Genomic DNA, 53,885 nt, shown 5'->3' on the forward strand with positions numbered 1-53,885 from the left:
TCGGCCTGCTCAACAACGCCGACTTCGACCAGCGGATCCAGACCCAGTCCGGCCCGCCCACCCCGGACGACCTGGACGAGCTGCTCAACCGCCGCCGCGACCCCGACTACCTGCTGGCCCACCCACGCACCATCGCCGCGATCGGCCGGGAGTTCAACGCCCGGGGCATCTACCCGCACCACGTCGACCTCGGCGGGCAGCAGGTGCCGGCGTGGCGCGGGGTGCCGATCCTGCCGTGCAGCAAGATCCCGATCACCAAGGAGAACACCAGCTCCATCCTGGTGATCCGTACCGGTGAGGACAACCAAGGCGTCATCGGCCTGCACCAGACCGGCCTGCCGGACGAGTACCAGCCCTCGCTCTCCGTCCGGTTCATGGGGATCGACGAGAAGGCGATCATCTCGTACCTGGTCAGCGCCTACTACTCGTGCGCGATCCTGGTGCCGGACGCGGTCGGTGTGCTGGAGAACGTCGAGATCGCGCACCGCCGCCACTGAGCCCCGGAGAACAGCGAGCGCGGGCCGTAACCGGTCGGCGCGAAGATCGTTTCACCTGATGACGGACGGCCCGCCCCGGAGGTGGGCCGTCCGCCTGATCGCGTTCGAACGCGCATGGTCGTACCGGATCGGCTCGGTCCCGGATCCGACCGGTGCCGCCCGTTTCCGCGGGCTGGTCAGCCCGAGTCCGTCCCGTTCCCGCAGGCGAACCGAGAGGTGTGTGGAGCCCATGCCGCAGCGTCGGCAGTCCCGACGGATACCGCAGCACGACGGCTCGACCGCTCCAGCGCGGCGGGTGCGGCTGATCGGCGCGGCGGTCGGCGTGATGGCGATGTGCGCACTGGTCGGCGGCGCCACCGCGTCGGGCGCAGAGCGCCCCGGCGACCACGCGCACGGCTCGGCCGTGGACACCTGCGTGTGCAGTGAGACCGACGTCTCGACCTCGGTGGGACCGGGCGGGAGCGTCGACGTCGGGGTGGACGTCGACGTCCAGGTCGACGTCACCGTCGCGCCGGACACCGGTCGCCACCACGGCCACCGGCCCCCGCACGAGCACCACCCGTGCCACCACCGGCCGTGGACGGCGTCGCCGCTCCCGGCGCTGCCCTCGCCCTCGGCGACGACGGGGCTCCGGCAGCAGCCGGGGCGCCCGGACGAGGAGCAGGGCGGGCACGGGGGGCATGGCGGGCACGGTGACCACGGGGGGCATGGCGGGCACGGTGACCACGACGGGCATCACCACCACCATCACCACCCGTACCCCTGCCCGAGCCCCACCCCGACTCCCACGCCCACCCCGACACCGACTCCGACCCCGACGCACACCCCCACGCCGACACCCATTCCCACCCCGTCCCCGAGCGCGACACCCCCCAGCCCGAGCCCGGTGCCCACCGCGCCGCCCTCGCCCCCGGCCTCCGTGCCGCCCCAGCCGGTTCCCCCTGCGCCCGCGCCCGCACCTGCGGCCCCCGCGCCCGCTGTTCCGGCACCCGCGGACCCCGCAGCCGCCGTCCCCGCACCGGCAGTGCCCGGCCCGCAGGTGGCTCCGCCCGCCGTAGTGGCCCCCAGCCCCGTGCTGCCGACCCCGGCCCGCCCGAGCCCGCTGTGGCCGACGCCCTCGGCGCATCCGTCGTTCAAGGTGTGGGCCGGAAAGCCGCTGGCGGACCCGCAGCACCACCACGGCGCCTCGGCGACCACCACGATGCTGCTGATCTTCGTCCCCGGAATCCTTGCGGCGGCGGCGCTGCGCCCGGGTCATGGCCGAGGCCGCGGCCGGTCCGGGTTCTGACGGGCCGCGGTCCCGCCCGCGCGGCGGTCGTGCGTCCCGGGCGGTACCCGGGCTCGTCGCGCCCGTCGGGCCCCTGCTTCCCCGTTCACGTCACAAGCCAAGCCAGAGAAGGGAGTTCCCATGTCCGAGTGGGTGGCGCTGATCGTCGCCATGGCGGCGGCCTGTGCCGTTGTGTTGGTGGTGGTGGTGCTGAGGCACCGCACCGCGAGCGTCGAGGAGAACGTCGACGAGACGCCCGACGTCATCGAGTACATCACGATGATGATCGGCGTGGTCTACGCGATCGTCCTCGGCCTCGCCATCGCGGGTGTCTGGGAGGCGCGCGGCGCCGCCCAGGACGACCTGTTCCGTGAGGCGCAGTCGCTGCGGGAGGTGAGCGACCGGGCGGTGGTCTACCCGGCCGAGTTCCGCGACCAGGTCCGGTCCGACATCGACGCCTACGTCACGTACGTGGTGAACGTCGAGTGGGACTACATGGCCGACAACGGCGCGATCACCGACAAGGGCACCCAGTTGCTGGACAAGGTCCAGAACGAGGTGGCCAGCCGGGCGCCGGCCTCGGACCTGGAGTCCCAGACCTACCAGCCCATCATGGACCGGATCAGCCAGGCCTCCGACGCCCGCAACCAGCGCGGGCAGAACGCCGGGCCGACCATGCCGGGCGTGGTCTGGTTCGGTCTGATCGGCGGTGCCGTGGTGACCATCGGGATGCTGTTCGCGCTGCAGATCAGGCGCACGCCGCGGGAGTTGGTCCTGGCGGGCTGCTTCAGCGTGCTGATCGCCTTCCTGCTGTTCATGATCTGGGACTTCGACGATCCGTTCGCCCGGAGCGTCTCGGTCACCACCCAGCCCTTCGTGGACCTCTTCCCCTCGCTCAACCTCAAGAGCTGAGCCCCGCGGGCCGGGACGGACACCGGTGGTCCCGTCGGGGCCACCGGTGTCCGGTCATGTCCCGAGGTCAGCGCAGTGCGGCGTCCATCGAGTTGAGCATCGTGCCGGAGGCGTCGTCGTTCTCCAGGGAGAAGGCGAACAGACCGCCCAGGCCCTTGCCCTTGGCGTAGGCCCCGCGTGCCCGGACGGCCTGGGGGGTGTCGCCGGTCCAGAAGTTGGTGCCGTCGTAGATCCAGCTGCTCTCCGTCACCGGGTCCCAATGGGTCTGCGCGGCCGACGGGTTGAGCTCCTTCCAGGCGGCTAGACCGGCCTCCTGGCTGAGCGGCTTGGCGGCCGTCGGGCCGGTCGCGCTCTGGTACAGGCCGTAGTTCGACCCGGCCGGGACGCCGGTCCAGCCGCGCCAGTAGAACGGGATGCCCAGCACGATCTTGTTCGCCGGGAAGCCGCCGGGGATGCCGTACTCGGGCAGGCCGGTGGTGTAGGCGGTGAGCGTGGTGTCCACGTTGTACTTGCGGCTGCCGGGGGTGATCGGCGTGGTCGGGTCGGCCGGGCTGTCGTGCAGCGGGTCCTGGTGGTTGGTCGGGCCCTTGGCGTCCCAGGAGCCGTGCATGTCGTAGGACATCACGTCGGCGTAGTCCAGGTAGGCGCCGATCCGGTCGGTCTCCAGCTGGGCGATCTTGTCCTGCCCGCTGGGCAGTGCGGCGCTCAGTAGGTAGCGCTTGCCCTGGGCGGCGCCGAGGGCGTCCAGCTGGGTGCGGAACTCCTTGAGCAGCAGGGTGTAGTTCTGCTTGTCGGCGGGGGAGTAGTGGTTGCCGGTGTGGCCGCCGGCCGAGCCCGGGTACTCCCAGTCGATGTCGACGCCGTCGAAGATGCCGGCCGCCGAGGCCTGGCCGCCGGAGGCGTCACCGGCGACGCCGGTCGGCAGGTTCCCCTTGAGGAACATGTCGATGCAGGAGGAGACGAAGGTCTTCCGGGAGGCGTCGGTGGCGGCCGCGTCGGAGAAGTACTTGGAGTACGTCCAGCCGCCGATCGAGATGGTGAAGCGCAGGTTCGGGTACTTGGCCTTGAGCTGGCGCAGCTGGTTGAAGTTGCCCTTGAGCGGTTGCTCCCAGGTGTCGCTGTTGCCGTCGACGCTGGTGCCGGAGTTGTAGTCGGACTGGTAGTCGGCGTACGCGTCGCCCGCGCCGTCACCGGCGTTGGGGTCGGACTCGTTGGCCGAGTCGGAGGCCTTCACCGCCTGGAAGCAGGTGAACTTGCTGGGGTCGATGTTCGCGAACGCGTAGTGGATGACGTCCAGCTTGTCCGCGGCGCCGCTGGTGTCGACGTTCTTCGGGTAGTACGCGTTCTCGTAGATGCCCCACTGGTCGAAGTAGGCCGAGCGGACCGGCTGTTGCGCGGGCGCGGCGGCGGTCGTGGTGCTCACCGGGGCGGACTGGGCGGAGGCGTGGCCGCCGGAGTAGGCCTGGACACTGAAGGTGTAGCCCCGGCCGGGCAGCAGGGAGCTGACGGCGACCGAGGTGCCCATCGAGGTCGCGACCAGCTGGCCGTTGGACCACACCTTGTAGGCGACCGGGCCGTCGCCGGTGGTGAGGGTGGAGGGCTGCCAGGTGAGCACGACGGCGCCGGAGGTGACCTTGGTGACCGCGACGCCGGTCGGGGTGGTGACCTTGCCGTCGCCGGCCGGGCCGCTCGCGGTGGCGGTCGGGGTGCCGGTGGGCGAGCCGGTCGCGGTCGGGCTCCCGGAGGGCGAGCCGGTGGCCGTCGGACTGCCGCTCGCCGTCGGGCTGGAGGACGCGGTGGGGCTGCCGGAGGCTGTCGGGCTGCCGGTGGCGGTGGGGCTGGTCGAGGAGGTCGGCCCGCCCGGCCCGGTCAGGCTGAGGTCGTCCGCGTAGTAGCCGCCGGTGCCGTACCAGCCGTGGGTGAAGACCGTGACGGAGGTGGTGGTGGCGCCGGTGGTGAAGGTGCTGCTCAGCTGGTTCCAGCCGGTGCCGCCGGGCGTCCAGCTGGAGGAGTTGACGCCGTTCCCGGTGGCGCCCAGGTAGACGTAGCTGCCCTGCACCCAGCCGGCCAGGGTGTACGTGGTGTTCGGCTGGACGGCGACGGTCTGCTGACACTGTGCGGTGTCGGAGGACGAGGCGGCGCCGCTGAGGGCGTGACTCCCGCCGTGCACCGGGGTGGTGACAACCGAGCCGTTGGAGCAGCTCCAGCCGGCCAGGGTCCCGGTCTCGAAGTCGCCGTTGGCCAGCAGGTTGACCGGGGTGGCGGCGGCGGAGCCGAAGGTGAGGGCGAGGGCGGCGCCGCTGGTGGTCAGCGTGGCGGCCAGGGCCAGGGCGGTGGCTCGTCTGCGCCGGCCGGCCCGGCGGGCGGCACACCCTCCGGCGGACGGGTCGGGCAGGTCGGGGCGTGCGGGCAGGACGCGGTCGTGCATGCGGGATGTCCTCCGGATGTGTGGGGGTTCCGGCGGTGCGTGGCCCGGCCGGGCCGTGGGGAGCCGGCCCGGGCGCGGTGGGGGCGCGCGGGCGGGTGACGCGTGCTGACGGGTGGTGACGGGTGCGGTGCTGCGGACCCGACGGACCGCGTGGTCCGTACGCGTCACGACTGAACAGATTGGACTGGACCAATATTCGCCGTCAAGGGTGTCCACCCCCTGGACCGCCCCGGGCGGCGGAGGGCGGCGGACCGGTAGGTTGACCGGGACGGAACGAGCCCGCCGAACGGAGGAGCCCATGGACAGTCAGGGCTGGGACGACCGCTACGCCGCGAGCGACCTGGTGTGGGGCGCCGCGCCCAACCAGTGGGTGGTCCGCGAACTGACCGGCAGCACCCCCGGGCGCGCCCTCGACCTGGCCACCGGAGAGGGCCGCAACGCCATCTGGCTGGCCACCCAGGGCTGGGAGGTCACCGGCCTGGACTTCTCCGCCGTCGCCCTGGAACGCGCCGAACGGCTCACCGCCGAACTGCCCGACGAGGTCGCCGACCGGCTCACCTGGCGGCACGGCGACGTCCGCACCCAGGAGGCCCCTGCCGTCGGCTACGACCTCGTCCTGATCGCCTACCTCCAGCTCCCCGCCGCGGACCGCCGGGCCGCACTGCACCGCGCCGCCGAGGCGCTCGCCCCCGGCGGCACCCTGCTGGTCGTCGGGCACGACCTGACCAACCTCACCGACGGCGTCGGCGGCCCGCAGGACCCCGCCGTGCTGTTCACCCCGGAGGACGTCCTCGCCGACCTCGCCGAGTACGGCCTGCACACCGTCCGGGCCGAGCGCGTCCACCGCACGGTCGGCGAGCCCGGCCACGGGGGCGGCCTGACCAGCGTCGCGATCGACGCGCTGGTGCGGCTGGAACGGGGTGCCGAGTGACGGCCCGGCCCTCCCGCCGCACGCTGCTCACCGGCCTGGCGGCCGCCGCCCCGCTGGTGCTGGCCGGCTGCTCCTCCGGGAAGAAGGGCAAGGCCGACAAGAACGGCCCGGTGGCCAGGGCCAGTGACCCGGGCACGGCGGCCTTCGTGATGATCATCCGGCACGGCGAGAAGCCCGACGGCAGCCATCCCGGCCTGGACGAGAACGGCAAGCACGACGACAAGTCCCTCACCCAGCGCGGCTGGGACCGGGCCAAGGCGCTGCCCACCCTGTTCGCCCCGCCCGCCGCCGGGCTGCGCACCCCGGCCCGGATCTACGCCGCCGCCGACCAGGGCCCGATGGCCGGGGCGCACCGGATGCGTCAGACCGTCACCCCACTGGGGGCCAAGCTCGGGCTCACCGTGGACACCACCTACGCCGAGTCCCAGGAGTCCGAGCTGGCCGGGGCCGCGCTCGCCGGGGCGCAGCCGGTGCTGATCTGCTGGGAGCACTCCCGGATCCCGCGGATCGTCGAGGCGCTCGGCGCCTCCGGCGGCGGGGCACCGACCAGTTGGCCGGACCGGTTCGACCTGGTCTGGGTGTTCTCCCGGCCGGCCGGCGGGGCCTGGACCTTCCAGGAGGTGCGCCAGCACCTGCTGGAAGGCGACGCCTGACCCACCGGTGGGCGCGATCGGCCCGGTGGTGGGCCGGTGGCTACCCCGCGGTGAGGATCCGTCGGTGTGCGGGGCACCGCCGGAAGTGAGGCCACCGGGACGGCGGGGTAAGGGTCCTGCGAAGCGCTGTCCGATGATCACAGGTATCCCTGCGTGCGATAGGTTCGCAGCACGGACGGCAGTGGGAACGAGGAGGGCGCGATGACCGTTTCGCTGGCCAAGGGGCAGAAGATCAGCCTGGAGAAGCCGGGCGGTGGGCAGTTGAGCCTGGTCCGGATGGGCCTGGGCTGGAAGGCCGTGCAGCGCAAGGGCTTTCTGGCCAAGCTGATGTCCGCCGGCCGGGAGATCGACCTGGACGCCTCGGCGGTGCTCTTCTCGGGCGGGAGGTCGGTGGACGTGGTCTACTTCCAGCACCTCACCAGCAACGACGGTTCGGTCCGGCACAGCGGCGACAACCTGGTCGGCGGTGCGGGCGACGCGACCGACGACGAGTCGATCACCGTCGACCTGACCAGGGTGGGCGCCGAGGTCGACCAGATCCTGTTCACGGTCAACTCCTTCACCGGACAGACCTTCCAGGAGGTCGAGGCCGCCTTCTGCCGGCTGGTGGACGAGACCACCGGCACCGAGCTGGCCCGCTACACCCTCACCGGCGGCGGCCCGTACACCGCCCAGGTCATGGCCAAGGTGCAGCGCACGCCGGCCGGCTGGCAGATGGTCGCGATCGGCCAGCCGGCGAGCGGGCGCACCTTCCAGGACCTGATGCCGGAGCTGCTCAAGCACCTCTGACGGCTGCCCTCCCCGTAGGCCGTGGGTTCCGGCGCCGCGACGCTACTCGACGTCCCGGCGCCGGAACCCGGCCAGGGCCAGCGCGATCAGCGCGGCCGCGACCAGGGTGAGCACCACCGGCGGGGTCCAGTCCATCCGGGCCGCGGGGAGCCTGGGCACCTGGCCGAACGGGGAGAACCGGTCCAGGCCCGCGGGGAACTTCAGCAGCGGGCCCAGATAACCGATCACGAAGGCGTACGCGGGGACGGCCCAGGCCAGCGGCATTGCCCGCGGCACCCAGCCGTAGACGGCCGCGGCGAAGCCCACCGTCACCCACAGGGCGGGCGTGAAGGCCAGCGCCGCGCCGGTCAGCCGCAGGAACACGCCCCAGTCGCCGGTGGACAGCGCCCCGGCCAGGCCGAAGCCCACGCCCGCCGCCAGCATCACGGCCGTGGAGCCCAGCAGCGCCGCCGCCAGGTGCGCGCCCAGCCAGCCGGACCGCGACACCCCGGTGGCCAGCACCGGCACGGCCCGCCCGGCGCTCTCCTCGGCGCGCGGGCGCAGTGTCGCCAGCACCGCGTAGACGCCGCCGACCACCGCGACCACCAGCAGGGTCAGCGCGGCGAAGGAGTCGGCGAGGGTGTGGCCGCCGAGCCGGGCCAGGGCCTGCCTGATCTGGTCGACGTCCTTGAGCATCGAGTCGGCCTGGCCGAGCAGCGACCCGTACATCGCGCCGAGCAGCAGCAGGGCGACCGCGAAGCCGCCGATCAGGCCGCGGTGCAGTCGCAGCGCCAGGCCGAGCGGGGTGCCCAGGAACGGGCCACCGGTGGCCGGGCCGGGGCGGGCGGCGCGCAGTCCGGCGCCGAAGTCGCGGCGGGTGCTCAGTGCGAACCCGGCCGCGGCGGTGGCGGCGGCCAGCGCCAGCGCGGGCAGCAGCGGCCACCAGCGGTCGTCGAGGAAGGGGTAGCTGCGCTGCAGCCAGCCGATCGGGGAGGCCCAGGCGAGGCCGCTCTCCCCGGCGTCACCGGCGGCGCGCAGCGCGTAGGCGGTGCCGAGGACGGCCAGGGCCAGCCCGGAGGCCGTCCGGGTGTGGGCGGTGATCTGCACGGTCACGGCGGCCACCGCGCCGAACAGCAGCCCTCCGGCGGCGGTCGCGGCCCCGTAGAGCAGCGCGCCGCCGGCGGTCAGGCCGGGCACGCCGAGGCCGGGCAGGCCGAGGGCGAGCAGCAGGCCGAGCGCGAGGTCGGCGACGGCGGCGGCGGCCAGGGCGGCGGCGAGCTGGGCGTGCCGGCCGACGGCGGCCGAGCGGACCAGCTCGGCGCGCCCGCTCTCCTCCTCGGCCCGGGTGTGCCGGGCGACGGTCAGCACGCTCATCAGACCGGCCATGACGACCAGCAGACCGAGCAGCCGGTGGCCGAGCATCGCGCCCCAGGTGTAGTCGGCCAGGTAGTGGGCCGGACCGGTCATGGCGAGCAGGGCCGGGGTGTCCGAGCCGTGCGCGATCGAGGCGCGGTCGGCGGCGGTCGGGTAGACGCTGCGGACGCTGTCGGCGGTGGACAGGGTGACCAGCGCCAGGCCGAGCACCCAGGCGGACAGCCGGACCCGGTCGCGGCGCAGCGCGAAGCGCAGCAGGGCGGCGGTGCCGGTCAGGGTGGTGCGTCCCCCGGCACGGCCGGGGGCGCGGTGCGGGGCGGTGCGGGTGGTGGCGGTGGCGGTCATCGGACTGCCCCGCCCTCGCTCCGGTGCCCGTTGGCGGCCAGCTCGTCGCCGTAGTGGCGCAGCATCAGCTCCTCCAGCGTGGGCGGGTGGCTGACCAGGCTGCGCAGCCCGGCCTCGCTCAGGGCGCGCACCGCGGCGTCGAGCCGGGCGCCGTCCACGGCGAAGCGCACGCGCGGGCCGTCGGTGCGCAGGTCGTGGACGCCCGCCAGCGCGTCCAGTCCGGTGACCGGGCGGCTGGTCTCCGCCTCGACGGTGGTGCGGGTGAGGTGGCGCAGCTCGCCGAGGGTGCCGGTCTGCACCACCCGGCCCTGCCGGATGATGCTGACCCGGTCGCCCAGCTTCTCCACCTCGTCCAGGATGTGGCTGGAGAGCAGGACGGTGCGGCCCTGCTCCTTGGCCTGGCGGACGACGTCCTGGAAGACCACCTCCATCAGCGGGTCCAGGCCGGAGGTCGGCTCGTCCAGCAGCAGGAGCTCGGCGTCGGAGGCGAGCGCGGCCACGATGGCGACCTTCTGCCGGTTGCCCTTGGAGTAGCTGCGGCCTTTCTTGGTGGGGTCGAGGTCGAAGCGCTCCAGCAGCTCGTCCCGGCGGCGCCGGTCGAGCCGGCCGCGCAGCCGGGAGAGCAGGTCGATGGCCTCGCCGCCGGTGAGGTTGGGCCAGAGTTCGACGTCGCCGGGGACGTAGGCGAGGCGGCGGTGCAGCTCGACGGCGTCGCTCCACGGGTCCTTGCCGAGCAGCCGGGCGCTGCCGCCGTCCCCGCGCAGCAGTCCGAGCAGGACGCGGATGGTGGTGGACTTCCCGGCGCCGTTGGGGCCCAGGAAGCCGTGGACCTCGCCGGTCTCGACGGTCAGGTCGAGGCCGTCCAGTGCGGTGGTCCGGCCGAAGGTCTTGCGCAGGCCGGACAGGATGATGGCCTTGGTCATGCTTCTGAAGCTACCGTAGTTTCAGAAAAACGTGAATATTGGGAACCGTTAAGGTTCGAGCGGAGGGCGGATGATCTCCGGAAAGGGGAGAGCGGTGGAACGGGAGCCGGAGCAGGGGCAGGACCCCGGGGCCGTGGCGGACTTCGTGGAGCGGTTCGCGGCCGAGCTGGTGGTCGCGGGCATGGGCCGGATGCCGTCCCGGATCTTCTCCTGCCTGATGGCCGAGGAGAGCGGCGTGCTGACCTCCGCCGAACTGTCCGAGCGGCTGCAGATCAGTCCGGCGGCCGTCTCCGGCGGGATGCGCTACCTCATCCAGGTCGGGCTGGTCGCCAAGGAGCGGGAGCCCGGATCCCGGCGCGACCGCTACCGGGTGCTCAACGACGTCTGGTTCGAGTCGCTGACCCGGCGCGACGAACTCCTGCTGCGCTGGATCCGGGTGCTGAAGGACGGGGAGGCGACCGTCGGTGCGGGCACGGCGGCGGGGCGGCGGCTGGAGGAGAGCGCGGCCTTCTTCGAGTTCATGATCGACGAGCTGCACGGGATGCTCGGCCGCTGGCGCGAGCACCGGGCGGCGCGGGGGCAGGCGGAGTAGCGCCCGGCTTTCGCCGGGAAGCGCGACGGCGGCAGGACGGTCCGCGGACCGTCCTGCCGCCGTCGGCGGTTGTGCGGGGGTTACTTCTTCACGGTCGCCGCGGGCGAGGGGGACAGCGAGGAACCCGGCGTGGCGCTCGGACCGGCGGACGGGGTGGCGCTGGGGGAGCCGCTCGGCGTGGGGGTCGGGCAGCCGGGGGTGGCCGGCGTCGCGGACGGGGTGCCGGTCGGGGTGGCCGTCGGGGTGGCCGTCGGGGACGGCGTGCCGCTCGGGGTGGCGGTGCCGGTGGGCGTCGCGGTGGCCGTCGGGCTCGGGCAGGACGTCGGCGTACCGGTCGGGGTGCCGGACGGCGTGCCGGTGGGGGTGGCGGTCGGCGACGGCGTGCCGGTCGGCGACGGGGTGCCGCTCGGGGTGGCCGTGGTGCTCGCGGAGGGCGAGGGCGAACCGCTGGGCGTCGGGGTGGTGGTCGGCTGTGCGGACGGCGTCGGCGTCGGCGTCGCGGACTGGGACTGGGACTGGGTCGGCGTCACCGGCGGCACGGTCGGCTGCGGGGTCGGCTGCGGGGTCGGCGTCGGGCCGGTGCCGGTGCCCTCGTTGCCCGTCGGGGTGCCGCCCGAGGCGCCGCCCGAGGTGCCCGCCGTCGTGCCGGAGGGCTGGACGAACGGCGAAGGCGGGGTGACCGGCACGCTCGGGACGCCGGGCAGGTCCGGGACGGTGGTGACCTGGCCGCTGCCGAAGTGCGCCATCCAGTTGCGGACGGTGCGCAGGTACTCGGTGGAGTCGTTGTAGCTGAGGACCGCCCGGTCCAGCTGGGACGGGTCGGAGAGGTCCCGCCCGCCCGCGCACAGGTAGCGGCCGGCGGTCTCGGCCGCGTCGAAGATGTTGTTCGGGTCGGCCGTGCCCTTGCCGGTGGCGTCCACGCCCCAGGAGGCCCAGGTCGACGGGATGAACTGCATCGGGCCGACCGCGCGGTCCCAGCGCGAGTCGCCGTCGTAGCGGCCGCCGTCGGTGTCGGGTATCGCGGCGAAGCCGTTGCCGTCCAGCACCGGGCCCAGGATCGGGGTGAGGGTCCGTCCGGCGGCGTCCACCTGGCCGCCGTTGGCCTGGCCGGACTCGACCTGGCCGATCGCCGCCAGCAGTTGCCAGGGCAGGTGGCAGCCCGGCGAGCGCTGGGCCAGCGAGGCCTCGGCCTGGCGGTAGGCCGCGAAGACCGTGGCGGGCAGCGCCGCGCCGGTGGCGGTGAACGGGCCGGCCGCGGGCTGACCGGGCTGGGCGCCGGGCGGCTGCGGCAGCTGGACGGTGCTGCCGCCGTCGGCCGCGGTGCCGGGGACGCCGGGTATGCCGGTCGCGGGACCGCCGAAGGGAGTGGAGGAGGCCGAACCCTGGGCGGGAGTGCCGTCCGGCGCCGGGCCGGCGTCGGCGGCCGCGACCTGGGCGAGGCCGAGTCCCGACACCTGAGAACCGGTCAACGCGGCCAGCGCGGCGAACGCCGCCGCCGTCCCCGTGACCCGCTTGCCGAGCCGAACCTTTCGCCCGCCCTTGGCGCTGCCGAACCTCGCCGCCATCTGCTACCCCTCCCCGTCGCCGTCCGGACCTCCCCGGAACGGTTGAGCCGTCGTCATCGTGCCGCCCACCACTCGGCGGGCCCGCCGCCCGGACGATTAGTATCACGACGATCTGACAGGGACAGGATGGACGGGAGGCGGCCGGCCGCCCCCCGAGAGGTTGACGCAGCACCTCGGCCCTGGTCCTGCGGGCACGGACCCGGGCCGGAGAATTCAGGACCTTCTCATCTCGGCCGACCCGGAGGGGAGTTGGCCTGGTCGGGATCCCGGCCCCTGGGGTCCGGGCGCCCCGGCGGTCGGACCGGCGGTTCGAGGCACGGGGGTGGTACGTGAGCGTCGTTCCGGGCTCCCGGCGCCGCCCGTGGGCGACCCCTCCGACCTGCCCGGATGCCCCGCGGCACGGCGGTCCTTCCTAGCAGCACGGACGGGCCGGCGCCAGGGGGCGTCCCCAACTCGGCCCTGGACGGATGACGTTCGAGTGAAAGTGGGCATGCCATGAAGGCCCGTCCGTCATGCTGTGCCGCGTGACCATGCGGATGGAGGCCCGAACCGTGAGCGTGAACCTGCCGGAGACCGTCGCCGAGGGGGCGGTGGTCCTGCCGGCACCCCCTCGGGTGGTGGAGGACCTGGCCCGTGACCTGACCCAGGCCGCCGCCGCCGTCAGGGCGGTGTCGCGCGGCGGCCGCAGCACCGGCGGGGACGTCGCGGTCGCCGCCTACACCGCCGTGGTGTGCACCGGCCGTTCGGCGGCCCGCGCACTGGAGGAGGCGGCCGCCTGGTGCCGGCAGGCCCCCGAGGCCGAGGTGCACTCGCTCGCCTGGGCGCGGGTGCCGGGGCACCGTTACGACCTCTTCGAGTACCGCGTCACCATGGCCGTCAGCTTCCCCGACGACGAGACGGGCGAGCACCTCGGGGACACCCACCACTCCTATCGCTGAAGCCGTATCATCGCTCCCATGGGTGATCGGGGTACGAACGAGGTGACCGGCGGCGCGACGGACGGCGCGCCCAACGGGACGGCGGAGAACACCACTTCGGCCGTCGGTGGAACGGGCGGCGACACCGGCGGCGGCACCGGCGGCATCGGCGGCACCGGCGGCGACGGCGGACCGCGCGAGCTGTCCCGGGCCGCCGCCGTCGGAGCCACCGTGCTGGCCGTCCTGTGCGGCTGCCTGGTGCTGCTGGCCATGTTCCACTGGCTGGGCTGGGCCGTTCCCGGAGTCGGCTGGATCGTCGCCAAGGCCGGGATCAAGCTGGCCGTGGGCGGCTTCGCCGGGCTGGCCGTCGCGGCTGCCTGGCTGCGCAGCAAGCTCCGTTCACAGCAGCGCGGTTGACGTCCTTGCTGCTCAACCGGCCGTCGTGGCCGGGCAGGTCAGGTCGTGCTCGGGTATCCGGCCGTCCAGCAGGTAGCGCTCGACGGTGTCCGTGACGCACGGGTCGGACCCCGGGTACTGGCCGTGGTTGCCGTTGCTGGTGACGGTGACCAGCCTCGAACCCCGCAGCGCGCGGTGCGCGCCGAGCGCCGCCTCGTAGTACGTCGCCGGGTCGTGCAGCGAGTTGAGCATCAGCACGGGCGGCAGGTGGGCACCGGTGACCTTGACCTTGGGTGCCGGATCCGTCGGCCAGAGCGCGCAGACCGAGCTGAAGGCGAGGGTGCGGGCACCGACCAGCGGGTAGCGGGCGGTGTTCTCCGCGCCGCGCTCGATCCAGGTGTCCAGGTCCTTGGTCCACTTGGTGTCCCCGCACGTCACCGAGAAGTACTCGGCGAGGAACCCCGGGCTGAGGTACTGGCCGAACAGCCGGCGGGCGGTCTGCTTCGCGGCCGGATCGGCGCCCTGCCAGTCGTCCAGCGCGGTCAGTGCCTGGGCGAGGAGGGGGAAGGCCTTGTCGCTGTAGATCGCGTTGATGGTGCCGTTGTCCATCTGGTTGGGGCCGAGCGTCAACGAGCCCTCGGTGATGGGCCGGTCGTGCAGTGCGGCGCGCCGCTGCTCCCAGTGCGCCTCGACCTCCGCCGGGGTCGTGCCCCAGTGGTACGTGGCGTCGCGGGCGGCCATCCAGGGCAGGAAGTCCTGCTCGAAGCGGCGCTGGAAGCTCATCGGCTGGCCCAGCTCGTACTGCTCCCAGGTGCCCTCGAAGCCGATGTTGCTGTCCAGCACCATCCGCTCGACCCGGTGCGGGAAGAGCGTCCCGTAGTAGGCGCCGATCATGGTGGCGTAGGAGGCGCCGTAGTAGCTGATGCTCTTCTCGCCGAGCAGCGCGCGCAACAGGTCCATGTCGCGGACCGTCTGCTCGGTGGTCAGGTACGGGATCAGGTCACCGCTGTGCTCCACGCAACCGGCCACCAGCTCGCGGGCGTTGGCGACGACCCGGTCGATCGCCCCCGGGGACCGGTCACGCCAGTCCCCGGCCAGGAACTCCTGGAACTGCTCCGGGGTCTGGCACTCGGCGTGGGTGCTGCGGCCGACGCCGCGCTGGTCGAAGCTGACGATGTCGTACGCGGCGGCCACCGCGGGTGCGCCCTGGACGAGGTCCATCGGTCGCAGCAGCCCCTGCCCGCCCGGACCGCCGGCGGTCTCCATCAGCGTCCCCCGCCGGTGCGCCCGGTCGGCGGTGCGGTGCCGGGAGACGGCGATGGAGAGGTCCGGCCCGGCGTCGGGGTGGTGCCAGTCGCGCGGGACCGCCATCGTGGCGCAGTCGAGCGCGGGCTGCCCGCCACAGGGCTGCCAGTGGAGCTGCTGGTCGGTGTAGCGGGCGGGCACGCGTACGCCGTCACCGGGGTCGCGGCCGGAGTCGGCGTTCGCGGTGGCGGGCAGGGCGACGCCGGCGAGGATCGCGGTGGCGATGACGGCGGCCGCGCGGCGGGTGCGGGATGCGGTGGTGTTCACGGGAACGATCCTTTCCGACACCGCACCTGACGCACGATGATGCAGGACACCGTCTTCGAGGTGGTGCTGGATACACCCCAGGGCGGGGGTATCCAGCACCCCGGGCGTCAGCGGCCGTGCTGTGGCCGTCGGCGGCCGTCAGTAGCCGGCGGTGAAGCGGGTGCGCCGGTGGGCGGGCCGCTCGGCCTCGTCGAGCAGCACGACGGCGAGGTCCTCCATCGAGATCGCCGAGTTGCCCTCGGCGTCGACCAGCAGCTCGTCCAGGCCGAGCCGGAAGCGGCCGGTGCGCTCGCCGGGTTCGAGCATCGCGGCCGGGCTCAGGTACGTCCAGTCGACCTTCTCGTCGGCGCGGTAGAGGTCCAGCTGCTCGCCGCAGGCCAGCGCGATCGGCCGGATCTCGTCCGGGAAGCCGGGGGAGTCCACCAGGATCGTTCCGTCGGTGCCCGGCACGACCAGGTTGCCCGCGCCGCCGACGGCGAGCAGGCGGACGCCGGAACCGGCCAGGCCGGCCAGCAGGCCCCGGGTGGCGGCGGCCAGTTCGTGCTCGCTGCCGGGCGCCGGGCGCGTGGCGGTGATCACCAGGTCCTGCCCGGCGGAGATCCGGGCGACGTCCTCGGCGTTGCTCGCGTCGCCGACGGCGACGGTGACGGTGGACGGCAGGTCGTGCGGCTTGGCCGGGTTGCGGACGACGGCGGTGACCTCGTGGCCACGGCCCAGTGCCTCGGTCACGACCCGACGGCCGACGTTGCCGGTGGCGCCGAACACGGTGATACGCATGAAGGTTTCTCCTTGGATCTTCGGAACTGAACTGCGGTGGTGCGGTGGTGCGGTGGAGCGGTCGGGTGTGAGACGGGCCGAGCGGTCGGCGCGGGGATGCTCCTATAGACGTCAAGCCGCAGGAGCAAGATCGGTTTGAGTGATTTGTGCGGTTGGCTTACTGGTCAGGGCGCGGTAGACCTCGCGGGCGACGAATCGTTTGAGGCATCGCATGATGTCTTTCTTCGACAGCCCGTCGGTGGTACGGCGCTCGACGTAGGCGCGGGTGCGGTCGTCGTAGCGCATGCGGACCAGCACGATGGTGTGCAGGGCGTTGTTCGCTGCCCGGTCCCCGCCGCGGTTGAGGCGGTGGCGGTGAGTGCGGCCTGAGGAGGCCGGGATCGGCGCGACCCCGGCCAGGTGGGCGAACGCTGCCTCGGAGCGCATGCGTTCGGGGTTGTCTCCGGCGGAGGTCAGGAGCTGGCCGGCGGTCTCGGGACCGACGCCGAACAGCTCCAGCAGTGCCGGGGCGGCCCGCTTCACCAGCGGACCGATCTCGGCGTCGAGTTCGGTGATCTCCTCGTCCATTGCCCGGTGGCGCCGGGCCAGGCGCCGCAGTGACGCCCGGGTCGCGGCCAGTGGCGTGGAGAGGTCGTCACCGGGCCGCAGGCGGGCGAGCGTACGTATCAGCGTCGCTCGGCTGAGGCCGGCGACCTGCTCCCGCAGCGTCGCCGGCGCCGCGACGAGCATGCCTCTGATCTGGTTCATCGCCTGAGTGCGGGCCTTGACCGCGCTTCGGCGGGCGATCCGCAGGACACGAACGGCCTCGACCGCGCCGTCGCGGCTCTTGGGCATCCCGGTCGCTCTGCCCGAAAGGACGGCTGTCGCGGCGGCGTAGGCGTCGATTGGGTCGGACTTGCCCTTCATCCGCCGGGTCTTGCGGTCCGGTCGGTCGACGTCGACGACCGTGACCCCGGCGGCGGTCAGCACCCGGGCCAGCTCGGCGCCGTATGCGCCGGTGCCCTCCACGCCCACCGCGCTCAGGGCGCCGTGTGAGTGCATCCAGCCCAGGAGGTCCCGGTAGCCGTGGATGGTGGCGGGGAACTCGCGGTCGGCCAGGTGCCGGCCGATGGGGTCGATCACGGCGGCGTGGTGGGTCAGGCCGTGGGTGTCCACACCGCCGGTGATCTCCGAGGCGGTGTGCGTCATGATGGTCATGTCCGTCCTTGGCAGGTTCGAGCCGAGCAAGGGGCGGCACGCGCCGGTGGGGCGGGTGGACAAGACAGTGACGGGGCTTCTCGACCAAGCTCCTATGAAGTCACAAGCACCCGTCCGGCCGCGTGCGTGGCGGGGCCGCTGATGGGCCGACAAATCCCAAACAGGACAGTCGGAACGTCAGTCAGGCGGTGGGTCAGACCCACCAGCAACCCCGCCACCACCATCATCACTGTCAGGCGTTCTCGCGCAGCGGGCTCGACCGGACGTCCGGCGCCGGATCCTCCCGGTCCGCGGCGGGAGAGGTGGCGGGAGAGGGCGCGGGGGCGGTGGCGCGGGGCCGCTGGGTCTGGGCGACGATCAGCGAACCGAGCACCACCACCGCGCCGAGCGCCTGCAGCGGGCTGAGGTCCTGCCCGAGCGCCAGCCAGCCGACCAGGGTGGCGACCACCGGGCTGAGCAGGGAGAGGAAGGACAGCGAGGTCGGCGGCAGCGCGCGCAGGCCGCGGAACCAGATGGCGTAGGTGAGGGCCGCGCCGATCAGGCAGAGGTAGGCGTAGCCGAGCACGTTGTCGAGGGTGTAGTGGGTGGGCGGGGCGCCCTCGCTCAGCAGGGTGACCGGCACCAGCAGCAGGCCGCCGGCGGTGAGCTGCCACCCGGTGGTGGCGAGCAGCGGCGCGGGGGAGATCCAGCGCTTGGAGAGCACGACGCCGAAGGCCATCACCACCGCGCCGGCGAGCGCGGCGGCCACCCCGATCGCGTCGAGCCGGGCGTTGGCGCGCAGCACCAGCAGGCTGACGCCCGCCACGCCCGCGATGCCGGACAGCACCGTACGCAGGGTGAGCCGGTCGCCCAGCAGGGCGGCCGAGAGACCGGCGGTGACCAGCGGCTGGACGGCGCCGACGGTGGCCGCGATCCCGCCGGGCAGGCGGTAGGCGGCGATGAACAGCAGGGCCTGGAAGCCGCCGATGTTGAGCGCGCCGAGGACGAGCGCGCGCCACCACCAGCTGCCCTTCGGCAGGGTGCGGGTGAGGGCGATCAGCAGCAGTCCGGCGGGCAGGCAGCGGATGACGGCGGCGAGGAGCGGACGGTCGGGCGGGAGCATCTCGGTGGTGACGAGGTACGTCGTCCCCCAGACGGCGGGGGCGAGGGCCGTCAGCAGCACGACGGCGAGGCGATTGCTTAGCACTAAGGCAATGTATCTCAGCGCTAAGTCATCCTCGGAGGGGTTCGATCGGTGACGTGGCTCACAGTTACCTCATCGCTAAGGAAAAACGGGCATCGCCTACCCTGAACCCGTGGCAGATCATCTCGACCGCGTCGTCGCGCAGTGGGGCGCCGAGCGCCCTGACCTGGACGTCTCCCCGATGGAGGTGTTCGGTCGGCTCAAGCGCCTCTTCCGCCTGGTGGACGCCGAACTCAACCGCACCTTCGCCGAGCACGGCCTGGACGCCCCGTCCTTCGACGTCCTCGCCACCCTCAAGCGCAGCGGACCGCCGTACCGCCTCACCCCCACCGGACTCATGGAGTCCGCCATGGTCACCTCCGGCGCGATCACCCAGCGCCTGGACCGCCTGGAGGCCCGCGGTCTGGTCACCCGCACCCGCAGCGACCAGGACCGCCGCAGCCGCGACGTCGAACTCACCCCCGAGGGCCACGCCCTGATCGACCGCGCCCTGCCCGCCCACGTCGCCAACGAGCACCGCCTGCTGGCCGGCCTCGACGAGGCACAGAAGGCAGCGCTCATCGAGGCGATGCGCGCGCTGCTGGCGGACCTCGGTGAGGGCTCCGGCTGACGCCCGCTCACCCACCCGCCGGGCCGGCCGTTTAACCGTTTGCCGGGCCGGTCACCGTCCCCTTGGATGGCGGCCATGGACGACCCGATCTGGTACGCACTCCCCGCCGGGGTCCGCCGCACGGTGGACGGGCACCTCGCCGCCGGGCGCCATGTCCACGCGATCAAGGCCATCCGCGACGCGTCACCGGAATCGCCGCCCGGCATCCCCGACTGCATGGACGTGATCGCGGACCGGATGGCGGAACTCGGCCTGCTGCCGAACGGCCCGACCCCCGCCGGCTGATTCCGCGCATCACCGGCATCGAGGTCCGGGACGGCCGGGCGGAGGCCCTGCCCGTCCCGGACGCCTGTGCGGACGCGGCCTGGCTCGGCTCGGTCGTCCACCACCTCACCGACCTGGCCGCGGCCGCCGCCGAACTGCGCCGGGCGCTGCGCCCCGGCGCGCCGGTCCTGGTGCGCTCACCGAAGCCCAGTACGAGGCGGGGCTGGCCCGGCTGCGGGCCGCCGTCGCCGAGGACCCGGAGCAGCCGGCCACCAGGTGGACGGACCTGCTGGTGCTGGCGTGAACAGCCCACCGGTCGGCGGGGGTCGGCGGCGGAATGGCCGATACCGGTGTCACGCCGGGCCGGTCCGTTCCGGGAGCATCGGAACCGAAGGCGAAGCATGTCCGAAAGGAGAACGTTCCGGTGCGTATGCGCGACGCGGTGCTCGTGCTCGCTTCCGCCGCCCTGCTGGCCGTGGTCGGTACCGGCACCGCCGGTGCCGCCGCGAACACCAGGGCGGACGGCGAGCTGTGGTCCCCCAAGGGCCTGAACGTGGGCGTCTGGAAGACCTGGACGGCCGACGGGCACGGCGGCTACAACGGCCAGTTCCAGTGGGGGAAGGCGGACGACGGCGTCTGGGTGCAGATGCGGATCACCTGGGAGTCCGGGCGCCTGGAGCAGAAGAACATGACGTTCGGGAAGCTGTACCACTACAACGGCGCCTACGACGTCTACCTGCGGGCCTGCGACTCCAGCGGCTGCGGCGGCTGGTGGTAGCCGGGAGCTCCCGGCGGCCTGCGCCCTGCCTCAGGGGTTGACCGCCACCGCCTTGAAGAAGGTGTAGTGGAACGTCCCGCCCGGCTCGGCCGCCCGGCGCAGCTCGGCGATGCCGTGGTCGAAGGCCTCCGCGGTGGTCAGCCCGGCGGCCAGGGCCTCCGCCCGGACGGCCTCGACCATCGCGACGAAGGTCCGCAGGGTGAAGCCGTCCACCAGCGCCGGGCGGCCGCCGTCCGCGTAGACCGTACGGGGGCGGACCGTCACGTCCGCGAAGCCGGCGGCCGTCAGCAGCGGGTAGAGCCGACGGCCCAGCAGGGCGTCGCCGCCCGCCCGGGCCTGGAGCCGCACCAGGTGGTCGACGGTGCGGCGGGCCGCCGGGGTCTCCGGGTGGAAGAAGGCCGAGCCGTGGTCGCCCTCGATCACCGTGATCGTGCCGCCCGGCCGCAGCACCCGCCGCAGCGCGGCCAGAGCGGCCGCCGGGTCGGGCAGGTGCTCCAGCACGAAGCACAGGAAGACGTGGTCGAACGCGCCGTCGGGGAAGGGCAGTCGGTGCAGGTCGCCGTGGTGCCAGGTGACCCGGGCGGTCGGTGCCACGTCCGCGATCCGGGCCCGGGCCTGGGCCAGCGACTCCGCCGAGACGTCCGCCGCCGTCAGCAGCACGCCGGGGCTGGCGGCCAGCAGGTGCACGGTCTGCGCGCCCACCCCGCAGCCCGCCTCCAGCACCCGGCTGCCCGCCGGGTAGGCCGTGCCGGCGTGCAGCAGTTCGGCGAGGGTGTCGGCCTGGTCGCCGAGGCGTCGCGCCTCGGCGTCCGAGTAGCCGTGGACGTACGGGGCGGGGTGGGGGCCGGCTTCGGTGGTCGGGAGGTCGGCGGTGACTGTTCCGGTGGTCGTCGTTTCGGTGGTCGTCGTTTCGGTGGTCATGGCTCAACCCTCGCGCCACTATGGACCGGTGAACAGGTCCAAAGAGCGCGGTGCCGACAGGTCCAAAAACGTCGGCGGGCCCGGGGAGACCGGCGCCGACTTCCTCCAGCTCGACCCCGCCGACGCCCCGCCCGGCGGCCTCACCGACTGGCTGGCCCGCCGGTTGCGCGAGGCCGTCGTCGACGGGCGCCTCCCGGCGGGCAGCCGACTGCCCGCCAGCCGGACGCTGGCGGCCGAACTCGGCGTCTCCCGAGGGGTGGTGACCGACGCGTACCGGCGCCTGGCCGAGTCGGGCCAGCTCGCCGGGCGGGGCAGGGGCGGCACCGTCGTGGTCGCCCGGCCGCCCGCGGTGCCGCAGGAGATCCCGCAGGACGTCCCGAAGGATTCCCCGGGGGCCGTCCCGCCGCCCCGTCCGGCGCCCGTCCTCTTCCGGGACGACCCCGGCCCCGAGGTGTTCGACCACCTGCGCGGCACCCCCGCCCGGATCGACCTCACCCCCGGCGTGCCCGACCTCGCCGCCTTCCCCCGCGCTGCCTGGCTGCGCGCCGAACGGGCCGTCCTGGACGGCCTCGCCGCCCACGACCTCGGCTACGGCGACGTCCGCGGCACCCCGGCGCTGCGACAGGCCGTCGCCCACTGGCTCGCCCGCAACCGGGGCATCCGCGCCGACCCCGAGGAGGTCCTCGTCGTCGCCGGGACGGCCCAGGCGCTCGCCCTGCTGGGCCGTGCCCTCGAACGGGCGGGCATCACCGAGGTCGCCGTCGAGGACCCGGGCTCGCTCGGGGCCCGCCAGCACCTCGCCCACTGGCTCGCCGCCACCCCGCCGGTCCCGGTCGACGCCGAGGGCATCCGGGTCGACGCCCTGCGCGCCACCGGCGCCCCCGCCGTCCTGCTCACCCCCGCCCACCAGTACCCGACCGGTGTCGTCCTCGGTGGTGAACGGCGGCGTGAACTGCTGCGCTGGGCAGCGGAGGGAGGGCTGGTCATCGAGGACGACTACGACGCCGAACACCGCTACGACCGCCCGCCGCTGCCCGCCCTGCGCGCCGAACTGCCCGACCGGGTCTGCTACGCGGGCAGCATCTCCAAGCTGCTCGCCCCCGCACTGCGCACCGGCTGGCTGCTGGTGCCCCCGCGACTGCGCGACGTGGTGCTGGACGCCAAGCGCTTCGCCGACCTCGGCAACCCGGCCCTTCCCCAGCTGGTGCTGGCCCGACTGATGGAATCCGGCGAACTGGAGCGCCACCTACGGCTGTTGCGCCGCCGTCACCGCCGCCGCCGGGACGCCATGATCGCCGCCATCCGCACCCACCTGCCCGCCGCCACGGTGCACGGCGCGGCCGCCGGACTGCACCTGATGCTCACCCTCCCCGAGGAAATCGGCTGCAGCGACACCGAGTTGGCCACCGCCGCGCTCGCCCGTGGGGTCAAGACCCAGCCGCTGTCCTGGCACGCCCGCCTGCCGTACCCGCCGGGCCTGGTGCTCGGCTACGCGGCGCGCTCACCGGGCGAGATCGCCGAAGCGGTCGCCGTCCTGGGGGAGTTGGTGCGGCGCGCGGGGCGTCTTTCGTCCCCGCGGTAGCCGCCCCCGGCGGCGACCGTCCGGCGTGACCCTTGAGGCCAGGCCCCGACCCTGCCGGAGGTGGGGTCGGTGAACGGCATCGGGCCGAGATCGATCTCCGGGACGGGCATGGGCATCGGGGGCCGGCCTCCCGCATCGTGGACGAACCGTTCGGAGGCTGTCGGGCGACGGCGACACCCCGCTGCTCAGGCCTCCGGCCGCCACCTGGGGTCGGCCTCGACCCGGGACGGCGCGGCCTCGTATCGGTCAGCCCGAAGGTGCACTCAAGTGGTCGGGCGGCGTCGACCGGCATCACCCGGTCGGACCAGCGGGCGTCGTGACGACAGGTGCTCGAACAACCGGTCACCCCGGCGACGTGGGGCGTCGTGGGGCGTCGTGGGGCGGAAAAACGTTACGGCTCCTCGCCGGGCTGCCGGACGGCCGGTTCCTGGGTACGCTGACCGACCGTATGCCGTTGCTGACACTGGAGGCGTGATGGCCCCGTTCCGGCATGTTGCCCAGCTGGCCTCGGTGCTGCTGGTGGTGGGGGCCGCACTGGGGCCGGTCCCGGCCGGGTCGGCGACGCACCGCAGCGGCGCCCTCGCCGACGCCGATGCCGAGAGGACCGCGCCGATGACCGTCCGGCCCGAGGACTCCGGTGAGCTCGCCGGGCGTCGGATCGTGCTCTCCTACCCGGGCCCGACCCCGCCGCCGGAGACGCTGGACGCGATCCGGGAGGGCCGGGCCGCCGGGGTGATCCTGTTCGGCGAGAACGTCACCGGACCGGCGCAACTCGCCGAGGCAATAGCCCAGTTGAAGCAGGCCGCCGCCGAGGCCCGGCATCCGCGACCGCTGCTGCTGATGACCGACCAGGAGGGCGGCAGGATCCGTCGGCTGCCCGGCGCGCCCGAACTCTCCGCCCGCCGCACCGGCACCGCACCGGACCCGCTCACCGCCGCCGTGCAATCCGGCACCGGCGCCGCCGGGACCCTCAGCGGTGCGGGGCTGAACGTCAACCTCGCCCCGGTGCTCGACGTCTACGACACCCCCGACAACTTCATCGACCACTTCGAACGCTCCTACGGCCAGGACCCCACCAGGGTGGGTGAACTGGGCAGCGCCTTCCTCGCCGCCCAGCAGAGCCGGGGCGTGGCGGCGACCGCCAAGCACTTCCCCGGCCTCGGCGCCGCCGCCCGCGACGAGAACACCGACGCCCGCCCCGTCACCCTCCCCGTCCCGCTCGACGAGCTGCGCACCCGCGGCGAAGCCCCGTACCGCGCCGCCATCGCCGCGGGCGTGCGCCTGGTGATGGCCTCCTGGGCCGTCTACCCGGCCTTGGACCCCGACCGCCCGGCCGGGTTCTCGCCCACCGTGATCCAGGGCGAACTCCGCGGCCGCCTCGGCTTCCGCGGCGTCACCATCACCGACGCCCTGGAAGCCGACGCCCTCACCCCGTACGGCCCCACCGGCGCCCGCGCCGTCGCCGCCGCGGCAGCCGGCATGGACCTCATCCTCTGCTCCGCCCGAGACCCCCGACAGGGCGAGGACGCCACGACCGCCCTGGCCGCCGCCCTGGACTCCGGCGCCCTCGACCGCAAGGCCTTCACCCAGGCCGTGGCCCGGGTGGACGCCCTACGGGACGGTCTGGGCTGAGCGCGGAGGGGGCTCCGGGTGTCGCCGGTCGTCCCGGCTGCCGCGCTCGACCGCGCGGCCTTGCGGCGGCTGGACTCCCGGGCCTACCGGCTGGTGGCCCGTGACGCCCACCGGGCTCCGGCCGGTCCGGGCCGGGGCACAGGGTGTCCGGCGCGGGCACGGTGTCAGTCCTGACCGGCAGAGTGCCGCCCATGGACACCAATGAGTTCTGTGCCGTCGTCGCGGCCGCACGGGACGACACCACGCCGGAGCGCCCGTTCCACCAGGCGCTGGTCGACCGGTTGAGCAAGCTCGGCGGGCCGGGCGTCCTCGCGTACGAGGAGTGCTTCGACCGTCTGCACGGTCGGCTGCTGCGCTGGGACGTGTGGGCGGCCGCGGCGCTGTTCCTGGGGCCCGTCGACGGCCTCACCGGTTCAGCAGGGTGCGCAGGTCGATGATGCGGTAGCCGCGGGCACGGGCGCCGTCGATGATGCGGGGGAGTGCCTCGGCGTCGAGGCAGGTGTCGGGGCCGCTCTCCTCGCTGGCGCCGACGTGGAGCTGGAGGACGGCGCCCGGGGTGAGGGCGTCGAGGGCGCGTTGGACGGCGCGGTCGGCGGTCATGCCGTTGGCGGGGCCGAGGTAGCCCTTGGTGTCGGCGGTGAATTCGAGGTCGGCGTAGCCGAGGCCGTTGACGGTGGCGACGGCCTGCGGGCTGGTCGCGCTGTAGGGGAAGCGGAAGAACGGCAGCGGTTCGGCGCCGGAGGCGCGGCGGATCGCGGTGTCGGCGCGGCGCACCTCGGTCCTGGCCTGCTCGGGGGTGAGGGCGGTGAAGTCGGGGTGGCTGTAGGAGTGGTTGCCGAGTCCGTGGCCCGCGGCGGCGACGGCCCGCAGGGCGCGGGGGTGGCGGTCGGCGAAGTCGCCGGTGGGGAAGAACACGGCCGGTGCGGCCCGGTCGCGCAGGACGGCGAGGACGGTGTCGAGCCCGGTCTCGTTCCAGGCGGCGTTGAAGGTGAGCGCGAGGACGCGCTCCTCGGTGGGGAGCCGGCGGATCTCGGAGCCGAGCAGCGGCTCGGGCGCCGGCGCGACGCCGAGGAGGGCCGTGAGGGCGAGCAGTGCCGCCGCGACGGTGCGCAGGCGGCCTGCTGCGGGGGCGAAGCGAAGGGGCATGGGTGGAACGCCTGTCTGGGAGGGGTCGGCCGGGGGCGGTCGGGTCGGACCGGGCGGGGAGGTGCCTGCCCGGTCCGACCCCGGTCACGGTTCCCGGCGAACTGTCTTCGGTTTGCTGACTGTTGATCATTCCGACTGCTCGGTGCGGGAGCTGGCTGAACCGCGGGCTTGTCCTCCCCGCGTTCCGGCGCGGCCGACGGTGTGGGGGTGGTCACCTTCCGCTGTGACGACTTGAAGAAATCTTCATCTGTCGCGATGATGCCTGTCGGCCGCGGCACGCACCCCGCCCGGCCGGACGATCACCGAGCCGGATCCGAGGGAGGGAACGGGCGATGCCGGTCCCGCTGTACCAGGCCAAGGCGGAGTTCTTCCGCACGCTCGGCCACCCGGTCCGGATCCGGGTCCTGGAGCTGCTCCAGGACGGCCCCCGGCCGGTGCGCGAGCTGCTGGCGGAGATCGAGGTCGAGCCGTCCAACCTCTCCCAGCAGCTCGCGGTGCTGCGCCGCACCCAGCTGGTGACGGCCACCCGTGAGGGCAACACGGTGGTGTACGCGCTCAGCACCCCGGACGTCGCCGAGCTGCTGCGCGCGGCGCGCCGGATCCTGACCGAGCTGATCACCGACCAGGGCGCGCTGCTCACCGAACTGCGTGCTGCCGGCGGCCGGTCATCCCGCTGAGCCCCCGCCGCCCGCCGCCCACCACCACCCGCAGCCCTGCACCCGCAGCCAGAAGCTCCGCAGCCCGCAGCCGACCCCGAGAAGAGCCGCATCATGAGCGACAGCGCCGACAGCCCGGTGGAGGCCGACGGTACGAGCGAGGAGAAGCGCCGCCGCAAGGCGATGCTGCTCCGCGCGGGGATCTACATCTTCGCCACGCACCTGTTCGCGGGCTTCGTCCTGCTGCTCTTCGCGCTGGGTGGCCGCAAGTAGCACGACCGCACGTGCCGGACCGGGGCCTCAGCGCCCCCGGCCGCCCGGCACCAGGTAGCGGTCACTGGTGCTGGTCCAGGCCTGGACGCCGGCGACCAGTTCCCTGGTGCCGTCCAGGTACCAGCGCCCGGCCGGGTGCCGGCGGCCGAGGTCGCGGCGCAGCTCCTCGTTCTCCTGGCGCAGTCTGAGGACCCGGGCGCGGACGGCGCGGACGGCCCGGCTGCGGGTGCAGCCGCGGATCCGTTGCAGGGTGAGGACGGTGTTGAACGCGGCCGCGGTCTGCCGTTCCTCCCGCTCCAGCGAGTAGAGGTCGTTGATCAGCGTCGCGGCGTCGGCGGTGTTGGCGCGCAGGCGGTGCAGTGCGGGCTCCGCGTGCAGGGCGGCGGGGGCGTCGGCGCCGTGGACCCGTTCCAGTATGTTCATGAACGGATAGAGGCAGCTGCCGTGGCGGCGCAGCCGCATGGTGTCCGCCAGGCCGAGACCGAGGGCGGGGACGGTGCCGCGGGCACGGTGCTCGGCCTCCGCGGGGAAGGTGGCCAGGCAGGCGCGCCACTCGTCGGCCGCCCTCGCCCGCCAGGCGGGGGAGGCCGATTCGCTCTGGCGCCGCCACAGTTCCCGCCAGGCGGTGAGCAGCCGGTCGTCCGGGGTGGGCGGGCCGGCGTCGCCGTCGAGGGCGGAGATCAGCGGGTCGACCAGTGCGTGGGCCTGGGCGGGGCGGCGTCCGGGCGGGCCGTCGAAGCGGTCGTCCAGGACGGTGAACCAGCCCAGCATGTCGACCAGCAGGTCCAGTTCGGTGCCGCGGGCGCGCGGAAAGGCGTGGCCGATCAGCTCGTGCAGCGCGTAGGCCCGGTAGCCGGGCAGCTCGGCCGGGGCGAGCAGGCCGTGGCGGACCGTCCAGTCGGCGTGCCGGTCGGCGGCGGCGCGCAGTTCGGCGGGTGGCCGCGGGGCCGGGACGGCGGTGGCGGCCGAGGTGCCCGTGAACGGACAGCCGGCGGTGATCGGCCGATGCGCCGGAGGCTGCGGCGCACCGGCCCCGGCCGGCTCGACGGCGGCCTCCGTGCGGGGCGCCAGCCGGACCCGCAGTCCCTGGGCCTGGACGGTCGTCCACACCACCTCCCGGGCGTGCGCCCCCGGTACCGCCACCGGCCGCCAGCGGCGCAGGATCGCGGCCGCCGCGACGGTCAGTTCGGCCCAGGCGAAGGCCTCCCCGATGCACTTGTGTTTTCCCGCTCCGAAGGGCAGGAAGGAGGGCCGGCCGAGCCCGCCGCCGTCCTGCCAGCGCTCGGGCCGGAAGCTCAGCGGCTCGTCGTAGCGCACCGGGTCGCGGTGCAGCGCGGTGAGGCTGTACAGCAGCTCGGTGCCGGCCGGGATCCGGTACGGGCCGAGGTCCACGGGTACCTGGGCGGTGCGCATCAGGAAGGCGTTGGGCGCGTGCAGCCGCACCACTTCCTGGGTGACGCTGCGGGTGTAGGTGAGCCGGCCGAGCGCCTCCGGGGTGGGGGTGGTTCCGGCGGGCAGGTGCTCGTCCAGTTCGGCGAGGACGCGGGCCTCCACCTCGGGGTGGCGCAGGAGTTCGTCCAGCAGCCAGGTGAGGGTGGTGGAGACGGTCTCGGTGCCGGCGCCGAACATGGTGATCGCCTCGGAGCGGACGTCGGCCTCGGTGAGCGGTCGGCCGGTGGCCGGGTCGGTGGCGGCCCGCAGCAGGGCGGGCAGGGTTCCCCCGTTCCGGTCCGAACGGGCCTTTCCGGCGCGGCCGTTGACGGCCTGGTCGACCACCCGGTTGAGCACCCGCACGGCGGCGTCGAAGCGCCGGTTGACGGGCAGCGGCAGGCGGGCGAGTGCCGGGTGGGGGTAGAGGGACTGGACGATCTGCCCCTTCACCAGGTCGGGCAGGGCCCGGTGGAAGGCCAGGGTGGCGTCCTCGCTGAGCCGGGCGCCGAACAGCGAGCGGGTGACGATCTCCAGCGCCAGGTGGTTCATCTCCTTGGCCACGTCGAGGACTTGGCCGGGGCGCCAGCGCCCGGCCCGCTCCTCGGCGACCTGGTGCATCACGGCGAGGTACCCGGCCATCCGGTCCGGGCCGAAGGCGGGTTGGATGATCCGGCGGCGGTCGCGGTGCGCCTGGCCCTCGGACATCAGCAGGCCGTCCCCGAAGGCCGTCTTCAGGGTGTCCTGGACGGCGCCGCGCGGACAGTCGTGGGCGAGCGCGACGAGCAGGGTGTGAACGAGCCGGGCGTCGGTCACCACGCAGACGGTGCGCGGCCCGAGCCGGATGCGGACCACGCCGCCGAGGCGGGCCAGCGAGCCGAGGAAGCCGAGCGGGTCGCGCAGCAGGGCGGCGGCGTGGCCGAGGCCGGGCAGCGCGCCGGGGGCGAGCGGGGGGACGGCGGCGCGGACGGTGGGAACGGGGGGCGGCGCGGTTCTCGGCGGGACGATCCGCTTCCGCGTCTCTGCCAGCAGGGCGTTGGTCAGCAGGGCCATGACACTTCCTCTCACCAGGAGGACCGGCGCGGGCGGTACCGGGGGAGGGCACCGGCCGGCCGGCCGGGAGGCGGGGGACCGGCGTGCGCGGTCCCCGCGTGCGCCCGGGGGCAGAGGGCGCACGCCATGGGAAACGCGCCGGTCCGGTGGGCGTTGCGCCGAACGCGTGCGGATCACTCCAACGGCCGATCCGTTGGGTCCACTCCGCACGGATCATCGTCCCGTCCGACGGTACGCCTCGCCGGACCGGCCTGACCTGCGGGGATGCTCCCCTCCTGGCGGTTCGCGCACCGCCGGGACGGCAGGGTCTTTCGGCCCTCGCCCGTACGGCGGTGCGAGGGCCAGCATGGCCGGTGGAGAAGGAGGAGCCTGATGAACCGTATGCGCCACGGCGGCCAAGCCGGCCAGGTCGGCCAAGTCGGCCACGGCGGCCACGGCGGCCCCTACGGCCCCTACGGCTTGACGGCGGCGGTAGTGCACGGCGGTCCCGGGGCAGGAGTCCGGTTCCGGACGCCACCACCTCCGGCGCCACCAACTCCACGACAGGGGACCGGGACCATGGACCGCGACGACGAGGTCATGCTGACCGTCCGGATCACCGCCGCCGAACGAGCGCTGTTGCGGGATCTCGCGCGCGGCCACGGCGGCGACGTCTCCGGCGTGGCGGTCGACGGCCTGCTGGAGGTCATCCCGGCGCTGCACGACGACGGTTCGGCGCTGCCGCTGCTGCGGGTCCTCGCCCGGCCCGCGCCCTGCGCGATGACGCTCTGGCTGCCCGCTCCGGTCGCCGACCTGCTGCCGCTGCTGGGCGAGCGGCTGGTGCGCACCGGCGGATCGGCGGTCGGCCCGGCCAGTGCCGCGCTCTCCGCGGCACTGCGGTTGTGGCTGGCCGGGGACCGCGCGGTGCTCGCCGCCGGGCTGGCCCGGCTGCACGGTGGGTGCGGGGCGGCTCGGGCCGAGGTCGCCGCCTGAGCGTTCGAGCCGGGCTGACCTCACGTCACATGCTCTCCCGCGATGGCATGTCCGGGGCGGAAACTTCCCTGGTCAGGGCGCTGGTCACGACTTGTCGAGAGGTCTGGCATTCGTCACGGCCGACGGAGCCGCAGGCTCCGGGGCTCCGGCCGGGTGGCCGCCACCACCCCATGCCGGGGAGCGCGCACCCCCCGAGTGCGCTCCCCGGCACCTTCACGCCCGCCGTCGCGCGCGCCCCCTCCCCCTCGGCTCACCACCGGCCCGCCTCGCCCGGCCGCACCGGCTGGGTGTCCCGGAGGCCGTCTCGAACATGTCCGGAAGTTTCGCAAGAGGTTTCTGTTATTCCCGGTCGTCCCCCTCGCTCTCCCTTGTGTCGGAAGGTCCGAGCCCCGCATCACCGGGCGCGGACCGTCGCACGAGGAAAGGAACGCGATGGGACACCGGAGCAGCGAGCTCCGTCGGCGCAAGCGCCGCAGGCTCACCCGCAGGAGTGCCCTGGTCGCCGTGGCGGTGGCGGCCGGACTGGTCGCGGGCACGCTGGGCCTGCGCACGGCGCTGGAGCCGGCGGCCGTGCACAACGCCGTCGCGGTGGCGGACGCGCCGGTCGACGCGGTCGCGGACGACGGCGGGCCGGGGGAGACCGGCACCGCCGAGGGCGCCACCAGGGCGCCCGCGCCGAAGCGGGACGAGAAGGTCGCCCCGCCCAAGGCGATACCCAAGGACCAGCCCGATCGCGGCCTGGTCTACGCGGGGCTGAACCTGCCGACCAGCGACCGCTGCGGCAACATGCTGGAGGTCACCGGCAGCACCCAGTGCAGCCACGGCCCGGACGCGCCGCCGAAGGACGTGGACGTCCACAAGGACGTCCCGCCGGTCGCCGCCCCGGCCGCCCAGGCACCCGCGCTCACCCCGCCGGCCGGCGCCCAACCGCCCGCCGCCGCCGATCTGTTGAAGGGCGGCGCGCCCGTCCTCGACGCCACCCAGAAGGCGCTGCTCGGCGACTCCGGCACCGCCGCCGCGCCGCAGGAGGCCGCTGCCCCGGCCGCCGGCTCCGGCCTGGTCTGCGAGGGCGACGGCAGCAGCGGCAACCGCGTCCAGGTGGTGTACGTGCACTCCCCGGGCAACGACCGGTTCGCCCAGTACCTGGCCTCGTTCAAGAAGTGGGCCGCGGACGTCGACGTCATCTACAACGCCAGCGCCGCCGAGACCGGCGGGGTGCGGCACGTCCGCTTCGTCACCGAACCGGATTGCACCGCCTCGGTGTTGAACGTACAGATCTCGGACGCCGAGATCCAGGACTTCAACGCGAGCAACCGCGCCCTGGCCGCGCAGGGGTTCAACCGCAAGGACCGCAAGTACATGATGTTCACCGACGCCAAGGTGTACTGCGGGATCGGCACCTTCGCCGGTGACGAGCGCTCCGGCCAGGACAACCTGAGCAACTTCGGCCCCTCGTACGGGCGGACGGACTCCGGCTGCTGGAGCGGTTCCACCGCGGCCCACGAACTCGGCCACAACCTGGGCGCGGTGAACAACAGCGCGCCCAACTCCAGCAAGGCGGGCCACTGCACGGACGAGTGGGACATCATGTGCTACTCGGACGCCCCCTACTACCCGCAGATGCGGACCGTCTGCCCGGACCGATCCCATGACGACCGGCTCGACTGCAACCACGACGACTACTACAACACGAACCCCGCGCCCGGCAGTTACCTGGCCACGCACTGGAACGTCGCGAACAACCGCTTCCTCATCGCGGGCAACGGCACCGGGCCGAACCCCACCCCCACCCCGACCCCGACCCCGACCCCGACCCCGACCCCGACCGGCAGCCCGACGGCCACGGGCACGCCCACCCGCACGCCCTCGCCGTCCCCGACGCCCACCGGCGGCCCCACCGCCACGCCGACCGGGTCCCCGTCGCCGACCGCGACCCCGACCACGGGCGGCGCCGGACCCGATGTGACGGCCAGTCAGGTCACCCAGAACTCGGTCATGCTGAGCTGGAACGCCGTCCCGTCCGCCGCCGGCTACGACGTGCAGCTGAACGGCCAGACCATCGGCACCGTCCGCTCGACCGTGGTGGGCGTGGTCCGACTGGCCCCCGGCACCGGCTACACCGTGGCCGTCGCCGTCCGCGACGCGGCCGGAAAGGTCGGCAAGCCCGGCCGCCAGGCGAGCTTCCACACCCTCGCCGACGCCGGCCGCCCGCAGCCCGGCACCCACTACACGATGGTCAACGGCCTCACCGGCCAGGCCGCCGACCTGTGGGGCAGCTCGATGAACGACGGCACCGTGGCGATCGGCTACCAGCGCACCGGCTACGCCAACCAGAAGTGGCTGTTCGAGGACGCCGGGAACGGCGCCGTGCGGATCAAGTCGGCCCGCTCCGGCAAGTGCCTGCAGCTCGGCGGCACTCCGGTCGCCGGGCAGTACGTGGCGCAGCAGCCGTGCGCCGACGCCGCCGCCCAGAAGTGGCAACTCACCGCCGGCGACGGCGGGTTCACCCTCGCGGCGGAGGGTTCCACCCTGGTGCTCGGGCTCAGCGACCGTTGGTACTACGGTGGTTGGCTGCTGGAGCTGCAGCAGCCGAACGGCCGGCCGTACCAGAGCTGGTCGCTGCTGAAGACCTCGTAGGCCCGGAGCCCGCTCCACCCCGCGCACCACGGGTGCGGCCGCCCACCACCCCAGGGCGGCCGCACCCGCTGCCGCTGCCGACGCCCAGCTCCCAGCTCTCGGCGCCCAGTTCCCTGTATCCCGTTCCCCGCTCCCCGCACCCCCACCGCCCGAGGACCGCCCGTCATGCGAATCCGCACCCGCCCGCTGCTCGCCCCGCTCGTTCCCCTGGCGCTCGCCGCGGCGGCCGTCCTGCCCGCCGCCGCACCCGCCGCCGCCCACGGGGACACCGTCCACCTGGACGTGACCGGGCAGCACAACGGCCACGTCAGCACCGTCGCCACCTGGGAGAACGACCACGACCCGGTCACCGAGGAGTTCGCCGGCACGCTCTCCGCAACCGCCGCCGACGGCCGGACCGCCGGCCCCTGGCGGCTGGTCCCGGTGCCGGGGCAGCCAGGGACGTACACCACCCGGGAGCTGCTGCCCGCCGGGCACTGGAAGGTCGCCGTCGACTGCGCCTTCCCCTCGCTGGGCCACGGCGAGCGCGAACTCGACGTCGAGGCGGCCGCGATCAGCGACCCGGCACCGCTGGACGTGACCGTCAGCTCCGGGCCGGCCGCCGCCACTCCCACCACTCCCACCACTCCCACCACTCCCGACGCGGCCTCCGCCGGTCGCACCCCCACGGCCACCGCCGCCGCGCCCGTCCACGAGACCACCGACGACGCCACCACCTGGGCCGCCATCGGCACCGCCATCGCGGCCGTCGTCCTGGTCGCCACCGGCTTCCGGCTGCGCGCCCGTGCCCGTGCCCGCGCCCGCGCCCGACGCTGACAAACCGGGCCGACGGACCGGGCCCGAGTACGGCGCTGACGGATCGGAACCGGGCGTGCACCAACCGCGTCCCAGAGATCACCGGGCGTCACCGGGCACCCGGCCGACCGCAAGGGAGCAACCGCGCATGAGGAAGGTCCTGATCACCGGCGGTGCCGGATTCATCGGCAGCACCGTGGCCTCCGCCCTGCTCGACCGGGGCATCACCCCGGTCGTCCTGGACGACCTGTCCAAGGGCCGCGCCGAGTTCGTGGAGGACCGCGTCTTCTACGGCGGCGACATCGCCGACGCCGCCCTGCTGGAGCGGATCTTCACCGAGCACCCGGACATCGACGCCACCGTGCACTGCGCGGCCAGGATCGTCGTCCCGGAGTCGGTGGCCAAACCGCTGTTCTACTACCGGGAGAACGTCGCCAAGACGGTCGAACTCCTGGACGCCCTGCAACGCCACGGCTGCACCCGGGTGGTCTTCAGCAGCTCCGCCTCGATCTACGCGCCCACCCCGGACGGCCGGGTCGACGAGAGCTCCGCGGTCGAGGCGAACAGTCCCTACGCGCGCACCAAGCTGATGATGGAGCAGGTGCTCCAGGACTGGACCCGGGGCGAGGGGGCCGAGCGGCAACGGGTCATCGCCCTGCGGTACTTCAATCCGATCGGCGCCGACCCCCGGCTGCGCACCGGCCTGCAGAACCTCAACCCCAGCCACGCCCTCGGCAAGCTGATCGAGGCGCACACCCACGGCACCCCGTTCACCGTCACCGGCGTGGACTGGCCGACCAGGGACGGCTCGGGCATCCGCGACTACATCCACGTCCAGGACCTCGCGGAGGCGCACGTCGCGGCGCTGCTCCGGTTCGACGAGGTGATCGCCCCCGACGCCGCCGACCGCTACCGGGCGATCAACGTCGGGACGGGCGAGGGCACCACCGTCCGGGAACTGGTCGCCGCCTTCGAACAGGCCGTCGGCACCGAGCTGGAGGTCCGCGAGGCCGGGCCGCGCCCGGGCGACGTGATCGGCTGCTACGCCTCCGTGGACGCCGCCCGTGAGCTGCTCGGCTGGACGCCGGAGCACACCCTCGCGGAGGGCGTCGCCGACGCGCTGGCCTGGCGCGCCCGGTGGGCCGACCGGCTCGGCGTCAGCTGACGCCTCCCGGCGGCTACTTCACGGCCTCGCCGGAGCGCGCCCAGTTGTCGTGCAGGCGGTCCAGGTAGGACTGCGCCTGCGCACCGATCTTGACGCCCCGCGCGAACGCGAGCATGTTGCCCGCCCCGGCGTTGTAGCCGAGGGCGAGCAGCTCGTCCTTGTCCAGCGGGGCGCTCGCCCGGACGGGGAGCCGGCCGGCGAGGTCGTGGAGGTGCCAGGCAGCCGCCTGGATCGCCAGGTCGCGGTCGTCCGGCAGCTCCTCCCAGCGGCGGTCGGCGAACGGGCGTCCCGGCTTGGTGTCGTCGAAGGCGGCCCGGTGCATGTTGGCGATGCCGAAGGCGGCATCGGGCTTGTTGCGCTGCCAGGCCCGTTCGAAGTCCGGGTCGTGCGGCTTGTACGCCTCGTTGTAGAGGATCGCCATCAGCAGCTGGGGGTTGACCCCGGCTTCGGCGGCGTACTTGCGCACGGGCGCCGCGTAGTCGGCCGGATCGTAGGCCCCGGCGTTCTTCGACGGCGGCGCGGACGACGCGCCGGGGCCGGCCGAGGGCGCCGAGGCGGCGGCGGACGGGGGCGAGGAGGGTGCCGCGGAGGGGGCGGCGGGCTCGTGGCCGCCCCCGCGGACGAGGCCCCACCCGGCCGCGGCCAGGACGCCGATCACGATCCAGCGCCCCCAGCGCGGCCCCTTCTGCTCCTCGCTCACCGCTGCCGGCCCCTCCCCGTTCGCCCGTCATCCAGTTCGATCGCCGTACGGTCGACCGTGCCTCGCGGGAGGCTCCTCCGGCCCTATTCGGCGGGCTTCCGCTCCCCGTCGAGGTTGCGCAGGAAGTCCTTCGCCTTCTCGACGCCGGTGTCGATCTGCCCGCTGTACTTGCCGTCCGTGCGGTCGTCGATCACGTCGCCGACCTTCTCCAGACCCTGCCCGAGCACGTCGCTGTGCTCGCGGGCGAGGTCGGTGGCCTTGTCGGCGAGGTTCTTCAGACTCTCAAACATGGTGACGCTCTGCTCCTCTGACGCGTTCCTGTTGGTGTGCCGACGTGGCGGGGATCATGGTCATCCTAACGAGGGCCGGGAAGGCGGTCCGCCGTCGCGGGACGGCGGCGGGTGGCTCTGCTGAAATGGGTTTGTGTGCTCCACAACAGCTCCTACAGGCCTAGACGGTGGGATCCGCCACGGGACCGGTGGCGTCCCGGCACGAGCGGTGGCGTGGTCGCGCCGCCGCTGCCGAAACGATCGAGGGAAGTGCGCATGGCCGGCCAGCGGGCGAGAACGTCGTACCAGGACGCGGGAACCCGTACCGAGGACCCCGCCGTGCCCGCCCAGCGCTCCCGGGGCGCCGACGGCGCCGCCGACCCGTCGCGGCAGGGCCGCGTCCAGCGGGGTGCGGCCTCGCGCCGCAGGCAGCAGGCGCGCCGGCGGGGAAGCCTGGTCGTCGTGCTCGCGGCGATCGGGCTGCCGCTGGTCGGCGGGGTCGCGGACGAGCTGAGCGGTCCCGGGGTCGGCATCCTGTTCGCGGTCGGCGCGGTGCTCGGCACCGGCGTCGCGGCCCTGCTGTGCAGCCGGGGCGGCCGCTGGTGGGTGGTCACCGCCGCCCCGGTGGTGGTGCTGCTCACGGCCTCGGGGGTCGAATACCTGTCCGATCCCGGCCGGTACCAGGGCAAGGCCCTCGGGACCGGTGCGGTGCGCTGGGTGGTCGGGGCGTTCCCGGTGATGGCTGAGGCGGTGGCCGTCGCGCTGCTGGTGCTCGGGGTCCGGGTGGTGCTCGACCGCCGCAGGCCCGTCAGGGCCGGTGTCCCGAGCGGAAGGGGGCGCCGTGGCTGAGCGCAGCAACCGCCCGCGCGGCCGGGCCCCCCGCCGCGGCTCCGCCCCGCTGACCGTGGCCGGCCGCACCCTGGCCTGCACCGTCTCCATCGCGGTGCTCGGCGCCAGCGGCTTCACCTGGTACGAGTACCGCAGCCTGGACGACGGCATGATCAAGTCCACCGCGCTGGCGGACGCCAAGCGGAACGCCCCACCGCACCTGGACAAGTCCGTCAACCTGCTGCTGATCGGCCTGGACAGCCGCAAGGACATGGACGGCAACGACCTGCCCAAGCAGTTCGTCGAGGACGAACTGCACGCCGGCTCCAGCGAGATCGGCGGCTACAACACCAACGCCCTGATCGTGCTGCACATCCCGGCCAACGGGGGCAAGGTCACCGCGCTGTCCGTCCCGCGCGACGACTACGTGCAGACCGTCGGCGCCGACGGCAAGATGCACAAGATCAAGGAGGCCTACGGCATCGCCAAGGAGGCCGCCGAGGCGAAGCTGACCGGCAAGGGCCTGTCCAAGGCCGAACTGGAACGGCAGAGCCGGGAGGCGGGCCGCTCGGCCACCATCCAGACCGTGCAGAGCTTCCTGGACGTCCCGATCGACCACTTCGCCGAGGTCAACCTGATCGGCTTCTACGACATCGCCAAGGCGGTCGAGCCCATCCAGGTCTGCCTCAACCACCCGGTCGACGATCCGATCATCGCCCGGACCGCCACCCACGAGGGCGGCGGCACCGGCCTCAAGCTGCCCGCCGGGATCAGCTCGCTCAACGCCGCCCAGGCGCTCTCCTTCGTCCGCCAGCGCCACCACCTCACCAACGGCGACCTCGACCGCACCCACCGGCAGCAGGCGTTCATCTCCTCGGTCGAGTACCGGCTCAAGCAGCAGGGCATCCTCAACGACTTCGGGCAGATGCAGAAGCTGTTCGGGGTGGTGAAGAAGGACGTCGTGATCGACAACGAGTGGAACATCCTCGACTTCGCCCAGCAGGCCCCCAACCTCACCGGTGGCAACGTCGAGTTCAACACCCTGCCGATCACCGGGTTCAAGACCGTCGGCGGGCAGGAGGTCAACACCGTCAACCCGGACCTGATCAAGAAGATCGTCCGGCAGCTGTTCAACCGGGACGGGGCACTCACCACTCCGGTCACGGCGCCGGGTTCGGGGTCGGGCTCGGGTTCGGGGTCGGGTTCGGCGGAGCCGGCTTCGCCCGCGTCCTCGCCCTCGTCCTCGTCCTCGTCCTCGCCGAGCGCCGCGTCCAAGTCCGTGGTCGACGTCCACGCGGTGGCGGGCGCCGGCGCGGCCGCCACCGAGTCCAAGGCCCTGGTCGCCCTCGGCTACCAGGCGGGCAGGATCGCCGACGCCCCCGCGCGGACCCGCGCCACCACCGTGGCCTACGGCAGCGGCGCCAAGGCCGACGCCCAGGCGGTCGCCGCGCGTTACGGCGTGACCGCCGCCCCGTCCTCGGTGGTCGCGGCGGGCCACGTCCTGGTCACCCTCGCCGCCACCCATACCCCGACCCCCACCCCGGCCGCGCCCCCGGCGGGCTCCTCGGCCCCGGCCGACGGTTCCGCCGATCCGGCCGCCGGGCTGCCGATGCAGGGGCCCGCGGTGAAGGCGGGCGGGATCCCCTGCGTGGACTGAGCCGCGCGACGGGCGGTCACCGGCCGGGGCGGTCGGGCCGGTGACCGACCCGGTCGGGGAGCGCGGGCTGGTGGCCGCCGTGGTCGGGGGGCTCGCGCAGGTCCCGCAGGGGCTCCCGGCCGAGGACCTCGACGTACACGATCCGGCCGTCGACGACGTCCAGGATCAGGGTGCCCTCGGCGGGCAGCAGCGGCACGCAGCGATGGCCCGGTCCGTACGGCCGTCCGGCCCGGTGGGGCGCCGTGCGGAAGCTCTGGCAGAAGTCGTCGCCGCAGCCGCAGTCCGCCACCAGGCGCAGTTCCCGGGCGTCGGCGGCGAGTTCGGGCTCGCCCTCCGTTTCCAGGAGCGCCGTCAGCTCGCGGACGAGATCGGGGAAGACTTCCCGGACGAGGGGGTCGCCGGTCATGGGCGCGGTGCCTTCTCGCCGTGCACGGCGGTGTACTCGGCGGCCAGCCAGGGGCCCAGGTCGTCGACGAGGACGGTCAGGACGGCGCGGTCGGTGGTGGGCGTACGGGCGACGGTCGCGGCGAGGCGCATCTGCTCGGCGCGGTCGGGGTAGTGGGCGGCGAAGGCCTCGGCGGAGGCGGTGAGGTCGCTGGTCCAACCGTTCCAGCGGGGCATCACCAAGGTGAAGCCGGTACGGACGAGCCGGCGGGAGACCGCGCGGCTGAGCGCCGCGAGATCGCCGTCCGGGGCGGCGCCGCCCCCGGTCGAGGCCGCCAGTCGTTCGCGCCAGCGGGGGAGGACGAGCGCGAGGTCGCCGTTGGTCTCGCGGGCGAGCAGGGAGGTCGGGCGGTAGCGGGGGAGCTGGTCGGCGAGGTCCTCGCCGAGCAGCGGGGTGCACAGGCAGGCGACGAACCAGCCCAGGTCGTGCCGCTCCCGCTCACTGAGCAGGGTCTCCGTGTCGAACAGCAGCACGCCGACGCCGTTGACCTGGGGGAAGGCCGAATCGAGGGCGGCCTCCAGGACATCGGCCCGGGCGCGGTCCTCCGGAGTGGGCCGGTGGCGCAGGGCGAGCAGCAGATCGAGGTCGGAGACGCCGGGGACCGCGGTGCCCCGGGGGACGCTGCCGTACAGGTAGGCGCTGTGCAGCCGCGCGGGGCCGAAGGCGGCGGCGATCCGCTCCCGGGCGGCCTCGACCACCGGGGCGAACTCCGCCGTGACGCGCTCCGTCGAGCCCTCCCGCGCGATGTACCCGTCCTCGCCCAGTCCGTTGCCGATCATGGCGGCACTCTGCCGGTTCGCGGCGTCGTCGGCCACCGATTAATGCACGGTGGTGCGAGGAGTTGACGCCCGGTCGAATTGTCAGTGGCGCGTGCCAGCATTCATCGCACACGAACACGGAGGGAAACGGGCATGGGTACCTGGGACATCGGCCACTTCGACAACGACACCGCGGCGGACTTCGCCGGTGACCTCGACGGTGCCGCACCCGACGAGCGTCCGGTCCTCCTCCGGGCGGCGCTGGAGCGCGCCGCCCGGAGGCCGGAGCACCTGGACGACGACGAGGGCGTCGAGGCCGTCGCGGCGGCGGCGCTGGTCGCCGCGCAGTGCCCGGGTGGCACGGCCGTGACGACGGCCTACGGCCCCGACGAGCCGATACCCACGCTGCCCGTCGAGCTGCGCCCGCTCGCGGTGGAGGCGTTGGACCGGGTGGTGGCGGAGGAGTCGGAGCTGGCCGAACTGTGGGACGAGACGGAGGCCGGCCCGGCGTGGCGGCGGGGGATACGTGCCCTGCGCGACGTCCTGGAGCCGGTGCCGCCGGTGACGGATGGCCCGCTGGCGCTGCTGCCCTGAGACGTGCCGCCGCCACCGGCCGACGGGGCGGACGGTGGCGGCGGGGAGTCGGGCCGGGCCCGGGTCAGGGTGTGCCCTCGCTCGTGGTCGGTCCCGTGGTCGGTCCGGTGGTGCCCGTCGTCATCGTCGCGGTGGAGCCGGTGCTCGTCGTGGTCCTGCTGCTCGGCGGCTGAGTGAGCGTCGAGCCGCTGGTGGACGTGGACGTGGACGTCGAACCGGACGAGGTGCTCGTCGTCGCGGTGCTCTCCGACGGCCGGCCCGCACTGGTCGAGGTGGTGGCCGAGGTCGAGCCCGCCCCGGAGGAGGTCGCGCCGGACGAGGTTGCACCCGAGGAGGTGGCCCCGGAGGAGGTCGCGCCCGAGGAGGTCGCCCCGGAGGACGTCGCCCCGGACGAGGTCGCACCCGAGGACGTGGCCTTGGAGGACGTCGCGCCCGACGAGGTCGCGCCCGACGAGGTGGCGCCCGACGAGGTGGCGCCGGAGGACGTCGCGCCCGAGGACGTGGCACCCGAAGTGCTCGGCGAGCCGGACTTGGAGGAGCTCGTGCCGGAGGTCGAGGCCGTCGCCGCCGGGCCGGTCGGCTTCCACGGGCTGGGCGGCGGGATGCCCGGAACCAGCGGGCCCGTCGGCTGGTCGACGTGCTTGTCCACCACGTCGATCCGCCCGGTCAGCCGGGCGAACCAGCCGCCCGTCTCGACGTTCACCAGGACGATCTCGGCGATCGGCTTCGGCGCCGGAACCACCACGATCAGCGAGCTCGGTTGGAAGCCCGTCCAGATCTTCCCGGTGTACTTGGCATTGCTCACCAGCACCGGCGGCTTCAGCGGGTTGCCGCAGGAGCACCGCACCCGGGGTACGCCCTGGGCGTCCACCAGGACGGCGGTGCCCGCCTGCAGCACCGCCTGGTACTCGACCACGGCGCCGCTCTTGTAGCTGTGGTTGGTCACCCGGGTGTCCACCCGCAGGTACACCGAGGTCAGCGAGCGCAGGTAGGACGGGATGGCGGACTGCTGGATCCCCGCCGCCGAGGCCCAGGCCCGAGCGGCGTCACCGCTGCCGATCATGTTGATCAGCCGCTCGGTGTCACAGCTGGGCCTGCTCATCGTGCCGCCGTACAGCCCCGCCGAGCCGCCCTCCACACTGTGCAGGACGGCAGGGGAACTGCTCTTCGCCGAACCGCCCGGCTGGGCCGGGGCGCTGCTGGGCGAGGGGGTGGGCGCGGGAGCGCTCATGCCCTGGGTTTCCACCGAAGGGGTGAACGGGGCGGGTCCCGGATCGGAGGGGGACTGCAGGGCGACCTCGTTGGCGGTCGGAATCGCCTCGTTCTTGCCGCCCTGGTTGTTGACGATCAGCACGGTGGCCACCACGGCCGCCACCACCACGGCCGCGGCCACCGACAGGCTCCTCGCGGAGCGCCACCACGGCCGGCGCGGGCCGCGGCCGCCCGCACCGGCGGAGGAGGACCCGGACGGGCCCGAGGGCGGCGGCGGTCCGGCCGCGCCCCCACCGGACGGCGGACCGGCCAGTGGGCCGGACGGGGGACCGGAGGGCGGACCGTAGGGCGGCTCGGTCGGCGGCCCGGAGGGAGGCGGTTGGGAACTCATCGAGGCTCCGTTTCGCAGGCGGCCGGCGCGAACGGCCGACACGGGAAGCTCCTGCCACTGGGTTCCATTTCTCCCCCGGTGCCCCGTTCGCCGCAACAGCAGGTGCCACCGCCGTCGCCGAGCGTGCCCGGCCGGGGTCGGTCACCCTGGGAACGGACCAGGCCCGCTCGAACAGAGGGAGGCGGCATGCACCAGCCCACCACCGGGGCCGCCGGCCCGCCCGGAGCCGTCCGCGGCTGGCTGGACGCCCTCGCGGTCGTGCTGGCCGGGCTCGTCGCGATGGCGGCGGTGGCCGCGCTCGGACTCTGGCTGGCCGGCGCCAACGACCTCCCGGAGGGCGGCTTCCCGCCCGTGCTCGCCGCGACGCTGGCGCTGGCCGTCGGCGGATCCGTCCAACTCGACGGCGGTGCGGGCAACTTCGCCGCGGTGGACGCCGGGATCGAGGTCATGCCGTTGAGCGTGTCGCTGGTCGGCGCGGTCGTGATGGCCGAGGTGTTCCTGCGTCAACTGCGCTTCCGCGCGGTCGCCGGGGGAGGTGAACTGCTCGGCCGGATCGCCCGGACGGTGGTGCTCTGGCTGATCGCCCTGGTGGTGATCACCGTCACCGCCAAGCACACCTTCGTGATCCAGCTCGGCGGCAGCCTGGCGCAGACCATCGGCGGCGTGCTCGGGCTCACCCCCGAGGTCGGCTTCCACGCGGACGGCCCCACCACGATCGGCATCGGGCTGGCCTGGCTGCTGCTGGTGCTCGCGGCGTCCTTCGCGGTGTCCCGCCGGGCGCCGCTGCCGCGCGGCCTGCTGCGCTACCAACTAGCGGTCCGCCCGGCCGCGTTCGCCCTGTGGATGGTGCTGCTGGCGTACGTGGTGATCGGCGCGGTCACCGGGATCGTCACCGCGATCACCCACGACCACCCCCGGCAGATCCTGGCCGTGGTACTGCTCGCCCTGCCCGACCTGGTGTGGCTGGCCTTCGGCATCGGCCTCGGCGCCGCCTGGTACGGGCGGCTGGTCGGCGGGCTCGGCCTGCCCGTGCCCGAACCGCTCAGCGCGGTGCTGCGCGGTTCGGGCGGGAAGGCGGCGACCATCGACATCGGCACCCTGGCCGAGTACGACGCGCGCGTCTGGTGGCTGTTGCCGGTGGCCGCCGTGCTGCTGCTCGCCGCCGCTTTCCTCGCCGCCCGTCGCTCCCCGCGCACCGTCCGGCTCTGGCAGCACGCCGTCCGCTTCGCCCTGGCCACCACCGTCACCGTGCTGCTGGTGGGCCTGTGGACCCGGATGGACGCCGACTACGGGCTGTCCGTGCTGGGCGTGGGCCTCGGCCAGGACGGACTGGGGGACCTGCTCGGGGCGGTCCTCGGCGGCAGCAATCCGGCGGCGGCGCTGGGCAGCGGCAGTCTGACGCTGCGCCCCCAGCTGTGGCCGACGGTGCCGCTGGCGGCTGGCTGGGGGCTGGTGACCGGGCTGATCGGGGCGCTGCTCGCCGCGCGGGTGCGGCGGCGCGGCGAGGTCACCCAGGACGCGGTCGGCTGAGCGCCTGCCCGGGCCGGCACCCGCGGCGCGGGTCTCAGACCGCCTCGGCGATCAGGATGACCGCCGCCGGGACGGCCTGGGTCAGGGCGCCGCGCCACACCTTCGGCTCCGAGACGAACAGGGTGATCCCGCCCGCCACCATGAAGGCCGCGACGTACAGGATGACCGGCCGCCCGGACGGGGCGTGCCCGGTGTGCAGCAGGGCCAGCCCCGCCACCAGGCCGAGGGCCAGGAACAGGTTGTAGAAGCCGACGTTGAAGCGCCACAGCCGGACCTCCGGGGCGTCCGCCGTACTGCCGGTGAGCAGGTAGCGCACCCGTGGGTGCCCGTACAGGTAGCTCTCCAGCGGCCACACCACGAGGTGGATCGCGGCGGCGAGCATGGCGAAGACCTGGCTCACACCGTTCATGCGACGGTTCTCCCTAACGGTCCCGGGACGGAGGGTGGACGGCCGGGCCGGCCCAGGCGGGTGGGTCCGGTACGGGGGTCGGGGCGGCGGGGGCCCGGGCGACGGCGGGGACGGCCCGGGTGGCCGGTCCGCCGCCGCTCCACGGAGCGGGCACGGAGGCCGCACGCAGCTCCGCGACGAACCCCAGACAGCTCGGGTACCGCTCCCCGGGCGCCTTGGCGAGGGCGCGGGCGACCACCGCGGCGACCGCCTCCGGCAGGTCGGGCCGCTGCTCGCGCAGTTCGGGCGGCGGGTCGTTGAGGTGCGCCCAGAGCAGGGAGAGGTCACTCTCCCGGCGGAACGGCGGGGTGCCCGCGAGCAGCTCGAAGACCACGCAGCCGAGGCTGTACTGGTCGCAGCGCCCGTCCAGCGGCCTGCCGGAGATCTGCTCGGGTGCGGCGTAGTCCAGCGTTCCGACGATCTGGCCGACGCTGGTCAGCCCGCTGAGCGACAGGGACTTCTTGGTCAGTCCGAAGTCCGCCAGGTACAGGTGCTCGGGGTGCTCGCTGTCCGTGCCGGCGGCCACCAGGACGTTGCCCGGCTTGACGTCCCGGTGCACCAGCTCGTGGTCGTGCGCGGCGTCCAGCGCGGAGGCGATCTGCAGCGCCAGCCGGGTGGCGCGCTCGATCGGCAGCGGGCCGTCCCGGTTGATCAGGGCCCGCAGGTCGCCGCCCTCGACGAAGCGCATCGCCAGGTAGAGGATGCCCTCGTGCTCCCCGGCCTCGAACACCGGGACGATGTGGGGGTGGTCGATTCCCGCGGCGGCCTCGGACTCGTGCATGAAGCGCCGCCGGAACACCTCGTTGCGGGCCAGCTCGGGGGCCAGCAGCTTGACCGCGACGGTCCGGTTGAGCCGCAGGTCCTTGGCCCGGTAGACCACGGCCATCCCGCCGCGTCCGATCTCCTTCTCCAGCCGGTAGCCGGCCACTTTCCGGCCGACCAGGCCGGCCGGCAGGCTCGGCGCCGAGGGCGGCCCGGCGGGGATCACGGCTCGCCGGTCCGGGTGGGCGCGTACGGGCTGCGCACGGGCGCCGCCGTGGGGGTGGCCCGGTCGGAGGTCTTCGTGGCAGTCTCCGTGGACGCGGGCGGAGCCGCCGTCGCGGTCTCCTGGGGCGCCGCCGGCACCGGGGAGACCGGGGAGACCGGCGTGGACACCGGTGCGGGCGTCGGTGCGGGCGTCGGCCGGTCGGCGGCCGCGTAGGTCTGCAGCTGCAGCCCGTCGCAGTAGCACCAGCGGTCGTGCACCGGGTCGAACACCCAGAGCGCCTCGCCGTCCGCGACGAGGCCGATCCGCTGGCCGCGGGTCCGGTCCCGGAAGGTCTCCAGGTCCAGGGTGCCCGCCGCGAGGTCCTCCAGCAGGGCGCGGTGGCGGGCGAGCGCGGCCTCGGCCTCGGCGAGCGCGGGGCGCGGGTCGGCGGTGCGGGCGGGCGGGCCGCCCGCGGTGGGCGGCGGATGGGGCAGCGCGACCAGCAGCCGCCCGTCCACCCAGGCGGTCCAGCCGTTGGAGCAGAGGACCTGCGCCCAGTCACCCTGCCGGGCGATCAGCCGGACCGGGAGCAGCGGGTCGAGCCGGGCGGACGGCCGTGCGGGGTCCGGGGCCGTCCAGGTCGCCAGGCCGTCCGGCGGGGCGACGTGGGTGGGTTGGAACGCGAACTCGTCCATGGGCGGGTGATTCCCTCCGCCGCGCGAGCCGGAGCCGGTGGCCGGGGCCGGTGGCCGGGGCTGTGTGCGGCACTGTCACCGCAGGTCGGTTTCCACTCTACCGGCGGTGGCCGGGGCGGCTACTTGCGCATGATCGACGGTTCGCGCCGCCGCAGCAGGGCGAGCACCGCCAGCCCGTACGCCACCGCGAGGCCGACCAGGGCGCCCAGGTCGATCAGCCAGCCGGTGCGCTCGGGGCGGAACATCGGGTCCTCGGTGATCGGGCTGGGCACGATGAGCCGGTTCAGGTCGACGGTGCGGGCCATGGCGGCCAGGCCCCACCGGGACGGGATCAGCCAGGCGAACTGCTCCAGTCCGGGTACGCCGTGCAGTTTGAGCATCAGACCGCTGAAGACCACCTGGACGATCGCGAGGAGCACCAGCAGCGGCATGGTGGTCTCCTCCTTGCCGACGAAGGCGGAGACGACCAGGCCGAGCACCATCGACGTGAAGGCGAGCAGCGCGATCGCGACGATCAGTTCGGGCAGCTGGGGCATCAGTACGCCGCTGGTGACCGGCGGTGGGGCGTTCGGCCGCGGCCGTGCGGTGAGCGTGACCCCGGCCAGGCCGACCACGGTCAGCAGCGCGGACTGGGCCACCGTGACGAGGCCGAGCACCACCACCTTCGAGACCAGGTACGCCGATCTGGACAGCCCGACCACGCGTTCCCGCCGGTAGATCGCGCGTTCCTTGACCACCTCGCGCACCGCGTTGGCCGAGCCGATCAGCACACCGCCGAGGCAGAGCGTCAGCAGGCAGTTGATGGCGTTCTCGTCGGTGAGCCGGGAGCCGGCCATCACCCGGCACATCGCGCCGATGAGGAACGGCAGGACGACCATCACGGTGAGGAACAGCCGGTCGGCGGCGAGCACCGCGGCGTACCGGCGCACCAGGGTGCCCAGCTGGGTGAACCAGCTCTGCGGCTTCTCCCGGCCGATCACGGGGGCGGAGGGCTCAGGCGGGTGCGCCGGGTGCGCGGCCTCGGCCGCCACGTACCGCCGGTACTGCGGCGAGGCGCGGAACCGCTGCTGGCAGACCCCCTCGGAGTCGCTCTCGAAGGCCTCGAAGGCCTCCGGCCACTCCTCCTCGCCGAAGTACTCCAGCGCCTCGGTCGGCGGACCGTAGTAGGCCGTCCGGCCGCCCGGGGCGAGCACCAGCAGGCGGTCGCAGACGTTGAGGCTCAGCACGCTGTGCGTCACCACGACGACCGTGCGGCCGGTGTCGGCCAGCCCGCGCAGCATCCGCATCACCGAGCGCTCCATGCCGGGGTCCAGACCGGAGGTCGGCTCGTCGAGGAAGAGCAGCGAGGGCTTGGTGAGCAGTTCCAGCGCGATGCTGACCCGCTTGCGCTGGCCGCCGGAGAGGCTGGCGATCACCTGCTGGTCCCGCCCCTCCAGTCCCAGTTCACGGATCACCTCGCGGACCCGGGCCTCACGCTCGTCCCGCGCGGTGTCGCCGGGGAAGCGCAGTTCGGCGGCGTAGGACAGGGCGCGGTGGACGGTCAGCTGGGTGTGCAGGATGTCGTCCTGGGGGACGAGGCCGATCCGGCGGCGCAACTCGGCGTAGTCGTGGTAGAGGTCGCGGCCGTCGTACAGCACGGTTCCCTCGTCGGCGGGGCGCAGCCCGGTGAGCGCGTTGAGCAGGGTGGACTTGCCGGCACCGCTGGGGCCGGCCACCGCGAGCAGCGTCCGCTCGGTGAGCGGGAAGCCCACGTCGTCCAGCAGCACCCGCTGGTCCGGGCCGACCCGCACGATCAGGTGCTGGACGTCCAGGGAGACCTCGCCGGTGTCGTCGTACTCGACCAGCCGGCCGTCGACCAGGCAGAACTCGCTGTGGCCGATGCCGACGATGTCGGCCGGGCCGATCGGGGAGCGTCGCACCGGGCGGCCGTTGAGGTAGGTGCCGTTGTGGCTGGCCAGGTCGACGATCTCGTGGCCGCCGTCCGGCAGTTGGCGCAGTTCGGCGTGGTGGCGGGAGACCAGCAGGTCGTCCAGGACCAGGTCGTTGTCGGGTGCCCGGCCGATCCGTACGGTCGGGCCGGGCAGCTCCAGGACGGCGCTCGGACTGCGGAAGACGCTGGAACTCTGCGGGACGAGCAGGGTCGGGTGCTCGGTGGCCGCCGGGTCGGCGACGGGGGCGGGCAGGCCGGCGAAGGTCGCGGACGGGCCGGTGGCCGGATCGCCGAAGCGCAGCCTGGTGCCCGGGCCGATGTCCTCGCGGTCGACCCGGCGGCCCTCGTCGTAGGTGCCGTTGGTGCTGCCGACGTCCTCCAGCAGCCAGTGGCCCTCGGTGGTGCGCAGCACCGCGTGGTGCCAGGACACCCGGGGGTCGTCCAGCACGATCTCACTGGTCGGGTCGCGGCCCAGATGGTAGGCCCGGGTCGGGTCGATCAGCCGGGAGTCGCGGTCGGTGACCAGGACGAGGGGCGGCGCGGTGGGCGCGCCGGGGCGCTCTCCCATGCAGGGAATTCTATCGTCGGGTGCCGCGGTCGTGCTTCACGAACGGCTTTCCCGGATGGTGGCATTGGACTGGACCACTGCCTCGGCGCGGCACTGTCGTTCGGCGTGCCCGCCCTGAGCGCAGGGATGCCATGACCGGCTCGCCCCCGGACCGGCCCTCGCCCTGGACCGGGTGCCGGCGTTCGTCGGACGGCTGAGCGCCGACGGGGACGCGCTGCGGGCGGAGGCACCGTCACAGTGCTCCCCGCCAGACCGTCGGGCAGTAGGCCGGGTCGGCGTAGTCCGGCCGGTCGTCGGCGGTGCGGCGCACCAGCACGTCGTGGTTGTAGACCACCGGGCCGCCGTCCGGGCCTTCGTGGCGGCGGTACTCGTTGGCGCCGTCCTGGAGGTGCAGCGAGACGGCACGGCGGGGGTAGGAGGCCAGGTTGGGTCCGCTGCCGTGGTAGGTGCGGCAGTGGTGGAAGGACATGTGTCCGCGTGGGATCAGCATCGGGACCTTGTGCACCCGCTGCCCGTTGTACGCGGCGTTGGCCTCCAGGATGGCGTCCAGCTCGGTGTCGTCGCGGTCGGCGAAGTGCCGGGTGGAGTCCTCGCCGGAGGGCAGCTCCCGCCAGCGGTGGCTGCCGTCCACCATCGTGATGGTGCCGTTCTCCTCGCGGCAGTCGTGGAACGGGATGAAGGCGGTGAGCATCTTCTCGGAGGTCGAGGTCCGCCAGTAGTGCTTGTCGAAGTGCCACGGCACCTGGTTGCTGGGCTCCCCGGGCACCGGCGGTTTGTGGATCAGGGTGGCCTGGAAGATCCGGATCTCCTCGGCCCCGGCCAGCAGCGCGGCCACCGCCCCGATCAGCGGCTTGCGCAGGATCGCGCCGATCGCGTCGCTCTCGTGGTGGACGTAGTCGTTGTGCCGCTGGACCGGCCCGTGTGACGGCTCCCAGGCGGCCAACCGGGGCGGGCGGACGGGCAGTTCGCGGTCGCGGTGTCCCGCGTAGTACAGCTCGGTGGCGGCCTGGAGGGTGTCCAGCTCCTCGTCGCCGAGGAGCCGGCGGGACAGGTACCAGCCGTGCTCGCGGTAGTGGGCCACCTCCTCGGGGGTGGGTAGCAGTGCGCGTTCGGCGTCGGTGAGGCGGAACTCGGCGGCGGTGGTCATCTGCGGTGCTTTCCCTTCTGGGGCGGTCAGCGGGCGGCGGCGGAGGTCTGTCGCTCGACCGCCTCGTAGAGCGCCTTGGTGTTCGCGGTGCCGAACGCGCCGGCTCCCTGTCGCTCGATCGGCTCGATCGAGGAAGCGGGTGCGCCGGGGGTGCGTCCAGCGGGCGAAGATCTGGAACAGCCGGCCGCCGCGGTCCTGGTCGACCAGGACGCGGAGGACGCGTAGGTCGCGCAGGGTCTCCACCGGAATGGCCGTCCCGCCGAGGCACTCGGTGAGCGCGTCGAAGGAGGCGCCCGGGGCGGTCAGGAACTCCACGCCGCGGGAGCGGGCCGTGCGGACGGCGGTGGCGATGTCCCGGGTACCGAAGGCAAGGTGCAGGGAGTCCATGGCCTGCTCGCCGACCTCCAGGTACTCCGTGAAGATCGCGGGGAATCCGAGCGCCGCCTCGCAGAACCCTACCGCGTCCGCGAGTTCGCCGCCCGGCAGGCCTCCCCGGTCAACCAGATCGTCCGCCGCTTCGGCCGCCAGTGGATCTACGACCTGGACGAGCTGCGCCACGTCCTCATCCTGGCGGGCTTCACCCCCGGGCGGATCCGTCACCGCGCGTACCACCAGGGCCTCCGTTCGGACGCCGCCGACCTGGACACGGCCTTCCGCACCGACGAGACGGTCTACGTTGAGGCCGACGACCGCTGAACGGCCGGACCGCCGAAGAGCTGAACGTCCTTACGGTCGAAGCCTCGAACCGCTGAACGGCACCTGCACGAGAACGGGACCACCCATGCCCCTGAACCCCCAGGCCGAGGCCCTGCGCGCCAGCCGCGCGCGCAGCGGCGCAGCACCGCTCTACACCCTCACCCTCGCCGAGGCCCGCGCCGCCGACCTCGCCGACATCCGCGCCGCGGCCGGCACTCCCGAGCCGGTCGCCGCCGTCGAGGAGCACCGCATCCCCGGGCCCGCCGGGGAGCTCACCCTGCGGCTCTACCGGCCCGAGCCGCCCGGCCGCCCGCTGCCCGCCCTGCTCTACCTGTTCGGCGGCGGCTGGACCCTCGGCTCGGTGGACACCAGCGACGCGATCTGCCGACGCCTCACCACGGCCGTCGGCTGCCTCACCGCCTCCGTCGGCTACCGGCTGGCCCCCGAGAACCCCTTCCCCGCCGCGCTGCACGACTGTCGCGCCGCCCTCGGCCAACTCGTCAGCCGGGCAGACGAGTTCGGCATCGACCCGGAGCGCCTCGCGGTCGGCGGCGACAGCGCCGGCGGCAACCTCGCCGCCGCCCTCACCCTGCTGCTGCGCGCCGAGGGCGGCCCCGCCCTGCGCCACCAGCTGCTGGTCTACCCCAACACCGACCACGCCGCCGACACCCCCTCGCTGCGCGAACACGACGACCCGCTGCTGTTCAACCGCCGCTCGGTCGCCTGGTACTGGGGCCACTACCTGGCCGACCCGGCCGACGGCGCCAACCCGTACGCCTCCCCGCTGCGCGCGGCCGACCTCGCCGGGCTGCCGCCCGCGACCGTCCTCACCGCCGAGTACGATCCGCTGCGCGACGAGGGCGAGCGGTACGCCGAGGCACTGCGCGCGGCCGGGGTGCCGGTGGAACTGCGCCGCTACCCGGGAGTGCCGCACGGCTTCTTCGCCATGACCGGCACCCTGGACGCGGCCGCCGAGGCCCACGCCCACGCGGCGCGACGCCTTCGGGAGGCCCTGCACTGTCCGCCGCGGTGACCACTGCCTGATCACCGCCACCGACGGCGGGGGCCGTCTTCTCCGCGACGGTGATGCGGTACTGACGGTCCGTCGGTTCGAGTGGACCTCGAACCCCGGGGCGCGCTCCCCACGTAGTGAAACTCGGGGCGCACTTCTCGAGCCCCCCGCACGCCTCTCGGAATCCGGAGCAACACTTCCACGCACGACGGGACGGGATACCCATGTCAAACACCTGGTCCGGACCACTGATCCCGAGCCGCGCGCCCGAGCCGCTCGGGGCGGGCGGGCTGCGGGTGGGCTGGTCGGCCGCGGACTCCCTGGCGGTGCCGGCCCTCGCCGAGGGGCGGGAGGTCGGTGTCGACGTGGAGCGGCTGCGCGAGGCCCGGCCGGCGGAGCGGATGGCCGCCCACCGGCTCCCCTGCGAGGAGACGCGCTTCGTCGCGGAGGCCGCCGGCCCCGCCGGGCGGTCGGCCCGCTCCGCCGAAGCAATCCCCCCTACTGACAAGTAAGTTGATTCACAGTCAGGAAATGGACGATCACCGTCGGCCGCTGGTAGCGTCCGGCCGTACCTCAGCACCTCAGCACCTCAGCACCTCCGCTCCTCCGCTGAGCCCTTCCCGGCGAGCCGAAAGGCGCGTACGACGTGACTGCGCACCACGCTGCCCCGCACGACGCGGCACCGAACGACCCGACCCGGACCGATCGGCAGGTCACCGTCCGCTTCGCCGCGACGACCGGCGGGTCCGGCCCGCTCACCCGCGGCCAGGACGCCATGATCCGGTGCATCCGGCGCGACGCCCCCGAGCAGATCAACAAGGCGTCCGTCTGGCCCGTTCCGCCAGGTGCCACGCTCGCCGCCGGCCTGGAGGCGCTGCGCGCGCTGGTCGAGCGGCACGAGTCGCTGCGGACGTCCTTCCCGCCCGGCTTCGGCCCGGACGGCTTCCCGGACAGCCAGGTGGTGCACGGGAGCGGCCGGTTCGCCGTCACCGTGGTCGAGGCGGGTGGCCTGGACGACCGGGAACTCGACGCTCTGGCCGCCGAGTCGGGGCGGGCGGACGTCGCCGTCCCGGTGGACCTCGCGGCCGTCCCGCGGATCCGCTTCACCCTGCTCGCCGACGGGCCGGAGCTGCTCCGGCTGGTCGCCGTGGTGTGCCACGCGGGTGCGGACGGCGCCGCCACCGCCCTGTTGATCCAGGACTGGTACGCCCTCGCCGCCGGGAAGGAACTGCCGCCCGTCACCGCTCCGACCCCGATCCAGATCGCCGCCGCCGAGCGCAGCCCGCAGGGCCACTGCAAGGTGACCGGCGCGCTGCGGCACTGAGCCCGGATCCCGGCCGCCTGCCAGCCAGCCAGCCGGACGGCCGGCGGATCGTGCGGTTTCGAGCGGCCGCGACCCCGGGGTCGTCGCCCGGCTCACCGCCCTCACCTGAACGTGGGACGGTGGGGCCGCCGGGGCGCCCTCACCCCAACGGGTCCTCCTCCGTCGGCCGGTCCGCCTCGCCGGACGGCCGGGGAAGGTCCCAGGCGCACGCCGAGGTCGCCCCGGAGGTGAGCCCCCACGGGCTCGGCACCTCCTGGGCCTCCGCCTCGTCGCCGCCCTGCAGCGGCAGCCGGTCGATCACCGCGACCAGCGCGGGCGGCAGTTGCGGCGCCAGCCCCCGGTGCACCCGGGAGAGGATGTCGCGCCGGGCCTCCTCCGGCAGCAGCGGCCGGCTCACCCGCAACGGCCCGGGGCCCGGCGGACGTTCGGCCGCCGACAGCTGCTCGGACCAGGCCCGCCAGTAGTCCGCGTCGTCGGTCTCGCCGAGCTTCAGATGGTGCAGGTGGAGGCAGTACGCGGCCGTCCCGCTGCCCGAACCGGCGGCGAAGCGCCACCAGAACTCGGCGCCCCCCTCCTTGCCGGTGGCGTACAGCAGCGCGCCGAACACCTCGGCCCCCTCGGGCTGGATCCGGCGCGCGTTGACCAGCAGGTCCAGGCCCCGGGAGGCGCACGGCGCGCCCAGCACCAGGGCGACCACCAGGCCCAGTTCGAAGGCGGCCTGCTCGTGCTCCGAGGGCAGGTGGGACGGGGCGGCGGTCAGCCTGGCCTGCCGCAGGGCCGCGATCCGCTCGGCGTGGGCCCGTTCGCGCCGGGGTACCCGGAACACCGTGCGCTCCCCGCCGTCGGTGCGCGCCCCGCTGCGCGGCTCGCCCTCCCGGCCGGTCGTCACGACCCGCCCCCGCAGTCCGGCAGTTCGCCGACCCCGAGCCGGCGCGCCAGCCGCTCACGGGCGTGGCGGAGGTTGGAGTGCACGGTGGCCACCGGCCGTCCCAGGTAGGCCGCGATCACCTTGGCGTGCAGGCCCAGCAGGTAGCGCAGGATGACCACGTCCCGCTGCCGGTCCGGCAGTTCGAGGATCTCCGCGTACAGCCGTACCTCGTCCGCCTCGCTGTGCAGCAGCCCGTTGGCGACCTGCTTGAACGCGCCGATCACGGCCGCGAAGGTGACCGCCTCCACCTCGACCGGCTCGTCCGCGGCCACCCAGTCCCCGACGTGCCGGTTCGCCAACCGCCAGGCGTACGCGGCCGGTTCCTCGAACCGCAGCACCTGCGGCCAGCAGCGGGCCAGGTCGGCCTTGACCGCCTCGACCACCAGCAGCGCATCGGCCTGGCTGCCTATCCGGGTCAACGCCAGGGCGTGCCAAGCGGGTTCATGGGTCTCGCAGAACGCGGCGTAGGTGAGGGCCAGGCGGGGGCCCGCCTCCGCCGGCACCGTCGTCCGCTCCGACCCGGGCGCGCCGGTGCCCTCCACGGCCGTCGTCCCTCCACGGAACGCGCGGACGGGGGCGCCCCTGTCGATCGTCATCTAGCCTGCTTTCCGTGGCCGTCGGCCGCTCGCCGGGCCACCCGAGGGTCGGGCTGTCGGTGTCCATCCTCTTTCCATCAGGCCCGTCACTCCAGGGTGCACACCAAATACAGATTGTCATCCCATGTGATTGGCCGAGGGGTTGAGCTGCCGGGAGGGACGGTTGGCCCCCGGATACCCTGGGCACCCATCGGACGGTGGTCCATGGTGTCCACGGTGTCCACGGTGTCCACGGTGACGAGGGGGAAGAGGGGGAAGCCGGATGGGCCTCTACGACGGGGTCGACCTGCAGTTGAACGTGCCGCACTCGGCCCGCATGTACGACTACTTCCTCGGCGGCTTCACCAACTTCGCCGCCGATCGCGAGGCCGCCGGCCGCGTCCTCGCCTCCGCCTCCTGGGTGCGCGACGCCGCCCACGCCAACCGCGCCTTCATGCGCCGCTCGACCCGCGTCCTCGCCCGGGCCGGCATCGACCAGTTCCTTGACATCGGTACCGGCATCCCCACCTCGCCCAACCTCCACGAGGTCGCGCAGGACATCCGGCCCACCGCCCGGGTCGTGTACGTCGACAACGACCCGATCGTGCTCACCCACGCGCAGGCGCTGCTCACCAGCACCCCCGAGGGCCGCACCGCCTACGTCGAAGCCGACGTCACCGACCCCGTCGGCCTGCTCGCCCAACCCGGCCTGCGCGAGACGATCGACCTCACCCGCCCGGTCGCACTCTCCTTCAACGCGCTGCTCCACTTCGTCCCCGACGAGGCCGGCGCGTACGAGCTGGTCGAACGCCTCAAGTCCGCGCTCGCCCCCGGCAGCGCCCTGGTGATGACCCACAGCACCCCGGACTTCGCGCCCGAGGAGGTCGGCCGCATCGTCGGCGTCTACCAGGCCGTCGGCACCCCGGTGCGGGCCCGCACCCGCGTCGAGGTCGCCCGCTTCTTCGAGGGCTGGACCCTCCTCGACCCCGGTGTCGTCCCTCT

Annotated in this window: 53 protein-coding genes and 1 pseudogene (2 of these 54 running past the window's edge); 31 read left to right on the plus strand and 23 right to left on the minus strand. The window is 74.0% G+C overall.

Annotation, left to right across the window (positions count from 1 at the left end; all coding sequences use genetic code 11):
• The 3 genes from ACZ6Z8_RS18385 to ACZ6Z8_RS18395 form a co-directional block, all read left to right on the plus strand.
• Positions 1-497, plus strand: the final stretch of a protein-coding gene (locus ACZ6Z8_RS18385) for a family 2B encapsulin nanocompartment shell protein (protein WP_465610944.1). It extends 910 nt beyond the left edge of the window; only the last 497 of its 1,407 coding nucleotides appear in the window; its start codon lies off the left edge, out of view; the stop codon is at positions 495-497.
• Positions 498-726: 229 nt separating this feature from the next.
• On the plus strand, positions 727-1,785 hold the full coding sequence (locus tag ACZ6Z8_RS18390; RefSeq protein WP_465610946.1) for a hypothetical protein: 1,059 nt from the start codon (positions 727-729) through the stop codon (positions 1,783-1,785).
• A gap of 120 nt (positions 1,786-1,905) precedes the next feature.
• Positions 1,906-2,676 carry a bestrophin-like domain gene (locus ACZ6Z8_RS18395; protein ID WP_465610948.1) on the plus strand — a complete coding sequence of 257 codons (771 nt, stop codon included), beginning with the start codon at positions 1,906-1,908 and terminating at the stop codon, positions 2,674-2,676.
• A 67-nt stretch (positions 2,677-2,743) separates the two neighbouring features.
• Here ACZ6Z8_RS18395 and ACZ6Z8_RS18400 read toward each other — a convergent pair whose 3' ends face one another.
• A complete protein-coding gene (locus ACZ6Z8_RS18400; protein WP_465610950.1) occupies positions 2,744-5,104 on the minus strand; it encodes a glycosyl hydrolase family 18 protein in 2,361 nt (786 codons plus the stop codon).
• A gap of 298 nt (positions 5,105-5,402) precedes the next feature.
• On the opposite strand from ACZ6Z8_RS18400, the gene ACZ6Z8_RS18405 reads away from it, so the two are divergent.
• From ACZ6Z8_RS18405 to ACZ6Z8_RS18415, 3 genes are all read left to right on the plus strand, one after another.
• Entirely contained in the window at positions 5,403-6,035 is a 633-nt protein-coding gene (locus ACZ6Z8_RS18405) for a class I SAM-dependent methyltransferase (protein ID WP_465610952.1), read from the plus strand.
• Positions 6,032-6,688, plus strand: a complete 657-nt coding sequence (locus ACZ6Z8_RS18410) for a hypothetical protein (protein WP_465610953.1) — start codon at positions 6,032-6,034, stop codon at positions 6,686-6,688. The genes ACZ6Z8_RS18405 and ACZ6Z8_RS18410 overlap by 4 nt, the downstream gene beginning before the upstream one ends.
• A gap of 201 nt (positions 6,689-6,889) precedes the next feature.
• A complete protein-coding gene (locus tag ACZ6Z8_RS18415; RefSeq protein ID WP_465610955.1) occupies positions 6,890-7,477 on the plus strand; it encodes a TerD family protein in 588 nt (195 codons plus the stop codon).
• A gap of 42 nt (positions 7,478-7,519) precedes the next feature.
• On the opposite strand, the gene ACZ6Z8_RS18420 is transcribed toward ACZ6Z8_RS18415, so the two are convergent.
• Positions 7,520-9,175, minus strand: a complete 1,656-nt coding sequence (locus ACZ6Z8_RS18420; RefSeq protein ID WP_465610957.1) for an ABC transporter permease — start codon at positions 9,173-9,175, stop codon at positions 7,520-7,522.
• Positions 9,172-10,098 carry an ABC transporter ATP-binding protein gene (locus ACZ6Z8_RS18425; protein ID WP_465610959.1) on the minus strand — a complete coding sequence of 309 codons (927 nt, stop codon included), beginning with the start codon at positions 10,096-10,098 and terminating at the stop codon, positions 9,172-9,174. Before ACZ6Z8_RS18425 ends, ACZ6Z8_RS18420 begins: the two co-directional genes overlap by 4 nt.
• Positions 10,099-10,168: 70 nt before the next feature.
• On the opposite strand from ACZ6Z8_RS18425, the gene ACZ6Z8_RS18430 reads away from it, so the two are divergent.
• A complete protein-coding gene (locus tag ACZ6Z8_RS18430) occupies positions 10,169-10,690 on the plus strand; it encodes a GbsR/MarR family transcriptional regulator (RefSeq protein WP_465610962.1) in 522 nt (173 codons plus the stop codon).
• An 80-nt stretch (positions 10,691-10,770) separates the two neighbouring features.
• Here the strand turns inward: ACZ6Z8_RS18430 and ACZ6Z8_RS18435 are convergent, their stop codons facing one another.
• Positions 10,771-12,255 carry a lytic transglycosylase domain-containing protein gene (locus ACZ6Z8_RS18435; RefSeq protein WP_465610964.1) on the minus strand — a complete coding sequence of 495 codons (1,485 nt, stop codon included), beginning with the start codon at positions 12,253-12,255 and terminating at the stop codon, positions 10,771-10,773.
• A 551-nt stretch (positions 12,256-12,806) separates the two neighbouring features.
• Between ACZ6Z8_RS18435 and ACZ6Z8_RS18440 the strand changes: the two genes are divergently transcribed.
• Both ACZ6Z8_RS18440 and ACZ6Z8_RS18445 read left to right on the plus strand, forming a co-directional pair.
• Entirely contained in the window at positions 12,807-13,193 is a 387-nt protein-coding gene (locus ACZ6Z8_RS18440; protein WP_465610966.1) for a hypothetical protein, read from the plus strand.
• Between the two features lie 18 nt (positions 13,194-13,211).
• Positions 13,212-13,589 (plus strand): hypothetical protein, encoded by a 378-nt coding sequence (locus tag ACZ6Z8_RS18445; protein ID WP_465610967.1) that lies wholly within the window; start codon positions 13,212-13,214, stop codon positions 13,587-13,589.
• A 12-nt stretch (positions 13,590-13,601) separates the two neighbouring features.
• Here ACZ6Z8_RS18445 and ACZ6Z8_RS18450 read toward each other — a convergent pair whose 3' ends face one another.
• From ACZ6Z8_RS18450 to ACZ6Z8_RS18465, 4 genes are all read right to left on the minus strand, one after another.
• Positions 13,602-15,140: an alpha/beta hydrolase gene (locus ACZ6Z8_RS18450; RefSeq protein ID WP_465610969.1), complete on the minus strand. Its 1,539-nt coding sequence runs from the start codon at positions 15,138-15,140 to the stop codon at positions 13,602-13,604.
• Between the two features lie 138 nt (positions 15,141-15,278).
• Positions 15,279-15,917: an NAD(P)-dependent oxidoreductase gene (locus tag ACZ6Z8_RS18455; RefSeq protein WP_465610971.1), complete on the minus strand. Its 639-nt coding sequence runs from the start codon at positions 15,915-15,917 to the stop codon at positions 15,279-15,281.
• Positions 15,918-16,028: 111 nt separating this feature from the next.
• Entirely contained in the window at positions 16,029-17,114 is a 1,086-nt protein-coding gene (locus ACZ6Z8_RS18460) for an IS110 family RNA-guided transposase (RefSeq protein WP_465610973.1), read from the minus strand.
• Between the two features lie 232 nt (positions 17,115-17,346).
• Entirely contained in the window at positions 17,347-18,300 is a 954-nt protein-coding gene (locus ACZ6Z8_RS18465) for an EamA family transporter (RefSeq protein WP_465610975.1), read from the minus strand.
• A 109-nt stretch (positions 18,301-18,409) separates the two neighbouring features.
• Between ACZ6Z8_RS18465 and ACZ6Z8_RS18470 the strand changes: the two genes are divergently transcribed.
• The 4 genes and pseudogenes from ACZ6Z8_RS18470 (at position 18,410) to ACZ6Z8_RS18485 (ending at position 19,949) form a co-directional block, all read left to right on the plus strand.
• Positions 18,410-18,907 (plus strand): MarR family winged helix-turn-helix transcriptional regulator, encoded by a 498-nt coding sequence (locus tag ACZ6Z8_RS18470; RefSeq protein WP_465610977.1) that lies wholly within the window; start codon positions 18,410-18,412, stop codon positions 18,905-18,907.
• A gap of 75 nt (positions 18,908-18,982) precedes the next feature.
• Complete coding sequence (locus ACZ6Z8_RS18475; RefSeq protein ID WP_465611151.1) at positions 18,983-19,192, plus strand: hypothetical protein; 210 nt, start codon at positions 18,983-18,985, stop codon at positions 19,190-19,192.
• A gap of 17 nt (positions 19,193-19,209) precedes the next feature.
• Positions 19,210-19,344: pseudogene (locus ACZ6Z8_RS18480) on the plus strand (methyltransferase domain-containing protein); the annotation flags it as partial.
• A 251-nt stretch (positions 19,345-19,595) separates the two neighbouring features.
• Positions 19,596-19,949 (plus strand): hypothetical protein, encoded by a 354-nt coding sequence (locus ACZ6Z8_RS18485; protein WP_465611152.1) that lies wholly within the window; start codon positions 19,596-19,598, stop codon positions 19,947-19,949.
• Between the two features lie 30 nt (positions 19,950-19,979).
• Here ACZ6Z8_RS18485 and ACZ6Z8_RS18490 read toward each other — a convergent pair whose 3' ends face one another.
• Positions 19,980-20,870 (minus strand): methyltransferase domain-containing protein, encoded by an 891-nt coding sequence (locus tag ACZ6Z8_RS18490; RefSeq protein WP_465610979.1) that lies wholly within the window; start codon positions 20,868-20,870, stop codon positions 19,980-19,982.
• Positions 20,871-20,898: 28 nt separating this feature from the next.
• Between ACZ6Z8_RS18490 and pdxR the strand changes: the two genes are divergently transcribed.
• The 3 genes from pdxR to ACZ6Z8_RS18505 all read left to right on the plus strand — a co-directional run bounded on the left by pdxR (position 20,899) and on the right by ACZ6Z8_RS18505 (position 24,521).
• Complete coding sequence (gene pdxR, locus ACZ6Z8_RS18495; protein ID WP_465610981.1) at positions 20,899-22,452, plus strand: MocR-like pyridoxine biosynthesis transcription factor PdxR; 1,554 nt, start codon at positions 20,899-20,901, stop codon at positions 22,450-22,452.
• Between the two features lie 474 nt (positions 22,453-22,926).
• Complete coding sequence (locus tag ACZ6Z8_RS18500) at positions 22,927-24,084, plus strand: glycoside hydrolase family 3 N-terminal domain-containing protein (protein ID WP_465611145.1); 1,158 nt, start codon at positions 22,927-22,929, stop codon at positions 24,082-24,084.
• A 191-nt stretch (positions 24,085-24,275) separates the two neighbouring features.
• On the plus strand, positions 24,276-24,521 hold the full coding sequence (locus ACZ6Z8_RS18505) for a DUF4240 domain-containing protein (RefSeq protein WP_465610983.1): 246 nt from the start codon (positions 24,276-24,278) through the stop codon (positions 24,519-24,521).
• On the opposite strand, the gene ACZ6Z8_RS18510 is transcribed toward ACZ6Z8_RS18505, so the two are convergent.
• On the minus strand, positions 24,490-25,230 hold the full coding sequence (locus tag ACZ6Z8_RS18510; protein ID WP_465610985.1) for a polysaccharide deacetylase family protein: 741 nt from the start codon (positions 25,228-25,230) through the stop codon (positions 24,490-24,492). The two genes, ACZ6Z8_RS18505 and ACZ6Z8_RS18510, sit on opposite strands and share 32 nt — an antisense overlap.
• A gap of 332 nt (positions 25,231-25,562) precedes the next feature.
• Here ACZ6Z8_RS18510 and ACZ6Z8_RS18515 point away from each other — a divergent pair, with 332 nt between their 5' ends.
• Both ACZ6Z8_RS18515 and ACZ6Z8_RS18520 read left to right on the plus strand, forming a co-directional pair.
• Complete coding sequence (locus ACZ6Z8_RS18515; protein WP_465610987.1) at positions 25,563-25,907, plus strand: ArsR/SmtB family transcription factor; 345 nt, start codon at positions 25,563-25,565, stop codon at positions 25,905-25,907.
• A 93-nt stretch (positions 25,908-26,000) separates the two neighbouring features.
• Positions 26,001-26,159 (plus strand): DUF6126 family protein, encoded by a 159-nt coding sequence (locus ACZ6Z8_RS18520; RefSeq protein ID WP_465610989.1) that lies wholly within the window; start codon positions 26,001-26,003, stop codon positions 26,157-26,159.
• Positions 26,160-26,186: 27 nt separating this feature from the next.
• On the opposite strand, the gene ACZ6Z8_RS18525 is transcribed toward ACZ6Z8_RS18520, so the two are convergent.
• On the minus strand, positions 26,187-28,640 hold the full coding sequence (locus ACZ6Z8_RS18525; protein WP_465610991.1) for a cytochrome P450: 2,454 nt from the start codon (positions 28,638-28,640) through the stop codon (positions 26,187-26,189).
• Positions 28,641-29,198: 558 nt separating this feature from the next.
• On the opposite strand from ACZ6Z8_RS18525, the gene ACZ6Z8_RS18530 reads away from it, so the two are divergent.
• From ACZ6Z8_RS18530 to galE, 4 genes are all read left to right on the plus strand, one after another.
• Positions 29,199-29,612, plus strand: a complete 414-nt coding sequence (locus tag ACZ6Z8_RS18530) for a hypothetical protein (RefSeq protein WP_465610993.1) — start codon at positions 29,199-29,201, stop codon at positions 29,610-29,612.
• A 432-nt stretch (positions 29,613-30,044) separates the two neighbouring features.
• The gene (locus tag ACZ6Z8_RS18535; RefSeq protein ID WP_465610995.1) at positions 30,045-32,249 is read left to right on the plus strand and encodes an RICIN domain-containing protein; all 2,205 of its coding nucleotides are present in this window, start codon (positions 30,045-30,047) and stop codon (positions 32,247-32,249) included.
• 165 nt (positions 32,250-32,414) lie between these two features.
• Positions 32,415-33,065: a hypothetical protein gene (locus ACZ6Z8_RS18540; protein ID WP_465610996.1), complete on the plus strand. Its 651-nt coding sequence runs from the start codon at positions 32,415-32,417 to the stop codon at positions 33,063-33,065.
• Positions 33,066-33,192: 127 nt separating this feature from the next.
• Positions 33,193-34,209, plus strand: coding sequence for a UDP-glucose 4-epimerase GalE (galE, locus tag ACZ6Z8_RS18545; RefSeq protein WP_465610998.1), 1,017 nt, complete (start codon positions 33,193-33,195; stop codon positions 34,207-34,209).
• Positions 34,210-34,222: 13 nt separating this feature from the next.
• Here galE and ACZ6Z8_RS18550 read toward each other — a convergent pair whose 3' ends face one another.
• Entirely contained in the window at positions 34,223-34,909 is a 687-nt protein-coding gene (locus tag ACZ6Z8_RS18550) for a lytic transglycosylase domain-containing protein (protein WP_465611000.1), read from the minus strand.
• Positions 34,910-34,992: 83 nt separating this feature from the next.
• Positions 34,993-35,199 (minus strand): antitoxin, encoded by a 207-nt coding sequence (locus ACZ6Z8_RS18555; RefSeq protein WP_465611002.1) that lies wholly within the window; start codon positions 35,197-35,199, stop codon positions 34,993-34,995.
• Between the two features lie 255 nt (positions 35,200-35,454).
• On the opposite strand from ACZ6Z8_RS18555, the gene ACZ6Z8_RS18560 reads away from it, so the two are divergent.
• Positions 35,455-36,027 carry a DUF6542 domain-containing protein gene (locus ACZ6Z8_RS18560; protein WP_465611004.1) on the plus strand — a complete coding sequence of 191 codons (573 nt, stop codon included), beginning with the start codon at positions 35,455-35,457 and terminating at the stop codon, positions 36,025-36,027.
• Complete coding sequence (locus tag ACZ6Z8_RS18565; protein WP_465611006.1) at positions 36,020-37,663, plus strand: LCP family protein; 1,644 nt, start codon at positions 36,020-36,022, stop codon at positions 37,661-37,663. The genes ACZ6Z8_RS18560 and ACZ6Z8_RS18565 overlap by 8 nt, the downstream gene beginning before the upstream one ends.
• A gap of 16 nt (positions 37,664-37,679) precedes the next feature.
• On the opposite strand, the gene ACZ6Z8_RS18570 is transcribed toward ACZ6Z8_RS18565, so the two are convergent.
• Together ACZ6Z8_RS18570 and ACZ6Z8_RS18575 are read right to left on the minus strand one after the other, a co-directional pair.
• Entirely contained in the window at positions 37,680-38,069 is a 390-nt protein-coding gene (locus ACZ6Z8_RS18570; protein WP_465611008.1) for a hypothetical protein, read from the minus strand.
• Positions 38,066-38,887, minus strand: a complete 822-nt coding sequence (locus tag ACZ6Z8_RS18575) for a nucleotidyltransferase (protein ID WP_465611010.1) — start codon at positions 38,885-38,887, stop codon at positions 38,066-38,068. The genes ACZ6Z8_RS18570 and ACZ6Z8_RS18575 overlap by 4 nt, the downstream gene beginning before the upstream one ends.
• Positions 38,888-39,019: 132 nt before the next feature.
• Here ACZ6Z8_RS18575 and ACZ6Z8_RS18580 point away from each other — a divergent pair, with 132 nt between their 5' ends.
• Positions 39,020-39,460: a DUF4259 domain-containing protein gene (locus ACZ6Z8_RS18580; protein ID WP_465611012.1), complete on the plus strand. Its 441-nt coding sequence runs from the start codon at positions 39,020-39,022 to the stop codon at positions 39,458-39,460.
• 64 nt (positions 39,461-39,524) lie between these two features.
• Here the strand turns inward: ACZ6Z8_RS18580 and ACZ6Z8_RS18585 are convergent, their stop codons facing one another.
• Entirely contained in the window at positions 39,525-40,853 is a 1,329-nt protein-coding gene (locus tag ACZ6Z8_RS18585) for a DUF6777 domain-containing protein (RefSeq protein ID WP_465611014.1), read from the minus strand.
• Between the two features lie 396 nt (positions 40,854-41,249).
• Between ACZ6Z8_RS18585 and ACZ6Z8_RS18590 the strand changes: the two genes are divergently transcribed.
• Positions 41,250-42,593 carry a streptophobe family protein gene (locus ACZ6Z8_RS18590; protein WP_465611016.1) on the plus strand — a complete coding sequence of 448 codons (1,344 nt, stop codon included), beginning with the start codon at positions 41,250-41,252 and terminating at the stop codon, positions 42,591-42,593.
• 34 nt (positions 42,594-42,627) lie between these two features.
• On the opposite strand, the gene ACZ6Z8_RS18595 is transcribed toward ACZ6Z8_RS18590, so the two are convergent.
• The 5 genes from ACZ6Z8_RS18595 to ACZ6Z8_RS18615 all read right to left on the minus strand — a co-directional run bounded on the left by ACZ6Z8_RS18595 (position 42,628) and on the right by ACZ6Z8_RS18615 (position 48,735).
• On the minus strand, positions 42,628-43,002 hold the full coding sequence (locus ACZ6Z8_RS18595; protein WP_465611018.1) for a DUF1304 domain-containing protein: 375 nt from the start codon (positions 43,000-43,002) through the stop codon (positions 42,628-42,630).
• Between the two features lie 13 nt (positions 43,003-43,015).
• The gene (locus ACZ6Z8_RS18600) at positions 43,016-44,026 is read right to left on the minus strand and encodes a serine/threonine-protein kinase (protein WP_465611147.1); all 1,011 of its coding nucleotides are present in this window, start codon (positions 44,024-44,026) and stop codon (positions 43,016-43,018) included.
• Positions 44,026-44,703, minus strand: a complete 678-nt coding sequence (locus ACZ6Z8_RS18605; RefSeq protein ID WP_465611020.1) for a hypothetical protein — start codon at positions 44,701-44,703, stop codon at positions 44,026-44,028. The genes ACZ6Z8_RS18600 and ACZ6Z8_RS18605 overlap by 1 nt, the downstream gene beginning before the upstream one ends.
• Before the next feature lie 119 nt (positions 44,704-44,822).
• Complete coding sequence (locus ACZ6Z8_RS18610) at positions 44,823-47,201, minus strand: ABC transporter ATP-binding protein/permease (protein ID WP_465611022.1); 2,379 nt, start codon at positions 47,199-47,201, stop codon at positions 44,823-44,825.
• A gap of 232 nt (positions 47,202-47,433) precedes the next feature.
• Complete coding sequence (locus tag ACZ6Z8_RS18615; protein WP_465611024.1) at positions 47,434-48,735, minus strand: phytanoyl-CoA dioxygenase family protein; 1,302 nt, start codon at positions 48,733-48,735, stop codon at positions 47,434-47,436.
• Between ACZ6Z8_RS18615 and ACZ6Z8_RS18620 the strand changes: the two genes are divergently transcribed.
• The 4 genes from ACZ6Z8_RS18620 (at position 48,721) to ACZ6Z8_RS18635 (ending at position 51,380) form a co-directional block, all read left to right on the plus strand.
• Positions 48,721-49,044, plus strand: a complete 324-nt coding sequence (locus ACZ6Z8_RS18620) for a hypothetical protein (RefSeq protein WP_465611026.1) — start codon at positions 48,721-48,723, stop codon at positions 49,042-49,044. The genes ACZ6Z8_RS18615 and ACZ6Z8_RS18620 overlap by 15 nt on opposite strands.
• Positions 49,045-49,129: 85 nt before the next feature.
• A complete protein-coding gene (locus ACZ6Z8_RS18625) occupies positions 49,130-50,077 on the plus strand; it encodes an alpha/beta hydrolase (protein WP_465611028.1) in 948 nt (315 codons plus the stop codon).
• 203 nt (positions 50,078-50,280) lie between these two features.
• Positions 50,281-50,568: a 4'-phosphopantetheinyl transferase family protein gene (locus ACZ6Z8_RS18630; protein ID WP_465611030.1), complete on the plus strand. Its 288-nt coding sequence runs from the start codon at positions 50,281-50,283 to the stop codon at positions 50,566-50,568.
• A gap of 134 nt (positions 50,569-50,702) precedes the next feature.
• The gene (locus ACZ6Z8_RS18635) at positions 50,703-51,380 is read left to right on the plus strand and encodes a hypothetical protein (protein ID WP_465611031.1); all 678 of its coding nucleotides are present in this window, start codon (positions 50,703-50,705) and stop codon (positions 51,378-51,380) included.
• Positions 51,381-51,519: 139 nt separating this feature from the next.
• Here the strand turns inward: ACZ6Z8_RS18635 and ACZ6Z8_RS18640 are convergent, their stop codons facing one another.
• On the minus strand, positions 51,520-52,269 hold the full coding sequence (locus tag ACZ6Z8_RS18640; protein WP_465611033.1) for a hypothetical protein: 750 nt from the start codon (positions 52,267-52,269) through the stop codon (positions 51,520-51,522).
• The gene (locus ACZ6Z8_RS18645; RefSeq protein ID WP_465611035.1) at positions 52,266-52,904 is read right to left on the minus strand and encodes an RNA polymerase sigma factor; all 639 of its coding nucleotides are present in this window, start codon (positions 52,902-52,904) and stop codon (positions 52,266-52,268) included. Before ACZ6Z8_RS18645 ends, ACZ6Z8_RS18640 begins: the two co-directional genes overlap by 4 nt.
• A 262-nt stretch (positions 52,905-53,166) precedes the next feature.
• On the opposite strand from ACZ6Z8_RS18645, the gene ACZ6Z8_RS18650 reads away from it, so the two are divergent.
• Positions 53,167-53,885, plus strand: partial view of an SAM-dependent methyltransferase gene (locus ACZ6Z8_RS18650; RefSeq protein WP_465611037.1) — the 5' portion only. The gene runs 85 nt beyond the window's last position; only the first 719 of its 804 coding nucleotides appear in the window; the start codon lies at positions 53,167-53,169; the stop codon falls past the right edge of the window.

It is taken from the genome of Kitasatospora sp. NPDC101108 (assembly GCF_055584725.1).

Coding starts and splice junctions, on each gene's coding strand:
- ACZ6Z8_RS18390 (WP_465610946.1), top strand. CDS start 727: ATGCCGCAGCGTCGGCAGTCCCGACGGATACCGCAGCACGACGGCTCG.
- ACZ6Z8_RS18395 (WP_465610948.1), top strand. CDS start 1,906: ATGTCCGAGTGGGTGGCGCTGATCGTCGCCATGGCGGCGGCCTGTGCC.
- ACZ6Z8_RS18400 (WP_465610950.1), bottom strand. CDS start 5,104: ATGCACGACCGCGTCCTGCCCGCACGCCCCGACCTGCCCGACCCGTCC.
- ACZ6Z8_RS18405 (WP_465610952.1), top strand. CDS start 5,403: ATGGACAGTCAGGGCTGGGACGACCGCTACGCCGCGAGCGACCTGGTG.
- ACZ6Z8_RS18415 (WP_465610955.1), top strand. CDS start 6,890: ATGACCGTTTCGCTGGCCAAGGGGCAGAAGATCAGCCTGGAGAAGCCG.
- ACZ6Z8_RS18420 (WP_465610957.1), bottom strand. CDS start 9,175: ATGACCGCCACCGCCACCACCCGCACCGCCCCGCACCGCGCCCCCGGC.
- ACZ6Z8_RS18425 (WP_465610959.1), bottom strand. CDS start 10,098: ATGACCAAGGCCATCATCCTGTCCGGCCTGCGCAAGACCTTCGGCCGG.
- ACZ6Z8_RS18430 (WP_465610962.1), top strand. CDS start 10,169: ATGATCTCCGGAAAGGGGAGAGCGGTGGAACGGGAGCCGGAGCAGGGG.
- ACZ6Z8_RS18435 (WP_465610964.1), bottom strand. CDS start 12,255: ATGGCGGCGAGGTTCGGCAGCGCCAAGGGCGGGCGAAAGGTTCGGCTC.
- ACZ6Z8_RS18445 (WP_465610967.1), top strand. CDS start 13,212: ATGGGTGATCGGGGTACGAACGAGGTGACCGGCGGCGCGACGGACGGC.
- ACZ6Z8_RS18455 (WP_465610971.1), bottom strand. CDS start 15,917: ATGCGTATCACCGTGTTCGGCGCCACCGGCAACGTCGGCCGTCGGGTC.
- ACZ6Z8_RS18460 (WP_465610973.1), bottom strand. CDS start 17,114: ATGACCATCATGACGCACACCGCCTCGGAGATCACCGGCGGTGTGGAC.
- ACZ6Z8_RS18475 (WP_465611151.1), top strand. CDS start 18,983: ATGGACGACCCGATCTGGTACGCACTCCCCGCCGGGGTCCGCCGCACG.
- ACZ6Z8_RS18490 (WP_465610979.1), bottom strand. CDS start 20,870: ATGACCACCGAAACGACGACCACCGAAACGACGACCACCGGAACAGTC.
- ACZ6Z8_RS18500 (WP_465611145.1), top strand. CDS start 22,927: ATGGCCCCGTTCCGGCATGTTGCCCAGCTGGCCTCGGTGCTGCTGGTG.
- ACZ6Z8_RS18505 (WP_465610983.1), top strand. CDS start 24,276: ATGGACACCAATGAGTTCTGTGCCGTCGTCGCGGCCGCACGGGACGAC.
- ACZ6Z8_RS18510 (WP_465610985.1), bottom strand. CDS start 25,230: ATGCCCCTTCGCTTCGCCCCCGCAGCAGGCCGCCTGCGCACCGTCGCG.
- ACZ6Z8_RS18515 (WP_465610987.1), top strand. CDS start 25,563: ATGCCGGTCCCGCTGTACCAGGCCAAGGCGGAGTTCTTCCGCACGCTC.
- ACZ6Z8_RS18520 (WP_465610989.1), top strand. CDS start 26,001: ATGAGCGACAGCGCCGACAGCCCGGTGGAGGCCGACGGTACGAGCGAG.
- ACZ6Z8_RS18525 (WP_465610991.1), bottom strand. CDS start 28,640: ATGGCCCTGCTGACCAACGCCCTGCTGGCAGAGACGCGGAAGCGGATC.
- ACZ6Z8_RS18530 (WP_465610993.1), top strand. CDS start 29,199: ATGGACCGCGACGACGAGGTCATGCTGACCGTCCGGATCACCGCCGCC.
- ACZ6Z8_RS18535 (WP_465610995.1), top strand. CDS start 30,045: ATGGGACACCGGAGCAGCGAGCTCCGTCGGCGCAAGCGCCGCAGGCTC.
- ACZ6Z8_RS18540 (WP_465610996.1), top strand. CDS start 32,415: ATGCGAATCCGCACCCGCCCGCTGCTCGCCCCGCTCGTTCCCCTGGCG.
- galE (WP_465610998.1), top strand. CDS start 33,193: ATGAGGAAGGTCCTGATCACCGGCGGTGCCGGATTCATCGGCAGCACC.
- ACZ6Z8_RS18555 (WP_465611002.1), bottom strand. CDS start 35,199: ATGTTTGAGAGTCTGAAGAACCTCGCCGACAAGGCCACCGACCTCGCC.
- ACZ6Z8_RS18560 (WP_465611004.1), top strand. CDS start 35,455: ATGGCCGGCCAGCGGGCGAGAACGTCGTACCAGGACGCGGGAACCCGT.
- ACZ6Z8_RS18570 (WP_465611008.1), bottom strand. CDS start 38,069: ATGACCGGCGACCCCCTCGTCCGGGAAGTCTTCCCCGATCTCGTCCGC.
- ACZ6Z8_RS18575 (WP_465611010.1), bottom strand. CDS start 38,887: ATGATCGGCAACGGACTGGGCGAGGACGGGTACATCGCGCGGGAGGGC.
- ACZ6Z8_RS18580 (WP_465611012.1), top strand. CDS start 39,020: ATGGGTACCTGGGACATCGGCCACTTCGACAACGACACCGCGGCGGAC.
- ACZ6Z8_RS18590 (WP_465611016.1), top strand. CDS start 41,250: ATGCACCAGCCCACCACCGGGGCCGCCGGCCCGCCCGGAGCCGTCCGC.
- ACZ6Z8_RS18595 (WP_465611018.1), bottom strand. CDS start 43,002: ATGAACGGTGTGAGCCAGGTCTTCGCCATGCTCGCCGCCGCGATCCAC.
- ACZ6Z8_RS18605 (WP_465611020.1), bottom strand. CDS start 44,703: ATGGACGAGTTCGCGTTCCAACCCACCCACGTCGCCCCGCCGGACGGC.
- ACZ6Z8_RS18610 (WP_465611022.1), bottom strand. CDS start 47,201: ATGGGAGAGCGCCCCGGCGCGCCCACCGCGCCGCCCCTCGTCCTGGTC.
- ACZ6Z8_RS18615 (WP_465611024.1), bottom strand. CDS start 48,735: ATGGACTCCCTGCACCTTGCCTTCGGTACCCGGGACATCGCCACCGCC.
- ACZ6Z8_RS18625 (WP_465611028.1), top strand. CDS start 49,130: ATGCCCCTGAACCCCCAGGCCGAGGCCCTGCGCGCCAGCCGCGCGCGC.
- ACZ6Z8_RS18630 (WP_465611030.1), top strand. CDS start 50,281: ATGTCAAACACCTGGTCCGGACCACTGATCCCGAGCCGCGCGCCCGAG.
- ACZ6Z8_RS18645 (WP_465611035.1), bottom strand. CDS start 52,904: ATGACGATCGACAGGGGCGCCCCCGTCCGCGCGTTCCGTGGAGGGACG.